This window comes from Staphylococcus sp. HMSC062H10 (genome assembly GCF_001836945.1).
Classification (GTDB): Bacteria; Bacillota; Bacilli; order Staphylococcales; family Staphylococcaceae; genus Staphylococcus; species Staphylococcus aureus.
On sequence record NZ_KV830979.1, the window covers coordinates 2,038 to 52,165 of the forward strand.

Genomic DNA, 50,128 nt, shown 5'->3' on the forward strand with positions numbered 1-50,128 from the left:
TAAACCAGGTAGCGATGAATTGAATTATTACACGGATATATCTAGAGATTATAATATTTCAGAAGAAATATTTGATGATTTATGGATGAATCTTTATTACTTGTTTATGAATTTAAGGGATTTATTTAAAGAAGAAGATTTAGAACCATGGACATCATGCGAATTTGACTTTACAAGCGAAGGTAAATTAAACGTATCTTTTGATTATATAGATTGGATTAAATTAGGTTTTGGCCCATCAGGAAAGGAAAACTATTATATGTATAAAAAGTTTGGTGTTTTACCAGAAACGGAATACGAAATGGAAGAAATTCGAGAAGTAGAGAAGTATGTTAAAGAGCAAGAGTAGCAGACATGTTATAAAAGGCTGTGCAAAACCAACCTTGTTTTACATTTGACTCAAAGAAGAAGGTAAAAGATAAGATTATTTGCAACTTAAAAAGTCAATTAGCTTATCGGTATCCTTACATCATGGATAAATGAGTTCAACTAATTAACAAATCACGATATAAATTTAAAATTGTCATTAATTGCAAAGGTTATTGTAGTGTATTTTATAAAGTTGATGTACATCGACTTATTTTTTAAAACTTATATCAAAAAAATGAGAAAAGTATATACTATTAAAATGTTTTTTACTATAATTATAAATAGTTAAATATTTGGTTATGAAATAAATGTGTGGGAGGCAATTTTTAGAGATACATAGCAATGTAAAGGTATCAAATAGTTATTGCATAATTTATTATGATGACATAATTTTCAGTAGATAATTGTAAATTAATACTGAAATAGATGTTTATATTAAGAAGACTTTAATATCATAATTAATCAAAATCTTGCGTCAAACATTTAAACGAATTTTAAGTTTATAACAATTGGTTAAACATTGTTCAAACATTACAATGATAAAGCATATTATCAGTATTGTAGTGTGTGGAAAATGACAGCCATCTAAGGAGAAAAATGATGAAAAGAATATTGGTAGTATTTTTAATGTTAGCTATTGTATTAGCAGGTTGTTCTAATAAAGGTGAAAAGTATCAAAAAGATATTGATAAAGTGTACAAAGAACAGAATCAAATGAATAAAATTGCCTCGAAAGTACAAAACACTATTAAAACAGACATTAAACAAGAAGACAGTAATACACATGTTTATAAAGATGGTAAAGTCATTGTTATTGGTATTCAATTGTATAAAGATCGTGAAAAAATGTATTATTTCGCATATGAAATAAAAGATGGTAAGGCAGAGATCAATAGAGAAATAGACCCAATTAAGTATATGAAAGACCATAAAGCAGATTATGAAGATGAAAATGTAGAAGTGGAAAAAAATTAACGTATGCTTTCTTTAAAACTTTTAACCATTTTCAAAAATAAATGAACTTTAGCGACAATAATTTTCACAATAAACACGATATAAATTTAAATATTTATATATAAGAACACAAACGTAAGTTTGTAAATAATAATAAAGGAGTAAGACAATGGAAAAATCGATCAAAATAATGACAATAATAGGTATTTCAGTTCAAGGTTTAGCAACTATATTTAGTTTACTATTTATGGTTTTAGCAGCATCAGGGGCAATGACTACAGATGTGTCAACAACAGTTAATGGTGAGGTTGACCCAGTTGATGCAGAAACAGCAGCAGCAATTTTCACTGTATTATTCTTATTCCTATTCATATTTGGAATCATTTCAATTATTTTAGGTGCAATCGGTATGTTTAAAGCATCTAAAAACAAAAAAATGAGTGGTATATTGTTGATTATTGGAGCTGTAATAAGTGGTAACATAATTACATTTGCTTTATGGTTAGTCAGTGGTATTAAACTCCTTACTAATAACAAGCCTAAAGATGAAATAAGCGACTTATCATAAATATCATATATTGAAATTTCAAGATTTCTTAAGTAATTATATTTCTGGTAGTTTTTAACAAATTAACCAATTAAATAAAGTGCTCTCTTAGAAGTAGATGTTCAGTCAATAGCTGCTTTTAAGAGAGCACTTTGTATTTGATAATGCTCATGGCATCGGACAAAAACCATTGACGAGCTTTAAAAAAATACGTTAGACAATGCACTTCTAAATATTAAAGGCATCGACTAACGCATTGTTCAAATAGAGTTAATTATTTTTATAAAATTGATGATGATCATTCAAGTAAGCATAGAATAAACCTATAATGAGTCCGCCTCCAATATAGTTGCCGATAAAAGCCGCAGCGATATTCGAAATAGCTGGTATGAAGTGCAATGTATCAACTTGATAAATTAAGCCTCCCATAAATAAGCAACTGTTGTAAACTACGTGTTCATAACCCATAAAGGCGAATATGGTAACTCCGAACATCATGACAAACATTTTTGCGAGTACATCGTCAATTTGCATGGCAATAACTAATGAAATATTGATAAAGAAATTGGCGAATATCGCTTTCATTAATATACTTACAAAACCAGTAGACAACGTTTTATGCTCAATAACTGCTGATAACTGATTTAACATATCTGGCGTCATTACATTTGAAAAACGCATGAAACTAAATAAAATAGCAGCACCTAAAATATTTCCTGCAAAGCACAATAAAAATATTTTCAATACTCTAGTCGGTTTAATTACTTTATAATACAGGCCTACAGTAAAGTACATGAAGTTACTGGTTAGTAGTTCGGAGTTTGTAAATAAAATGAGTACTAACGCAAAGCTGAATGTAATGGCACTGGCCATATTCACAATGCCTGGCGGTAAATCTGGTTCGTGTGTTGCTTTAACTGATAATACGAAGACCGTAATAATCCCGATAATAAATCCTGCCATCATCGCGCGTAATAAATAACGTTTTAAATAAACGCTTTGTAATATATCTTTTGTTCTTATTGTTTCGACTACGTTATTTACCCAGTCGTCCCCATAAAAAATCTTATCCCATTTAATATGTTTCTCCTTCACAATGACATCCTCACTTTTCATTTGTTAATCAGAGTATACTATGAATCGCCTTATTTGTGAATAATTTCACAAAATTAATTTTAAAAACTAATATTTTTGAATAACAGCTAGGATTTTTTAACAAATCATTTATTTTAAAATAATTAATCGTCAGTTAGTATCAATGAATAAATACAGATTTTCATATAAAAAAGCCTAGTAACGAGGGGGCAATCATTACTAGGCAGTGAGCATTTATTAAGTTGTCGTTTGTTTCGGGCGGCGTATCAATACATCGATTATGAAACCGATAATAGCAAAGAGCATGAATGGTACAAGCCAAGCTAAATCGATATCTGCTAAAGGTAACATCATAAACCATTTCAAAATAACACCGTGTAATAAGTTGAAACTATTTAGTATTTGTAAAATTGAAATAATCAATGTAATAATAGTTGCGAGTCGATATGCCCAACTGAATCTGAATGTGCTAAACATGTTAGCAAATGATATGAGCACAAGTGCGATTGATACAGGATATATTAATGTCAGCAATGGGACAGCAATTTTTAAAATCATTTCTAAACCAAGTGTTGTAAATAAGAACCCTATGATAGAGAAAATAAGTGCGAATATTTTATAAGAAAACTTAGGTACGTGTTTCTTAGTAAATGTGGCGCAAGCATTGACGAGTCCTATACATGTTGTTAAACATGCAAGTATCACTGTCATACCAAATACTATGTTGCCAAATGAACCAAACACTCGTAATGAGTTGTACGTCAATATATCTGTACCATCTTTAAAGTTTCCTGGAGCTGTTGATGCCCCAACGTATGCAAGTGCAAAGTAAATCATTCCAAGTAATATGGCTGCAATAAGACCTGAAAAGCAGACATATTTTAAAATTTTCATGCGATCTGTGAGCCCTTTAAACTTATAGCCATTGACAATGACTACGGAAAAAGCTAACGCAGCAACAAGGTCCATTGTAAAATAGCCTTCCAAACTTCCTGAAATGAAAGGATGTGTTATATATTTATCCTTAGGTGCACTTAGTGCAGATTCAGGGTTGAAAATGACAGCAATACTTAATAGAGCGACCATTAATAGTAATAACGGTGTTAATAATTTACCTAAATTATCAACGATTTTCGATGGATTTAAACTAATCCAGTAAACGATGGCAAAAAAGATTGCTGCGAATATAATTAAAGTCCATTGGTTATGCACAGGTAAAATGTGTCTTGTACCAATTTCGTACGCGACATTTGCAGCACGTGGAATACCGTAAAATGCTCCGATAGACATGTAAATCACGACAGCAAAAATAAATCCGAACCATGGGTGTATACGATTACCTACACTTTCAACACCTTCATCATAAAATGCAACAACAATAACAGTAATAAATGGGAGTAATATGCCTGTAAGGGCAAAGCCTAGCATACCAATCCACATATTTTGACCCGCTGTATGGCCAAGCATGGGCGGGAATATTAAATTTCCGGCTCCAAAAAAGAGTGAAAATAACATGAGGCCCGAAATAATAACTTGTTTTTTCAATGTAATTTCCTTCCTAAAACTAGATATTCATAATAATTTAAAAAATCTGAAAAATAAAAACGTTCTTACTTTATCTTTAAATCACAATACTATGATTCTATTATTTTATAAAAAAGATTGCAATAATAATAACTTGGCGTTATTGGATAATGACAATTAAAGTGTCGTTTTTATGAATTAAAATAGGTGAAAGTAAGTTGGAAATACGTTGGAGCGTTGTGATTTTTATGAGAAATTGTATGAGTGAGGACTGCTATTTATAAAAGGTAAACTATGGATGAGTTTATGGTTGTTCCAATAGATAAATAAGAGATAGCACACTGTACACATAATGATACGTGGATGAGTGAATATGTCTGATAGGAAGGCCTAGTCACTCAAATGAATTAAAGTTTATTACGTGATAAATCACAAATCTCTCTCATGTTATAGGTCTCCAATTAAATCATGCTTATATGAAATGTTCACATATTTGTTAGCTTTTCAAGAAATTATATTAAATATCTTTGCATAGTATAGCAAAGTTAAATAAATACATTTATAATTTTAACTGTATTTTAAATATTAATCATGAGGTGATAGGATGAATAAAATTTCAAAGTATATTGCAATAGCATCATTATCGGTAGCGGTTACAGTTTCAGCACCACAAACGACAAATTCTACAGCGATTGCCAAAAGTTCTGCTGAAGTTCAACAAACGCAACAAGCTTCAATGCCGGCTTCACAAAAAGTGAATCTTGGAAATCAGAATATTATGGCAGTTTCTTGGTACCAAAATTCAGCTGAAGCAAAAGCTTTATATTTGCAAGGTTATAACAGTGCGAAAGTTCAACTAGATAAAGAAATTAAAAAGAATAAAGGTAAGCATAAATTAGCAATTGCATTAGATTTAGATGAAACAGTTTTAGATAATTCTCCGTATCAAGGCTATGCATCAATACATAATAAACCTTTCCCAGAAGGTTGGCATGAATGGGTACAAGCTGCTAAAGCTAAGCCTGTTTATGGCGCAAAAGAATTCTTGAAATATGCTGATGAAAAAGGTGTCGATATCTACTATATTTCTGATAGAGATAAAGAGAAAGATTTAAAGGCAACACAAAAGAACTTAAAACAACAAGGTATCCCTCAAGCTAAGAAGAGTCATATTTTACTAAAAGGTAAAGATGATAAGAGTAAAGAATCACGCAGACAAAAGGTTCAAAAAGATCATAAACTTGTCATGCTATTTGGAGACAATTTATTAGACTTTACAGATCCAAAAGAAGCAACAGCTGAATCTCGTGAAGCTTTAATCGAAAAACATAAAGATGATTTTGGTAAGAAATATATTATTTTCCCTAACCCAATGTATGGTAGTTGGGAAGCTACAATTTATAACAATAACTATAAAGCTAGTGATAAAACAAAAGATAAATTACGTAAAAATTCTATTAAACAATTCGATCCTAAAACAGGCGAAGTTAATTAACATATGAATTGGACGTCTACATGTACTTATAGGTATATGTAGGCGTTTTTAAATTGTTCCTTAATTTTAAATGTACAGTACAAAAGCAATAGGCAACTAATTGCATTTTCCATAAATTTGCTTTTAATAATAAAAGTTCGGGTATAATGAACAATAAGTGTATATATAACATTACATAGCGCAACTTGGCGTACGCGCATCTAAGAATATAAATAATGTTTAAATCATAGTAGTAGGGAGAGGAATCCATGTTTTTAGCTTGGAATGAAATACGGCGCAACAAATTGAAGTTTGGACTGATTATTGGTGTGTTGGCAATGATAAGTTACTTACTTTTTCTATTGTCGGGATTAGCTAATGGTTTAATTAATATGAATAAAGAAGGTATTGATAAGTGGCATGCGAATGCCATTGTGTTAAATAAGGATGCTAATCAAACTGTGCAACAATCTATTTTTAATAAGAAAGATATTGAAAATAAATACAAGAAACAAGCTACATTGAAGCAAACAGGGGAAATTGTTTCTAATGGTCATCAAAAAGACAATGTCTTAGTGTTCGGCGTTGAAAAGTCGTCGTTTATAGTTCCGAGTCTAATCGATGGGCATAAAGCAACTAAAGATAATGAAGTGTTAGCAGATGAAACACTTAAAAATAAAGGGTTTAAGATTGGTGACACATTAACACTATCTCAATCTGATGAAAAATTGCATATTGTAGGTTTTACAGAAAGTGCAAAGTATAATGCATCACCAGTCATTTTTACGAATGATGCTACCATAGCTAAAATTAATCCTCGATTAAGTGGCGATAAAATCAATGCAGTTGTTGTACGTGATGCAAATTGGAAAGACAAAAAATTAAATCAAAAACTTGAAGCAGTAAGTATTAATGACTTTATTGAAAATTTACCAGGTTACAAACCGCAAAACTTAACATTAAACTTTATGATTTCGTTCTTATTTGTCATTTCAGCAACAGTGATTGGTATTTTCCTATATGTCATGACATTACAAAAGACGAGTTTATTTGGCATATTAAAAGCTCAAGGATTTACGAATGGCTATTTGGCGAATGTGGTAATTTCGCAGACGGTCATATTAGCACTATTCGGTACGGCATTGGGATTACTATTCACAGGCATTACAGGTGCATTTTTACCTGATGCAGTACCGGTCAAATTTGATGTACTAACATTACTCGTATTTGCAGTTGTGTTAATGATTGTCTCCGTATTAGGAAGTTTATTCTCCATTTTAACGATTAGAAAAATAGATCCGTTAAAGGCGATTGGATAGGAGGTGTAGCGAATGTTGAAATTTGAAAATGTAATGAAGTCATTTAAAGATGGTAATCGTACAATTGAAGCGGTTAAAAATACAAACTTTGAAATAAATAAAGGTGATATTGTAGCATTAGTTGGACCTTCTGGGTCTGGTAAAAGTACATTTTTAACTATGGCAGGTGCTTTACAAACGCCGACATCTGGTAATATTTTAATTAATAATCAAGATATTACGGAAATGAAGCAAAAAGCATTAGCGAAGGTAAGAATGTCTGAGATAGGGTTTATATTACAGGCGACCAATCTTGTGCCATTTTTAACGGTAAAGCAGCAATTTACCTTACTGAAAAAGAAAAATAAGAATGTCATGTCGAACGAGGACTATGAGCAACTTATGAAGCAATTAGGGTTAAATTCTTTACTCAATAAATTACCGTCAGAAATTTCAGGTGGTCAGAAACAGCGTGTTGCAATTGCGAAAGCATTGTATACAAATCCTTCTATTATACTTGCGGATGAACCCACTGCATCGTTAGATACTGAAAATGCAATTGAGGTTATTAAAATTCTGCGTGACCAAGCCAAACAAAGAGAAAAAGCGTGTATTATCGTTACACATGATGAAAGGCTTAAGGCATATTGTGACCGTTCGTATCATATGAAAGATGGCGTTCTTAATCTTGAAAATGAAACAGTAGAATAATTTATCAAGCCGGCACATTGTGTGCCGGTATTTTTATATCCATGTATTATTTGAATAAACTTTCACATTCAATTAATAATAATTATTATCGAAAATTAGAAATATTCCGTGAAATATAATATTTTTTGTAGTAAAATGGCCTCTAAGTATTCAATATTTGACTATGGGGATTGAATATAAATAATCATAATGGGGGTCATGCTTAATGGATTTATTAATAGGTACTTTATTTTTATTTTTAGTCTTAGTCATTTTTACATTATTTACATATAAAGCGCCTAATGGTATGCGTGCTATGGGCGCATTGGCAAATGCAGCGATTGCAACATTTTTAGTGGAAGCATTTAATAAATATGTTGGTGGCGAAGTATTTGGTATTAAATTTTTAGGAGAGCTAGGGGATGCTGCGGGAAGTCTAGGTGGTGTCGCTGCCGCTGGATTAACAGCATTAGCTATCGGTGTGTCACCAGTATATGCATTAGTTATAGCAGCCGCGTGCGGTGGTATGGATTTATTACCAGGTTTCTTTGCGGGTTATATGATTGGATATGTGATGAAATATACAGAGAAATATGTGCCGGATGGTGTCGACTTAATTGGATCGATTGTCATCTTAGCGCCATTAGCTCGTCTTATTGCAGTATTATTAACGCCAGTAGTGAATAGTACATTGATTAGAATTGGTGATATTATCCAAAGTAGTACGAATACGAATCCAATTATCATGGGTATCATTTTAGGTGGTATTATCACGGTTGTCGGCACAGCGCCATTGAGTTCAATGGCATTGACAGCATTATTAGGTTTAACGGGTGTACCTATGGCTATTGGTGCCATGGCAGCATTTAGTTCGGCATTTATGAATGGGACGCTATTCCATCGCTTAAAATTAGGTGATCGTAAGTCTACGATTGCAGTAAGTATTGAACCTTTATCACAAGCAGATATTGTATCAGCCAATCCAATTCCAATCTATATTACAAATTTCTTTGGTGGTGCGATTGCTGGTTTAATTATTGCTATGTCAGGTTTAATTAACGATGCGACAGGTACAGCTACACCGATTGCAGGATTTTTAGTTATGTTTGGATTTAATCATCCGACGACAATTGTGATTTATGGTGTAGTAATGGCGATTGTAGGTACGCTTGCAGGTTATCTTGGTTCAATTGTATTTAAAAAATATCCAATTGTTACTAAGCAAGACATGATTAATCGAGGTGCAGTAGACGCATAGCATCATCATATTGAATAGTAAAAACAAATAAAACATAGTAACGTGATTCAGTCGATGTAACAGTCGATAATGAGTCACGTTTTTTTATAGAAAAATATAAGACATAAAAATGTCATAATTTATAGTCGACAAATATCATACTGTATAAACATTTATCATTTTCTCAGGTGCCTTTTACGCGATGGAATGAACTTACTTTTTACGAAATTATGCGTATTTTATAAACAAATATCATTAATATAACGGTAAATGTAAGCGTTTACAACGGAAATAACTGCATGCTACGATATTTTTGTAAATTCACTGATTCAAGTATTTTAAGTCAATATGAGGAGGGATGTTATGAGCGATTCTGAGAAAGAAATTTTAAAAAGAATTAAAGATAATCCGTTTATTTCACAACGTGAACTTGCTGAGGCAATTGGATTATCTAGACCCAGCGTAGCAAACATTATTTCAGGATTAATACAAAAGGAATATGTTATGGGAAAGGCATATGTTTTAAATGAAGATTATCCTATTGTTTGTATTGGCGCAGCGAATGTAGATCGTAAGTTTTATGTGCATAAAGATTTAGTTGCAGAAACATCAAATCCTGTAACGTCAACACGTTCTATTGGTGGCGTAGCAAGAAATATTGCTGAGAACTTAGGTAGGCTTGGCGAAACGGTCGCTTTTTTATCTGCTAGTGGACAAGATAGTGAATGGGAAATGATTAAACGATTGTCCACACCATTTATGAATTTGGATCATGTTCAACAATTTGAAAATGCGAGTACAGGTTCATATACAGCTTTAATTAGTAAAGAAGGCGACATGACATATGGCTTAGCAGATATGGAAGTGTTTGACTACATTACGCCTGAATTTTTAATTAAGCGTTCACACTTATTGAAAAAGGCTAAGTGCATTATTGTCGATTTGAATTTAGGCAAAGAGGCATTAAACTTCTTATGTGCCTATACCACGAAACATCAAATCAAATTAGTTATCACCACGGTTTCTTCCCCAAAAATGAAAAATATGCCTGATTCATTACATGCTATTGATTGGATTATCACGAATAAAGATGAAACAGAAACATACTTAAATTTAAAAATAGAATCTACTGATGATTTAAAAATAGCTGCTAAACGCTGGAATGATTTAGGTGTTAAAAATGTTATTGTGACAAATGGCGTGAAAGAACTCATTTATCGAAGTGGTGAGGAAGAAATCATCAAGTCAGTTATGCCATCAAATAGTGTGAAAGATGTTACAGGTGCAGGTGATTCATTCTGTGCTGCAGTAGTGTATAGCTGGTTAAATGGGATGTCTACTGAAGATATATTAATTGCTGGTATGGTTAACGCAAAGAAAACGATAGAAACGAAATATACAGTTAGGCAAAACCTAGATCAACAGCAACTTTATCACGATATGGAGGATTATAAAAATGGCAAATTTACAAAAGTATATTGAGTATTCTCGAGAAGTTCAGCAAGCACGGGAGAACAATCAACCGATTGTAGCATTAGAATCAACAATTATATCGCATGGTATGCCGTACCCACAAAATGTTGAAATGGCAACAACAGTAGAGCAAATTATCAGGAATAATGGTGCCATTCCAGCAACCATAGCCATTATAGATGGCAAAATTAAAATTGGTTTAGAAAGTGAAGATTTAGAAATACTTGCAACTAATAAAGACGTTGCTAAAGTGTCTAGAAGGGATTTAGCAGAAATTGTTGCGATGAAGCGTATTGGTGCTACTACTGTAGCGACGACGATGATATGTGCTGCAATGGCTGGTATTCAATTTTTTGTTACTGGAGGTATTGGTGGTGTCCATAAAGGTGCAGAACATACGATGGACATTTCAGCAGACTTAGAAGAATTGTCTAAAACAAATGTCACTGTTATCTGTGCAGGTGCCAAATCAATTTTAGACTTACCTAAGACAATGGAGTATTTAGAAACAAAAGGCGTTCCAGTTATTGGATATCAAACGAATGAATTGCCAGCATTCTTCACTCGCGAAAGCGGTGTTAAGTTAACAAGTTCGGTTGAAACGCCAGAACGACTTGCTGACATTCATTTAACAAAACAGCAGTTAAATCTTGAAGGTGGTATTGTTGTTGCTAATCCAATTCCATATGAGCATGCCTTATCAAAAGCATATATTGAGGCAATCATAAATGAAGCTGTTGTTGAAGCCGAAAATCAAGGTATTAAAGGTAAGGACGCCACACCGTTCTTGTTAGGGAAAATTGTAGAAAAAACGAATGGTAAAAGTTTAGCAGCAAATATAAAACTTGTTGAAAACAATGCGGCGTTGGGTGCTAAAATTGCTGTCGCTGTTAATAAATTGTTGTAGGTGATGATACATGAATATTTTATTCGCTATCACAGGGATAGCATTTGCACTATTTGTTGCGTTTTTATTCAGTTTTGATCGTAAAAACATAGACTTCAAAAAGACGTTAATAATGATATTTATTCAAGTGTTGATTGTGTTATTTATGATGAACACAACGATTGGTTTAACAATCTTAACTGCATTAGGTTCATTTTTTGAAGGGTTAATAAATGTTAGTAAAGCAGGTATAAACTTTGTTTTTGGAGATATACAAAATAAAAATGGCTTTACATTCTTTTTAAATGTGTTGCTGCCATTAGTGTTCATTTCTGTATTAATAGGCATTTTTAATTATATTAAGGTATTACCATTTATTATCAAATATGTAGGTATCGCTATTAATAAAATAACTAGAATGGGGCGCTTAGAAAGTTACTTTGCTATTTCAACAGCAATATTCGGTTAGCCAGAAGTATATTTAACTATAAAAGATATTATACCAAAGTTGTCTAGAGCAAAATTATATACAATTGCGACATCTGGTATGAGTGCTGTTAGTATGGCAATGTTGGGTTCATATATGCAGATGATTGAGCCTAAGTTCGTAGTTACAGCAGTAATGTTAAATATTTTTAGTGCGCTTATCATCGCCAGTGTAATCAATCCCTATAAATCTGATGATACTGATGTTGAAATTAATAACTTAACGAAATCCACAGAAACTAAAACATTGAATGGAAAAACAGGAAAACCTAAGAAAGTTGCCTTTTTCCAAATGATTGGTGATAGTGCGATGGATGGGTTTAAAATCGCTGTTGTAGTAGCCGTAATGTTGTTAGCATTTATTTCATTAATGGAAGCAATTAATATCATGTTTGGTAGTGTTGGTTTGAACTTTAAACAGCTTATTGGCTATGTGTTTGCACCAATCGCATTCTTAATGGGGATTCCATGGAGCGAAGCTGTTCCAGCTGGCTCTTTAATGGCGACTAAATTAATTACAAATGAGTTTGTAGCAATGCTTGATTTTAAAAATGTCCTGGGTGATGTATCTGCTCGAACACAAGGTATCATTTCAGTTTACTTAGTAAGCTTCGCTAATTTTGGTACGGTTGGTATCATCGTAGGTTCAATTAAAGGCATTAGTGATGAACAAGGAGAGAAAGTTGCATCCTTTGCAATGAGACTGTTACTTGGTTCAACTCTAGCTTCAATCATTTCAGGATCAATCATTGGCCTAGTATTGTAAATTAATCGAAGTATCTAAATTAAATTCATGGCAACATCAAAACTCCATCACCAAGTTGGCGCAACAGCGCATTATAACTTAGTGATGGGGTTTTATCATAACAATCTACTTTTTCGTAGCCGTTTTTGAAATGTATGTTGATGGTTTATCTTTTTCAAAAATTGTTAATCCCGTTATATCTTTTTTATGTTTTGAAGGGACAATGAAGCTAAGTATATAAGCAAAGACAAAAGCAACTGTAAATGAAATGGTAGATACATAGAAAGGTGAGTTACCTTTGCCAACACCATTATAGACGTAAGCAAAGATGATACCCAATATTAATCCACAAATAACACCGAATGTATTCGTACGTTTAGTGAAAATACCAACTGCAAATACACCAGCCAATGGAACGCCGAATAATCCAGTCACAAACAAGAATAAATCCCATAAGTCATTTGAATTAGAAGCAATTAAGTATAGTGACATTCCAAAACCGAAAATACCTGCAATGATGATGACCAAACGAGCAAAGTTAACTTCGTGTCGCTCGCTACCTTTTCCGAAGAAGCGTTGCTTAATGTCGATTGAAATACAAGCAGATATAGAATTTAAACTAGATGAAATGGTAGACTGTGCAGCTGCGAAAATGGCTGCAATAAGTAATCCTGCTACAAATGGTGGCATCTCAGTCAAAATGAAATATGGCACAACAGATGACGTGTTAAATCCTTTTGGTAAAACAGCTTCATGTGCATAAAATGAATACAACATTGTACCCATACCATAAAATAAGGGTGCTGAAATTAAAGCTAGGATACCATTTGTCCATAACGATTTATTTGTTTCTTTTAAACTATCAGAAGCTTGATAACGTTGCACGACGTCTTGACTCGCCGTGTATTGATACAAATTATTAAAAATATTTCCTAGGAAAATAATTGGAATGGCAGCTGCTGCAGTATTTAGTTTCCAATTGTCTGCACTAATTAATTTTTTGTGCTCAATCGCATCTGCAAAGACAGTGCCAAAACCGCCTTTAATGTTCATAACACCAAGAATGATGATAACTAAAGCACCGCCTAATAGAATGACGCCTTGAATGAAATCACTCCAAACCACACCTTCGAAACCACCTAAAAATGTATATAAAATACATAGTAAACCAACGAGTGATGCAACGATATAAGGGTTCATGTCTGATACAGATGTAATCGCTAATGTTGGTAAGTAGATAACGATTGCTACACGCCCTAGATGATAAACTACAAATAGTAAAGAGCCAATGACACGAATGCTAGGTCCGAAACGTGCTTCTAGATATTCATATGCAGATGTTACCTTTAACTTTTTAAAGAATGGAACATAGAAATAAATGAGTAATGGAATAATTGCTACGATAGCGATGTTACCTGCAATATATGACCAATCTGTTAAAAATGCTTTCTCTGGTGTAGACATAAACGTAATTGCACTTAATGTAGTGGCATAAATTGAAAAGCCAACTACCCAAGATGGCAAGCGACCACTTGCGGTAAAGAAACTATTCGTACTTTGGCTCGCACGCTTGGTAAAATAAACGCCAATGAGTAACATAGCTAGTAGATAAATGATAACGGCAACCCAGTTCAGTGTGCCAAATCCAACTTCTTTCATGGACAACATCCCCTTTACAATGTATTGATTCTTTGATGTCTATAAATCGTATTTTGCAATGAGTTGATCTAATGTTTGTCGATGTGCTTCGTTAAAAGGTTTGAATGGACGTTTCGGTAATCCTGCATCAATGCCACGGTGACGTAATATTTCTTTCAATGTTGGATAAATCCCCATTGATAACACTGTTTCGATAATGTCGTTTGAATCATGTTGTAGTTGGTAAGCTTCTTGAATTTGACCTTGTCGTGCTAAGTCGAATATTTTTCTAGCGCGGCGACCATTAACGTTATATGTAGAACCAATTGCACCATCTACACCAGAAATCGTAGCTTGAACTAACATTTCATCAAAGCCAGATAAGATTAATTTGTCTGGGAATGCTTTTCTAATACGTTCGAGTAGGAAGAAGTTCGGCGCTGTATATTTAACACCAACAATTTTTTCGTGATTAAAAAGCTCGCTGAATTGTTCAATAGAAATATTCACACCTGTTAAATCTGGTATTGCATAAATAATCATATTGTTCTGTGTTGCTTCGATAATATCGAAATAGTAATCTCTAATTTCTTCAAAAGTAAATGGATAGTAGAATGGTGTTACGGCAGAAAGTGCATCATAACCGAGTTCTGTGGCATATTTTCCAAGTTCAATGGCTTCATTTAAATCTAACGAACCTACTTGAGCAATCAATTTCACCTTATCCCCAACTGCCTCTTTGGCAACCTTGAAAACTTGCTTCTTCTGCTCTGTATTTAATAAAAAGTTTTCGCCTGAGCTACCATTTACATAAAGACCGTCTAATTCTTCAGTTTCAATGGCATTTTGAGCAATTTGTTTAAGTCCTTGTTCATTTACTTGACCATTTTCATCAAAAGGAACGAGTAACGCTGCATATAAACCTTTTAAATCTTTGTTCATTATGAAGTCCCTCCAAAAAATCATTTGATAATATAGTTTACAGCTATAATTGTAAACGCTATCATAAAATGTAACAATATCTTTTTGAAAATTGTAGTCATATTTATGTATAATTAATGAAAATATTTTTCAAAATCAATAGAAATGGAGTGAGTAAGGTGTATTACATCGCAATCGATATTGGAGGCACTCAAATTAAATCGGCAGTTATTGATAAGCAATTGAATATGTTTGACTATCAACAAATACCAACGCCGGACAATAAAAGTGAGCTTATTACTGACAAAGTATATGAGATTGTAACAGGGTATATGAAGCAATATCAGTTGATCCAACCTGTCATAGGTATTTCATCAGCAGGCGTTGTTGATGAACAAAAAGGCGAAATTGTATACGCAGGGCCAACCATTCCGAATTATAAAGGTACTAATTTTAAGCGATTATTAAAATCCCTGTCTCCTTATGTCAAAGTAAAAAATGATGTAAACGCTGCATTACTAGGCGAATTGAAATTACATCAATATCAAGCAGAACGGATCTTTTGTATGACGCTTGGTACAGGCATTGGGGGTGCGTACAAAAATAATCAAGGTCATATTGATAATGGTGAACTTCATAAGGCAAATGAAGTTGGATATTTATTGTATCGTCCAACTGAAAATACAACGTTTGAGCAACGTGCTGCAACGAGTGCATTGAAAAATCGCATGATTGACGGAGGATTTACGAGAAGCACACATGTGCCAGTATTGTTTGAAGCAGCTGAAGAAGGTGATGATATTGCAAAACAAATATTGAATGAGTGGGCAGAAGATGTAGCAGAAGGGATTGCCCAAATACAAGTCATGTATGATCCAGGGCTTATATTAATTGGTGGCGGTATATCTGAACAAGGAGACAATCTCATTAAATATATCGAACCGAAAGTTGCACACTATTTACCAAAAGACTATGTTTATGCACCAATACAAACGACTAAGAGTAAAAATGATGCAGCATTATATGGCTGTTTGCAATGATGGTTGAAAGAAGGAGTCATTCTAAAATAGAATTTGAAACCGTTACGAGAGATGAGAGCTGTTGTTAGTTCCACACATCACACTCTATCTAGGACCAATCTAAACTATATCAACCAACAATGTGCCACGGGCATATTAAATTGAAGACGCTTGAACGTATAGATCTCAAAAATGTAAAAAAGTTTTTGGTATTGAAATAAAAAAACACCTAGCAACTTGTTGGGACAATCACGATGATTGTCTACAGTTGCAGGTGGATTTGAATATACTACTAGTTATTTGTTGTCTAGGATAATAGATTTAGTATGTTGATAAGTTTGACTCAGATTTGTATTTTCTAATAAATGATAACTCACAATATCGATTAAAAAGAGTGTCGCAATTTGTGTGTTGATAAATTGATGGTCGGTATTACGCGATTGATCCGTTGTTAAAAGTACTAAATCTGCACAATCTGTAAGTTTACTACCTTCGAAATTTGTGATGGCAACGACATATGCACCATGAGATTTGGCGACTTCCGCTGCTGAAATTAATTCTGAAGTATTACCACTATTTGACATAGCAATAAACATATCCGATTGAGATAGTAGGGATGCCGATATTTTCATTAAATGTGAATCGGTAGTAACATTACCTTTTAGCCCCATACGAATCATACGATAATAAAATTCAGTCGCTGATAAACCAGAGCTACCTAGTCCAGCAAAGAGTATATGTCGACTTGATTGAAGTTTGTCGATAAAGGTTTGGATAATGTCGTTATCAATAAATTCGCCAGTTTGTTGAATGATTTGTTGATGATATTTATGAATTCTTTGAATGATTGGGCTATTTTCAATAACTGTCTCTGTCATTTCTTGTTGGATATTAAATTTTAAATCTTGGAAATTCTCATAATCCAGCTTATGACTAAAGCGTGTCATCGTTGCTGGTGATGTACCAATCGCATGGGCTAAGGAGTTAATCGTTGAAAAGGCATCGCTATAACCATTTTGTCTTATATAATTGACGATGCGTTTATCAGTTTTTGTAAATAAATGTTGATAACGTTGAACACGATTCTCAAATTTCATTGTGTCACCCCTTCATCTTAATGATTACTATTATATATGAAAAATATTTTCAAGATAGTAAAAAGCATTGATAAAAATTATCTTAATGATATATTGTAAATGACTTTACGTGAAAAAACGACTTATGGAGTGAGGAATAATGTTACCACATGGATTAATAGTATCTTGTCAGGCACTACCAGATGAACCATTACATTCATCTTTTATTATGTCGAAAATGGCATTAGCTGCGTATGAAGGTGGTGCTGTTGGTATTCGCGCAAATACTAAGGAAGACATTTTAGCAATTAAAGAAACGGTTGATTTACCAGTTATTGGCATTGTGAAACGTGACTATGATCACTCAGATGTTTTCATTACTGCAACGTCAAAAGAAGTTGATGAACTGATAGAAAGCCAATGTGAAGTCATTGCATTGGATGCAACGTTACAGCAACGTCCGAAAGAAACGTTAGACGAATTAGTGACATATATTAGATCACATGCACCTAACGTTGAAATCATGGCTGATATCGCGACCGTTGAAGAAGCTAAAAATGCGGCACGACTTGGCTTTGATTATATTGGCACGACGTTACATGGTTATACTAGTTATACGCAAGGACAATTACTTTATCAAAATGACTTCCAATTTCTAAAAGATGTACTACAAAGTGTTGATGCAAAAGTTATTGCGGAAGGTAATGTCATTACACCGGATATGTATAAACGCGTGATGGACTTAGGCGTTCATTGTTCGGTCGTTGGTGGTGCGATAACACGACCAAAAGAAATTACGAAACGTTTTGTTCAAGTTATGGAAGATTAAATGATAACGATAAAAAACGAGATGACCATCATTAATTAAAGGTACCTAATTATCTTAGGTGGCTCAATGAATGTAATGGGTTCATCTCGTTTTGTTTGTTTATGATAGTGATTTTATTTTTAATTTGAATTATCCAAAAATAAGTAAAGCGACGGGGATAGTGATTAATAGCGACAATGCCACGCGTAAAAACCAAATGATGATGAGTTTCCAGACAGGTATTTTAATTTCAGTTGCTAGTATACATGGCACTAATGCTGAGAAAAAGATAATGGCTGATACGCTTACTACACCGACGACAAATTTAGTACTCATTGCAGCTTTAGTTACTAACAAAGATGGTAAAAACATTTCTACAATAGAAATCGCTGAAGCTTTTGCAAGTACAGCCTGATCAGCAATTGGGAAAATATAAATAAATGGATAGAATATATAACCAAGCCAATCAATAAATGGTGTATAGTTCGCTACAATCAGTCCTAAAAAACCAATCGATAATATAGAAGGCAAAATACCAACAGTCATTTCTAAACCGTCTTTCAAATTGTCCCAAACGTTCTTCACGAGGGATGGTGTTAATGCATTTTGTCTCATCGCCTCTGCATATGCAGTTTTCAGTCTGCTTCCTTCAATAGCAACTTCTTGTTCTCCTTCTTGTCCGTTATAATATTCTGTTGATTCATTGATGATTGGCGGTAGCCATGCAGTAATTGCAGTCACGACAAATGTGATGACTAAAGTTATCCAAAAGTATAAATTCCAATGTGGCATTAATCCTAAAGTTTTAGCAACGATAATCATAAAAGTTGCTGAAACTGTTGAAAAGCCAGTCGCAATAATCGTGGCTTCTCGTTTGTTGTACATCCCTTGCTTATAGACACGATTAGTAATCAATAATCCTAAGGAATAACTGCCGACAAACGAAGCCACTGCATCGACAGCGGATTTACCTGGTGTTTTAAAAATAGGTCTCATAATTGGCTCCATATAAACACCGACAAATTCTAATAAGCCATAGCCTACTAATAAAGAAAGCGCAATTGCACCTACTGGAATTAAGATACTTAATGGCATCATTAATTTTTCAAACAAAAACGGACCATAGTTAGCTTTAAATAGTATTGATGGACCGATTTTAAATACATACATTATACCGATTATTGCACCTGCAACTTTAAATAATGTAATGACCAAGTTTGTGATTGAAGTCATAAAAGTACGTCTCACTATTGGTAACGCTGTACCAATTAAAATCATAATCAGTGCAACATAGGGCATAAGTGGACCTATGATTGAGCGAATGGCTAGATGAACATGATCGACGAAAATAGTGTTGTTACCATTAATCGTAAAAGGAATAAAGAAACATAGTATGCCCACTAAACTATAGACAAAAAAACGCCATGCACTTGGTTGTTGTGCATTAGAATGATATTGATTCATTAAAGCAACCCCTTTGTTTAAATGAATACACAAAACTGTATGATGCATCTTCCCCTTAATGAGATGAATCATTATTTTAATTTAGAAAAATCTGAAAACTTACTATAATTGTATAGTTTGAATTATTTTCAGACCAATACAAATTAACTAATTATATATAGATTGAAACTATATTACTTAATAAAATGTTTATCTTAAATGTTGTTGTGTTGATTCAACGCCACAATTAAAGTATTTATAAATTATTTGAGGGTACAGATATTTGTAAATGATTAGTATCGATTTAATATCGTATTATTAAATTTTTATTAATTTTGTAGTCTTAATCAAAAAATAATATATGTCATGTTATATTGAAGGTGCAGTTGTTTTTCATTCTCAAGAGGGGGTCAAAAAAATACTTTTGAGGTGATTATATGTTAAGAGGACAAGAAGAAAGAAAGTATAGTATTAGAAAGTATTCAATAGGCGTGGTGTCAGTGTTAGCAGCTACAATGTTTGTTGTGTCATCACATGAAGCACAAGCCTCGGAAAAAACACCAACGTCTAATGCAGCGGCACAAAAAGAAACACTAAATCAATCGGGAGAACAAGGGAATGCGATAACGTCACATCAAATGCAGTCAGGAAAGCAATTAGACGATATGCATAAAAAGAATGATAAAAGTGGAACAGTGACAGAAGGTAAAGATACGCTTCAATCATCGAAGCATCAATCAACACAAAATAGTAAAACAATCAGAACGCAAAATGATGATCAAGTAAAGCAAGATTCTGAACGACAAGGTTCTAAACAGTCACACCAAAATAATGCGACTAACAAAACTGAACGCCAAAATGATCAGGTTCTAAATACCCATCATGCTGAACGTAATGGATCACAATCGACAACGTCACAATCGAATGATGTTGATAAATCACAACCATCCATTCCGGCACAAAAGGTAATAACAAATCATGATAAAGCAGCAACAACTTCAACAACACCCCCATCTAATGATAAAACTGCACCTAAATCAACAAAAGCACAAGATGCATCCACGGATAAACATCCAAATCAACAAGACACCCATCAACCCGCGCATCAAATCATAGATGCAAAGCAAGATGATAATGTTCATCAAAGTGAGCAAAAACCACAAGTTGGCGATTTAAGTAAACATATCGATGGTCAAAATTCCCCAGAGAAACCGACAGATAAAAATACTGATAATAAACAACTAATCAAAGATGCGCTTCAAGCGCCTAAAACACGTTCGACTACAAATGCAGCAGCAGATGCTAAAAAGATTCGACCACTTAAAGCGAATCAAGTACAACCACTTAACAAATATCCTGTTGTTTTTGTACATGGATTTTTAGGATTAGTAGGCGATAATGCACCTGCTTTATATCCAAATTATTGGGGTGGAAATAAATTTAAAGTTATCGAAGAATTGAGAAAGCAAGGATATAATGTACATCAAGCAAGTGTAAGTGCATTTGGTAGCAACTATGATCGTGCTGTAGAACTTTATTATTACATCAAAGGTGGTCGCGTAGATTATGGCGCAGCACATGCAGCTAAATACGGACATGAGCGCTATGGTAAGACATATAAAGGAATCATGCCTAATTGGGAACCTGGTAAAAAGGTACATCTTGTAGGGCATAGTATGGGTGGTCAAACAATTCGTTTAATGGAAGAGTTTTTAAGAAATGGTAACAAAGAAGAAATTGCCTATCATCAAGCGCATGGTGGAGAAATATCACCATTATTCACTGGTGGTCATAACAATATGGTTGCATCAATCACAACATTAGCAACACCACATAATGGTTCACAAGCAGCTGATAAGTTTGGAAATACAGAAGCTGTTAGAAAAATCATGTTCGCTTTAAATCGATTTATGGGTAACAAGTATTCGAATATCGATTTAGGATTAACACAATGGGGGTTTAAACAATTACCAAATGAGAGTTACATTGACTATATAAAACGCGTTAGTAAAAGCAAAATTTGGACATCAGACGACAATGCTGCCTATGATTTAACGTTAGATGGCTCTGCAAAATTGAACAACATGACGAGTATGAATCCTAATATTACGTATACGACTTATACAGGTGTGTCTTCACATACTGGTCCATTAGGTTATGAAAATCCTGATTTAGGTACATTTTTCTTAATGGATACAACGAGTAGAATTATTGGTCATGATGCAAGAGAAGAATGGCGTAAAAATGATGGTGTCGTACCAGTGATTTCGTCATTACATCCGTCCAATCAACCATTTGTTAATGTTACGAATAATGAACCTGCCACACGAAGAGGTATCTGGCAAGTTAAACCAATTTTACAAGGGTGGGATCATGTCGATTTTATCGGTGTGGACTTCCTGGATTTCAAACGTAAAGGTTCAGAACTCGCCAACTTCTATATAGGTATTATAAATGACTTGTTGAGTGTTGAAGCAACTGAAGGTAAAGGTACACAATTGAAAGCAAGTTAAATTCATCTTCGGAATTTAATATGCTATGTAAATCGTGCTGTTATCATGGTGCAGCAGACGTAAGTAGCATCACAGTGTTGAATTTTAAAATAGTAAAGTGAAATAAAGCGCCTGTCTCATTAGCGAAAACTAAAGGGACAGGCGTATCTGTTTATGAGTTTAATAAATTGTATGAATAATATGGTTGATTGAATAACTGTTTATCATGATGATAAATTGGGTTTTTAAAAATAATGGTATATTACGCCGTTGTTATAGCGTTTAAGAAATCAACAACTTTACGATAAATAGTGATTGCTTCGTCATTAGGTCTACGATCAAAATCATGCTCGCTTTTATTCACGCGTTCAAATGTTGAATGTGGAACATGGTTCATGATATGTTCGCTTTCCTCAACAGGGACATCATAATCGCCATTACAATGCGCAATGAAAACAGGTGGAAGTGCTTTAAGTTCATTTGGTGAGATGTTGTATTTTGAATCAGTATAATCAGCAATGTTAATCATATTGATCCACTCACCTGTACCACGTGCATAACCGTAGATTAAAAAACGTTGGGCGATTTGATCTTGAATAATCGGTGTTGGTGAAGTAAGTTGAGCAAGTACTGTTTCATTCACACTTTGAGCTGTTTTAGCGTAATAGCTATTTGCCATTTTAAACGGTTCAGTGTTGATGCCACTATAACCATAAAAATCAATAACACCATCAATATCTCTGTCTCGTGCAATTAATAGACTTAAATATGCACCTGATGATCTGCCAAAGGTAAAAATAGGGCAATTAGAATATTGTGATTGAATCGCATCGAATGATGTGAAGATGTCATCGATGATGCAATCAAGGCTTACTTCTGGTAATAAACGATAACTTAGTTGAATTAAATCGTAATGTTCCGTAAGGATATCGATATACTGTGGCGATAAATCATTGGCCTTTCCAAACATTAAACCGCCACCATGAATGTAGACAATGGCACCTTTTGTTGGTTGATGCTTCGCTTTAATAATTGTGTAGGGTAATTCAAATGCATCTTTAGTAATTACTTTATCTTTAATTTCAGTCACGACTATACAGACTCCTTATTTTTGAAATTGATGTCATTATAACATTGTCTTAAATTTCTATGAAAAATTATCTTTTGATGGTGTGTCATGATAATTCTGTTCTAATTGACGTAAAGCGTCACGGGTATGTTTCTTTAGACCTTCCCCATAATCCATCATTTTAACAATATCTTTAAAAGCGGCACGCGGAATGGCTAAATTTTCTAAATCTTCCATAGAAAATTCAAGATTGATATCATGTGGTCGCTGTTCAGCAAGTTTATGCACAAAGTCAGGTTCTGTGACAAAAGGCGAAGACATGCCAACCATATCTGCATGTTGTAAAGCATCTAAAGCAGACTCTGGAGAATTAATCCCGCCACTTGCAATTAAAGGGATGCGACCTGCTAAATGTTCATAGACAATTTGGTTAACTGGCCGACCGAAATGTTCACCTGGTGTACGCGACGTATTTTGATAAATATGTCGACCCCAGCTAGCGATTGCTAAATATTGGATGTTTGAAACGTCCATGACCCAATCGATTAATTGATTGAACTCGTCAATGGTATATCCTAAATCACTACCTCTGGTTTCTTCTGGCGTTGCTCGAAATCCTAAAATAAAATTGTCAGGTGCTTCTTTATCAATCACTTCTTGTACCGCACGCATAACTTCTAAACATAATCTTGCACGATTTTTTAATGAGTCGGCACCGTAATGGTCTGTACGTTTATTCGAAAAAGTTGAGAAAAATGTTTGAATCAGCAAACGTTGTGCAATCGAAATTTCCACACCATCAAAACCTGCTTTAATCGCGCGTAATGTAGCATCGCGATACTGCTGAATGATGCTATTGATTTTCTCATGAGACATGGCGATAACATCGTGTTCAATCGGTGAATGCAACGTCATAGGGCTTGGTCCATACACCTTTCCAAAATGTAAAATTGCTTGATTTGAAAAACGACCAGCATGCGCTAGCTGAATAATAGCGAGGTTACCATGTTGTTTCATCGTAGATGCCATGTTAGTTAATCCAGGGATACAAGCATCATGATCAATATTAAAGCCATATTCAAACAATTGCCCATAAGGTTCAATGTAAGCAGCGCCGGTGACTTGCATTCCAGCTGAATTAGAGCGACGTGCAGCATAAGCCAAGTCTGCTTTTGTAATATAGCCTTCTTTTGTTGATGCGTTTACGGTCATTGGTGATAATACAAAGCGATTCGAAATTTTGATGCCATTAGGTAAGTGGATTGATTGTAAAAGTGGTTTGTATCGGTACATACTATGATTCCTTTTCTATTCAATATTGTTTTCAAAGTACCATGGAAAGAATGAATAATCAATGATGAACAGTCTTGATAGAATAGAATTGGTACATGGAAAGCATTTTTAAAATTAAAATTGAACTAATGAATGTCATTTGTAGGTCTGAAAATATGAATATGAAAAAGAAAAATACAAGCGAAAAGATATAAAAGTTAATTGAAAAACGTTATCATATACGTGGGTATATGAAGAGGGAATGGTATTAAGAACGCTAAAATGTTATGTCGGTTTGACATGACAGGATAAGTTTGGAGATGACGAATTGGTTAAATTAAGCGTATTAGACTATGCCTTAATAGATGAAGGTAAGTATGCACAAAAGGCATTGCAAGATTCAGTGACACTTGCAAAATTAGCAGATCGACTTGGCTTTAAGCGAATTTGGTTTACGGAACATCATAATGTACCAGCGTTTGCGTGTAGTAGTCCAGAACTGATGATGATGCATGTTTTGTCACAGACATCACAAATTCGTGTTGGTTCTGGTGGTGTGATGTTGCCGCACTATCGACCTTATAAAATTGCTGAGCATTTTAGAATGATGGCAGCGTTATATCCAAATCGTATTGATTTAGGTATTGGCAATAATCCGGGTACTACTATGGTAAAGCAAGCTTTAGATGGAATAGATCCTACATATGATAGTTATGATGAATCGATTTCGTTATTACGTGATTATCTTACAATAAAGGATAAACCAAGTGCGCATACGTTAGGTGTCCAACCACACATTGGTCATTTTCCAGAAATGTGGTTATTAAGTAGTAGTCCATCCTCTGCCAAAATAGCTGCCGAACAAGGTATAGGGCTATCAGTTGGAACATTTTTACTGCCAGATATAAATGCGATACATGCAGCGAAGGATAACATTGATATTTACAAAAAACATTTCCAAGTATCAACGATTAAAATGGACGCAAAGGTGATGGCATCTGTATTTGTCATTGTAGCTGATAACGAAGCGGAAGTAGCAGCATTACAACATGCCTTAGATGTTTGGTTATTAGGTAAATTACAATTTGCAGAATTTGAACATTTTCCATCGGTAGACACAGCGCAAAAGTATAAGCTTAATGATCGAGACAAAGAGATGATTCAAGCACATCAAGCACGTATCATTGCAGGTACACAAGAACAGGTTAAAGCGCAATTAGATGATTTCATTGCTACGTTTGAAGTTGATGAGGTGTTAGTAGCACCGCTTATTCCAGGCATTGAACAGCGTTGTAAAACATTAAAATTACTCGCGGAAATCTATTTGTAGCATTTTAAATAGAAGAGAAAGGATGAAGATAAGATGAAAAAGTTAGCCAATTATTTATGGGTAGAAAAAGTAGGAGATTTGTATGTGTTTAGTATGACACCTGAATTGCAAGATGATATTGGTACAGTAGGTTATGTTGAATTCGTGAGTCCAGATGAAGTTAAAGTGGATGATGAAATTGTGAGTATTGAAGCATCGAAAACGGTGATTGATGTACAGACGCCTTTGTCAGGAACGATTGTTGAGCGTAATACGAAAGCGGAAGATGAACCAAATATTTTAAATTCTGAAAAGCCAGAAGAAAATTGGTTGTTCAAGTTGGATGATGTGGATAAAGAAGCGTTCAATGCATTACCGGAGGCGTAAATGAAGACGTTGAAGACAAATGAAGAACGATTAGAATATTTAATCGATTATATGTGGCGTGAGCGAAATGACAATGATGAATTAGAGATGCCAACATCATTTGAAGCATTGTGGGAATTGTATCGAGGTTTAGCTAATGTAAGACCAGCCTTACCTGTTAGTGAGACATATCTAGCCGTTCAAGATGCGTTGTTAAGTGATTTGAACCGCCAACATGTTATGGATGTAAATGATTTGAAGCCGATAAAAGGGGACAATATCTTTGTTTGGCAAGGTGATATTACCACATTGAAGATTGATGCGATTGTAAACGCGGCGAATAGTCGCTTTTTAGGGTGTATGCAAGCAAATCATGATTGTATTGATAATATCATTCATACAAAAGCGGGTGTCCAAGTTCGACTAGATTGTGCAGATATTATTCGACAGCAAGGTCGCAAAGAAAGTGTTGGTAACGCTAAAATGACGCGCGCATACAATTTGCCTGCAAAGTATATTGTGCATACGGTAGGACCTCAAATACGCCGATTGCCTGTTTCAAAGATGAATCAGGACTTGTTAGTTAAATGCTATTTGAGTTGTCTTAAATTGGCTGATCAACAAAGTTTAAATCATATAGCATTTTGTTGTATTTCAACAGGTGTATTTGCTTTTCCTCAAGATGAAGCAGCAGAAATTGCTGTTCGAACAGTAGAAAGCTATCTCAAAGAAACAAATTCAACATTGAAAGTCGTGTTCAATGTATTTACAGATAAGGATTTACAACTGTATAAGGAGGCATTTAACCGTGATGCAGAGTAGTAAATGGAATGCAATGTCTCTTTTAATGGATGACAAGACAAAGCAGGCTGAAGTATTACGTACTGCAATTGAGGAAGCGGAGGCAATAGTGATTGGAATTGGTGCAGGCATGTCTGCATCGGACGGCTTTACATATGTTGGGGAACGCTTTACAAAAAATTTCCCTGACTTTATTGAAAAGTATCGTTTCTTTGATATGTTGCAAGCAAGTTTGCATCCGTACGGAAGTTGGCAAGAATATTGGGCATTTGAGAGTCGCTTTATCAAATTAAACTATTTAGATCAACCTGTAGGTCAGTCTTACCTCGCTTTAAAAGCACTAATGAAAGATAAAAAATATCACATCATAACTACAAATGCAGATAATGCTTTTGAGGTTGCTGATTATGATATGACTCATGTATTTCATATACAAGGAGAGTATATTTTGCAGCAATGTAGTCAGCATTGCCACGCGCAAACATATCGTAATGATGACTTAATTCGTGAAATGGTCATGGCACAACAAGACATGCGTATTCCTTGGGATATGATTCCAAGATGTCCAAAATGTGATGCTCCAATGGAAGTTAATAAACGTAAAGCAGAAGTTGGCATGGTTGAAGATGCAGATTTTCAGGCACAATTGCAACGTTATAATACATTTCTAGAGCAACATCAAGATGATAAAGTATTGTATTTGGAAATTGGAATTGGCTATACAACACCACAGTTTGTGAAACATCCGTTTCAGCGTATGACGCGTAAAAATGAAAATGCACTTTATATGACCATGAATAAAAAAGCATATCGCATTCCGAATTCAATTCAAGAACGTACCATACATTTGACTGATGATATCTCAACATTGATTACAGCAGCACTCCGGAACGACAGCACAACGAAAAATAACAACATTGGAGAGACGGAAGATGTACTTAATAGAACCAATTAGAAATGGAGAATATATTACTGATGGTGCGATTGCACTCGCCATGCAAGTTTATGTTAATCAGAATATCTTTTTAGATGAAGATATTTTATTCCCTTATTATTGTGATCCAAAAGTGGAAATTGGACGTTTTCAAAATACTGCTATAGAAGTGAATCAAGATTATATAGATAAACACAGTATTAAAGTAGTTCGCCGAGATACTGGTGGTGGCGCTGTGTATGTTGATAAAGGTGCCGTTAATATGTGTTGTATTTTAGAACAAGACACTTCAATTTATGGTGATTTTCAACGATTTTATCAACCAGCTATAAAGGCGTTGCATACATTAGGTGCAACAGATGTGATACAAAGCGGTAGAAATGATTTAACATTGAATGGTAAAAAAGTGTCAGGCGCCGCAATGACATTAATGAACAATCGTATTTATGGCGGTTATTCGCTATTACTTGATGTTAATTATGAAGCAATGGATAAAGTGTTAAAGCCTAATCGCAAAAAGATTGCATCGAAAGGGATTAAATCTGTGCGTGCACGTGTTGGTCATCTTAGAGGAGCACTGGATGAAAAGTATCGGGATATAACAATTGAAGCATTCAAAAATTTAATGGTGACACAGATTTTGGGAATCAATGACATTAAAGAGGCAAAACGATATGAATTAACGGATGCAGATTGGGAAGCGATTGATGAATTAGCTGATAAAAAGTATAAAAATTGGGATTGGAATTATGGCAAGTCACCTAAATATGAATACAATCGAAGTGAAAGATTATCATCAGGTACTGTAGACATAACAATTTCTGTTGAACAAAATCGTATCGCAGATTGTCGCATTCATGGCGATTTCTTTGGACAAGGTGATATAAAAGATGTGGAACAAGCATTACAAGGAACAAAAATGACAAGAGAAGATTTAACGCATCAGTTAAAGCAATTAGACATCGTTTATTATTTTGGCAATGTTACGGTTGAATCATTGGTTGAGATGATTTTAAGTTAATTTTGTTTAAGTTTTAATGTCGCACCCTCGTTAAATTTCATTTAATATAATACAAAACACCGTCCAAAAATAAGTGACATGCCTTTTGATAGAAGGAAAGTACACTCAACTTGTGATGGTGTTTTTGTTTATATATTGTTATTGTGCTTTTTGACGACCTTTTAATAAAATCGCTGTAGCTCCTACGATGATAATAAATAGAACAGCACCCAATAATCCCATATACTTTACTGCGTTACCGAACACGATACCGACAGCTAAAAAGTCTGTATCTGAGAATGTTGTTGCAGCACCACCTAATTCGCCTAAAAATGGCAAGAATAATAATGGTAAAAACGTTATTAGGATACCATTTAGAGCGGCGCCAGCAACAGCACCTTTAATACCGCCTCTTGCATTACCGAATACAGCAGCCGTTGCACCTAAGAAGAAGTGTGCAACTACGCCAGGTAAAATGACGACGCCACCAAATAAGAATAAGATAAACATACCGATGACACCTGTAATAAAGCTGACAAAGAATCCAATTAGTACTGCATTTTGTGCATAAGGGAACACAATAGGGCAGTCTAATGCAGGTTTAGAATTTGGTACAAGTTTTTCAGAGATACCTTTAAATGCTGGGACGATTTCAGCTAAGATTAAGCGAACGCCCGTTAAAATAATAAATACACCAGCAGCAAATGTCACGCCTTGAATTAATGAAAATACAATAAAGTTTTGACCATCACTAATAGATTCGTGTACATAACTAACGCCCGCAAATAAGCATGCGATGAAGTAAAGTAATGCCATCGTAATCGAGATACTAATTGTACTTTCTCGTAAGAAACTTAATCCTTTTGGAAATTTAATCTCTTCCGTTGATTTAGACTTACCTTTGAATAATTGACCTACAGCACCTGCGGCAAAGTAACTGATTGAACCGAAATGCCCTAATGCTACTTGATTATTGCCAGTAATTTTACGCATCGTAGGTTGGAGTAGTGCAGGTAAGACTGCCATGATTAATCCTAATACGAGTGCGCCGATAACAATCGTTAGCCAGCCTTTAATATGACTGACTGTTAAAATGATTGCTAAAAACGCGGCCATGTAAAATGTATGATGACCTGTTAAAAAGATATATTTTAAATTAGTGAAGCGGGCAATTAAAATATTAACAATAATGCCACAGACCATGATGAGTGCAGCTGTTGTTCCAAAATCTTTTAAGGCTAGTGAGACGATAGCTTCGTTATTAGGTACGATACCTTGCACACCGAATGCGTGTTGGAATATTTTACCGAATGGCTCAAGAGATCGAACGACGACATCAGCACCTGCACTTAAAATTAAGAAGCCTAATATCGTTTTAATGGTTCCTGAAGTGATTGTTGCGGCAGGTTTTTTCTGAACGATTAAACCTATAAAGGCAATCAGTGCAACAAGAATGGCTGGTTGACTTAAAATATCGACTATAAAATTAAGGATTGCTTGCATAGGTCGTACCTCCTTTAAATCATGTTAAGTTGTTGTAATTTTTCTGCGAGCTTTTGTTGTAATTCAGCTTTGTCTAAAATATTATCAAGAACTAAGACGTCCCCTAGACGTTCGGCATTTTCAGCTAAATCTCTACCACAAATAAACAAGTCAGCCATCTCTGGACTTGCTGTCATAATGTCACTATGCTCAACTTCTATATCAGATGGTGCATTAAGTTGCCTAAGCGCTTCTTGTGCGTTCATTTCTACTATAAAACTACTACCTAAGCCGTGGCCACATACTACTAAAATTTTCATATTAATCATGCTCCTTTAAAATAGTGGTAATTTCTTGTGCATTTTTTGCATTTAATAATTGTTGTACTGTTTGATTATCGCCCAATATTGTTGCTAAATTTTGCAATATAGATAAGTGTGAATGATTGTCGATGGCACTTAATACGAATATGAGAGATGCGTAATGATCTTCATCGCAAAACGCCACGTGTTGATTCAACTTTAATAGACTTAATCCAACTTGATGCACGTTATTATTGGGGCGTGCATGTGCAATTGCAATTTCAGGTGCGATAACGATGTATGGTCCTAATTCATTTACACTTTCAATCATTGCTTCAACATAACCTTGTTCAATAACTTGTTCTTGTAATAAAGGTTGCGAAGCTACAGTAATGGCTTCATGCCAACTATTGACTTGTTCTTTTACAATGATGCGTGTTGTGGTCAAAATGTCTAATGCCACGATGTTAAACCTCCTTTGTCTTAGTTACAGCAATGTGTTGCTTAATTTTACAAATTTTCCCATCTAAGAAATCTTGTCGAGATAACTCGTTACTTAATAGTTCACTTAGTTGTCCTAGTGCTTTTAAATGTGCATTGGGATGATCCGTTGCCAATGTAATCACAAGGTATACGGGATCGTTTGCTTTGCTACCAAATTCAACACCTTCAGTAAAATAAGTTAATGAAAAGCCGACACCATTGTGTACATATTCAGTTCCAGCGTGAATTAGTGAAATGTGTGGACTAATCACCATATATGACCCGAATTGTTCAAATTGATTTAAAATTGCTTCTATATAATTGGGACCAACAATATCATCTTTTATTAAAGGTTGAACTGATACAGTAACTGCTTCATTAATTGATAGTGATTGTGTGTTTACACTGATACGGTGTTCGGGTAGTAAATCAGCTAATGACTTACCTTCAGTAGCCATTTTTATTACACGCTTTTCTCTAGCATCATTAATGAGTTGATTTAATTTTTGGCGTGATTGCTCATTGATGAACGAATCGACGTTTATAACGGGTACTACTGAAATATCGCACGGTACGGTTGAAATCACATAGTCAATGTTATTTTGAATTAACTGCTTTTCATCTAACTGATAGATAGAATAGGCGTCCCAAATATTAAATTCGGGATAAAGATGATTTAATTTTGATTTTAAAAGTTGAGATGTGCCAATACCTGATCCACAAAGTAAGACAACTTTAATCATTAATTGTTTATTTGTTGCGCCACGTTCCATACTTGATGCAAAGTGAATTGCAATAAATGTTAATTCATCTTCATTGAAACTAATAGCTGTATCTTTTTCTATCGTACTAATATGTTTACTGATTGCATCAACAACTTGAGGATAGCGTTTATACACTTCTTGTTTTAATGGATTAGCTTGTATCATATCGTATTTAATTCGATGTATAGCTGGCTTTATATGTGTAAGCAAACTGGTATGCAGTTTATGGTCATTTGACATATCAATTCCTAATTCTTGGCTAACACAAGTGATGAATTCTTGGATGTTTTCTGATAAAACATGTTGTTCATTTATATTGGTAGATATAGTGCAATCAGTCATTTTTGAACCAAGTAAATGTAACGTGATAAAGATAATTTCAGACTCTGGAAATGTGACACTACAACTGCGTTCTAAGTTTTCTATCATTTTTGAAGCAATAGCATACTGATTAGTATGTCGCCATTTATCAATTTCATTGATAGGTATATCGAACGAAAAATTTTCATTTAGACGCTGAATGGCAATGAGTATATGATAGATTAAGCCATCGATAGCCGACTGAACTAAATGATAATTTTCACTATTTAATGTCTTAATAATGGCACGGCGAACTAATGCGATTGATTCTGAATTAAAGATATCAGCCTCTATAAAAGGTGCAGCTTGTTTCATATATTGATGTATAAAGTGTGCATACGCTTTACGATAATGATCTTCCTCACCAATAATATTGAATCCTTTATTGTGGACATAATTTAACTTTAAATGGTATTGATCTAGTTGGGCCTGTATCATCTTAATGTCATCAGCAATGGTGCGACGAGAAACATTGACATCGTGGGCAAGCTGTTTTGTTGAAACAGGATCAGTTGTTTCGAATAACTTTAAAGCGATATGTGTGAGTCGCTCATCTTTTGAAAAATGAATTTGATTCGTTAGATTGTGCTCTAATTCATTTAATATCGTTGTGTTAGCTGTTGTTACTTTGATGCCTGCAGCTTTATTACGGCTGACATTGTAATGATAAGTTTCAGCATATTGCTCAATATATGCTATATCATATTGAATGGTACGAGGTGATACACCAAGTTGATTAGCAATGGTATTTATTGGAATAAACGTTTGCTCATGAATTAAAAGATACAAAATTTCGATTTGTCTATAACTTAACAACGTAATATCCTCCTATTTGTAATTGTAAGCGATTTCATAAAAACGTAGATATGCAATCTCTTTCATATTTTAATCCGAAAAATTGCATATCAAAATGTTTATGGTGCAAGATTTTATAGAAACTTTTAAAATAAATTAGATATTCATGTTGACAATTTAAAAATGTCGCAGTATATTTATTTAGACATCTAACGAAATGGTGGTGCAATAAATGGAATTCACTTATTCGTATTTATTTAGAATGATTAGTCATGAGATGAAACAAAAGGCTGATCAAAAGTTAGAGCAATTTGATATTACAAATGAGCAAGGTCATACGTTAGGTTATCTTTATGCACATCAACAAGATGGGCTGACACAAAATGATATTGCTAAAGCATTACAACGAACAGGTCCAACTGTCAGTAATTTATTAAGGAACCTTGAACGTAAAAAGCTGATCTATCGCTATGTCGATGCACAGGATACGAGAAGAAAGAATATAGGACTGACTACCTCTGGGATTAAACTTGTAGAAGCATTCACTTCGATATTTGATGAAATGGAGCAAACACTCGTATCACAGTTATCTGAAGAAGAAAACGAACAAATGAAAGCAAACTTAACGAAAATGTTATCTAGTTTACAATAAATGGTAAGCGTGACTGGTAGAAATCAGTCACTTTATCTTTAATGTTATAGTTAGATATCTAATTATTAGTAAGCTAATTATTGAAAAAGACAAGGAGTATTGAACAATGAAAGACGAACAATTATATTATTTTGAGAAATCGCCAGTATTTAAAGCGATGATGCATTTCTCATTGCCAATGATGATAGGGACTTTATTAAGCGTTATTTATGGCATATTAAATATTTACTTTATAGGATTTTTAGAAGATAGCCACATGATTTCTGCTATCTCACTAACACTGCCAGTATTTGCTATCTTAATGGGGTTGGGTAATTTATTTGGCGTTGGTGCAGGAACTTATATTTCACGTTTATTAGGTGCGAAAGACTATAGTAAGAGTAAATTTGTAAGTAGTTTCTCTATTTATGGTGGTATTGCACTAGGACTTATCGTGATTTTAGTTGCTTTACCATTCAGTGATCAAATCGCAGCAATTTTAGGAGCGAGAGGTGAAACGTTAGCTTTAACAAGTAATTATTTGAAAGTAATGTTTTTAAGTGCACCTTTTGTAATTTTGTTCTTCATATTAGAACAATTTGCACGTGCAATTGGGGCACCAATGATTTCTATGATTGGTATGTTAGCTAGTGTAGGCTTAAATATTATTTTAGATCCAATTTTAATTTTTGGTTTTGATTTAAACGTTGTTGGTGCAGCTTTGGGTACTGCAATCAGTAATGTTGCTGCTGCTCTGTTCTTTATCGTTTATTTTATGAAAAATAGTGACGTTGTGTCAGTTAATATTAAACTTGCGAAACCTAATAAAGAAATGCTTTCTGAAATCTTTAAAATAGGTATTCCTGCATTTTTAATGAGTATCTTAATGGGATTCACAGGATTAGTTTTAAATTTATTTTTAGCACATTATGGAAACTTCGCGATTGCAAGTTATGGTATCTCATTTAGACTTGTGCAATTTCCAGAACTTATTATCATGGGATTATGTGAAGGTGTTGTACCACTAATTGCATATAACTTTATGGCAAATAAAGGCCGTATGAAAGACGTTATCAAAGCAGTTATCATGTCTATCGGTGTTATCTTTATTGTATGTATGATTGCTGTATTTACAATTGGACATCATATGGTCGGACTATTTACTACTGATCAAGCCATTGTTGAGATGGCGACATTTATTTTGAAAGTAACAATGACATCATTATTATTAAATGGTATAGGTTTCTTGTTTACTGGTATGCTTCAAGCAACTGGTCAAGGTCGCGGTGCTACAATTATGGCCATTTTACAAGGTGCGATTATCATTCCTGTATTATTTATTATGAATGCTTTGTTTGGACTCACAGGTGTCATTTGGTCATTATTAATTGCTGAGTCACTTTGTGCTTTGGCAGCAATGTTAATCGTCTATTTATTACGTGATCGTTTGACAGTTGATACATCTGAATTAATAGAAGGTTAAATATTTCGTACACTTCTGGCTGAGTATATTTCGGTCGGAAGTGTATTTTTCGAAAAAAATAAATATATGATACGATTATGAAAAAATAAAGTGAGAATGGCATATGTATAAATCTAAAATATTGTTGAAATATATTTTTAGTGAAGAATCAGAAGTTAAAGATTTAACTGAAGAAAAATATAATCAAGATTACGAAGCATTAACATTTAGCTTTAAAGAGGAAACATATCAAAGTAGGTTAGCTAAGAAAACACCGACTAAAACAGGATATTTTGTTACATGTTGGACAAAAGACGAGAACAATTGTAATCAACCATACTCAAAAGAGGCATTTGCAGATTACTTAATGATTATAGTTATTGATGAAGAATTAAGCGGTTATTTCTTATTTCCTAGGAATTATTGGTAGAAAAAGGCATCTTAACTACATTTGAGCATAAAGGTAAAATGGCTTTTAGAGTGTATCCTAAGTGGTGTAATCAATTGAATAAAACAGCAGGGCAAACACAAAAGTGGCAATGTAAATATTTTTTTGAATACTAATAAAAAGTCATATGGTTGAACTTATAAGAGATGAATATATCATCTTTCGATAAGATAACCATATGACTTTATTTTTTATTATTTAATGATGAACGGTTTCTTGTCCTACTTTATTCCAAGTGAGGATAAAGCTCAACATTGCAAACACACTGATTGCTGTTAATAAAATAAAACCGACATCCCATCCGAATTTATCAACTACAGCACCTAAGACGATGTTGGCCATTACAGCACCAAACAGATAACCAAATAATCCTGTTAATCCAGCTGCTGTGCCAGCTGCTTTTTTAGGAACATAATCTAATGCTTGTAAACCAATTAACATAACTGGTCCATATATTAAGAAACCAATGGCAATTAATGAGACATTGTCTAACCAAGCATTGCCTGGAGGATTTAACCAATAAATTAATACAAATACTGTGACACCTAACATAAAGAAGAAACCTGCAGGTCCACGGCGACCTTTGAATAATTTATCAGAAATGTAACCACATAATAATGTACCAGGAATTCCAGCCCATTCGTATAAGAAGTATGCCCAACCTGATGCTTTTAAGTCGAAATGTTTTTCTTCACTTAAGTAGACCGGCGCCCAATCAAGTACACCATAACGCACGAAATAAACAAATATATTTGCAAAGGCAATTGCCCATACCCATTTATTGTTCAGTACATATTTAAATAAAATTTCTTTTGTAGTTAATTCTGTTTCTAATGTTTTCTTATCGCTTGTAGCAAAGTCATTTTTATAAATTTCGATTGGAGGTAAACCTTGAGATTGAGGTGTGTCTCTAATCAATACGTATGAAATTGCGGCAATGATAAGTGCTAAGAGTGCAGGGTAAATGAATACACCTTCGAAACCTTTTAAATAACCAAAGTTGATAAATGCTGTTGTTGTAATACCCCAAGCAGCAATAGGAGCCATAATACCTCCACCAACATTATGCGCAACGTTCCAAAGGGCAGTCTTACTTCCGCGTTCACTTACACTAAACCAGTGAACGAGAACACGGCCTGAAGGTGGCCAGCCCATACCTTGAAACCATCCATTTAAGAATAATAGGACAAACATAATACCGATACCTGATGTAAAGAACGGTACAAATCCCATTAACAAATTGACGATAGCAGTGAGTACTAATCCAAGAACTAAGAATATCCGAGCATTGCTCCGATCACTTACAGTACCCATAAAGAACTTACTAAATCCATATGCGATGGAAACAGCAGAAAGTGCAAAACCTAGTTCCGCTTTTGTAAAACCTTGCTCTTGCAATGCCGGCATCGCTAATGAAAAGTTTTTACGTAATAAATAGTACCCAGCGTAACCGATGAAAATACCAAGAAATACTTGGAGACGTAATCGTTTATAGGTATCATCTATCTGATTTTCTGGCAAAGGCTTAATATGCTTTGCAGGTTTAAGAAAATTCATAAAATCCTCCTTAATATGTATTTATATGCATTTTGTGCGATAAACTTATATTAGACATGTATGAAAGCGTTGTCAATATACTTTTATGAAATCTTGTAGATTTAGTTTTTGAAGTATTTTATAAAAATTTAGGAAAAATAAATTTCCACACATAAATTTATAATTATGCAATTATTATGTCGTTATACATACTAGCTGTGTATCTACGAATGAGTGCAAACATATTTTTATTTGCAGAAAAGGGGTAAATGGCATATAAGTATCTTTTTTATGTAAGTTGGTATAAAATTTATACTAATAGGAGGGATAGTATGAATATAGTAGGGCATCATCACATATCCATGTATACAAAAGATGCAAAACGTAATAAGGATTTTTACACAAATGTCCTTGGATTACGATTGGTTGAAAAGTCGGTTAATCAAGACAATCCTTCAATGTATCATTTGTTTTATGGGGACGAAGTAGGTACAGCCGGAACAATTTTAAGCTTTTTTGAAATTCCCAATGCGGGTCATAAGCAGCCAGGTACTGAAACGATTTATCGATTTTCATTATTAGTACCAAATCAAGCGGCACTTCATTATTTTGAAAAACGTCTTGAGAATAATGGTATTAAGTCTGAACGTTTGTACTATCTTGGACGAGAAGGTGTTGTCTTTAAAGATGAAGACGACTTAGAAATCATACTGCTTGTTAATGATAGTTTTGAAGTACCACATCAATGGCAACATAACGCTTATAGTGAAATACCTCTAGCATATCAAATTTTAGGAATAGGGCCAGTAGAATTAAGAGTTAGAAATGCAGCGCGTACGGTAGAATTTTTGGAAAATGTCTTAGGTTATCGCAAAAGAGATAATGAATCATTCGATGTGCTGACATTAGCACCACAAGGTTTATATTCGGATTTTGTAGTTATTGAGCAACAGGGACAACGTGAAAGACCTGGACGAGGTTATATCCATCATATTGCAGTTAATACACCACAAATGAATGACTTAGATGCAATTTACAAGAAATTACAGCAACAACCACAAAGTAATTCAGGTATAATTGATCGCTATTTCTTTAAATCATTATACTATCGCCATAATTCAATTATGTATGAATTTGCGACTGAAGCGCCTGGATTTACTATTGATACACCTGTTGAACAATTAGGAAGTCAATTGAACTTGCCTGACTTTTTAGAAGCAAAACGTGAACAAATTGAAAGTAAGTTACACGAAATATAAAGGAGAATGTTTAATGGCAAAATTAGAAATGAATAAAAATACGCCTCTTGAGTTTGGTTTGTATTCCTTAGGTGATCATTTATTGAATCCATTTAAAGGTGAAAAAGTTAGTTATGAGCAACGTATTAATGAAATTATTGAAGCAAGTAAATTAGCAGATGAAGCAGGTATTGATGTTTTTGCAGTTGGTGAAAGTCATCAGGAGCATTTTACAACACAGGCACATACGGTTGTGTTAGGTGCAATTGCCCAAGCGACAAAGCATATTAAAGTTTCAAGTTCTTCAACGATTATTAGTGCAACAGATCCTGTAAGAGTATTTGAAGACTTCGCGACATTAGATTTGATTTCTCATGGTAGAGCCGAAATTGTGGCTGGTAGAGCATCAAGAACAGGGATTTTTGATTTGTTTGGCTATGATTTAAAAGACTATGATGAATTGTTTGAAGAAAAATTAGGTTTACTTTTAGAGTTAAATAAAACTGAGCGTATTACTTGGTCTGGAAAATATCGTCCAGAACTTAGAAATATGAAAATATTCCCAAGACCAATCGATAATATATTGCCAATATGGCGTGCTGTTGGTGGTCCACCTGCAAGTGCTATCAAAGCGGGAAAACAAGGTGTGCCAATGATGATTACAACCCTTGGTGGCCCAGCAATGAACTTTAAAGGTTCTATAGATGCTTATCGTCAAGCGGCAACTGAAGCAGGTTTCGATGCTTCGCCTAAGTCTTTACCAGTAAGTACAGCGAGTTTGTTTTATACAGCTGAAACAACTCAGGATGCTATGAGAGAATTTTATCCACATTTGAATACAGGGATGTCATTTATTCGTGGCGTTGGTTATCCGAAACAGCAATTTGCTAATTCACCAGATTATAGAGAAGCGCTAATGGTTGGAAGCCCGCAACAAATTATTGAAAAGATATTGTATCAACACGAGTTGTATGGTCATCAACGTTTTATGGCACAGATTGATTTTGGCGGTGTGCCATTTGAAAATGTTATGAAGAATATTGAGTTAATTGGCAACGACATTATACCGGCGATTAAAAAGCATTTATCAAAATAGGAGGGGCGTCATCATGAATATTGTATTATTGTCAGGTTCTACAGTAGGTTCTAAAACGAGAATTGCTATGGATGATTTAAAAAATGAACTAGAAGTCATCAATGAGGGACACCAAATAGAATTGATGGATTTACGAGATCTCGAATTAGAATTTAGCGTTGGAAAGAATTATCTAGATACTACAGGAGATGTATATAAATTAACGACGTCGTTAATGCAGGCTGATGTGATTTTTATTGGTTTTCCAATTTTTCAAGCTTCCATCCCTGGTGCTTTGAAAAATGTATTTGATTTACTTCCGGTCAATGCGTTTCGCGATAAGGTAATAGGACTTGTAGCGACAGCAGGTTCTAGTAAACATTATTTAATTCCTGAAATGCATTTAAAACCAATATTGAGTTACATGAAAGCACATACGATGCAAACGTATGTATTCATTGAAGAGAGGGACTTTTCAAATCAACAAATTGTCAATGATGATGTTGTATTTCGTTTAAAAGCGTTGGCACAATCCACAATGCGAACTGCTAAAGTACAACAACAAGTGCTTGAAGAAGAAAACAACCAATACGACTTTTAAAGTATAAAAATAAGACGCTCGGCACACTAAATTTGTATGTGTTTGAGCGTCTTTTTATATTAACTATATAGCCAGTGAACGACGATAAAGGCAAGTGATGACAAGCATATTGAGGTAATAATGATTGTCATAAGCGGTTTAAGTGCACGATTTTTAAGATCTTTAAATGCAACATTTAACCCTAAAGCAACCATGGCCATTAATAAGCAAATGGTTGATACAGTATTTAAAATATTTAGCAATGCTGACGGGATAGTTACATATGTATTCACTAAGGCCATAATGACAAATCCAATTAAAAAGTATGGAATGCTTATTCGACCCTTGCTAGATGATTCTGATGAACGGAAACGCATAATTAAAATAAGTACGATGGTTAATGGAATCAGTAAGAATACTCTACCAAGTTTACCAAGAAGTGCGATTTTAAGTGCATCACTACCACCAAAGCCACCAGCTAAGACAACGTGTGCAATTTCATGAAGACTAACGCCAGACCAAGCGCCATAAACATTTGTCGTCATTGAAAAGATAGCGTAGATAGCTGTATATATAAGTGAAAATATCGTACCAATCAATGCGATGATACCGATACTAATAGCTGTATCTTTTTCACGTGATTTGAATATTGGAGCTACTGCAGCAATAGCGGCAGCACCACAAACGCCTGTACCTACACCTAGTAATAATGCGATGTTTTTGTCACCATGCAACAGTTTGTTGACAAAGAGCATCATTACAATACTGAAAATAACGACACCTACATCGATGGCTAATAGTCTACTACCTTGACCGATAATATCGAATATATTGAGTTTAAGTCCATATAGGATGATTGCAAATCTTAATAAATATTTAGATGAAAACGTAATACCTGAGCTATATTGTTCAGGATATCCTCTAAAGTGACGATATAGAATAGCGATTAATATCGCGATAGTTAATGCGCCAACCTTATCTAAGATTGGCAATTTAGCTGCTAAAAAGCTAAATAATGCGACTATAAATGTTAATGATAGTCCAATCATAAAATGCTTATTTTTCAATGATGCCATGAGCAGTGCCTCCTTTAATAGCATTTTAGCACTGTTTTGTCGTATTTTTAAATATAAATTTGGAATGGTTAATAAATTGATATCTAATTTAAGTTGTGCGATATGGAATAGGGTGATGTGTAAGAAGCGCTACATAATAAATCATTAGTGGGTCTTTATCAATTCTATTTCACTCCCTTAGTTGATAGAAAACAAATTTAATATGTAAGGTGAAATAACAATATGTTATTATAGTGATAATTTACAGAATTATATGAAAAATGAATGAGGATGTGATGGTATGTTTGGAATGAAAGTGAATGAACAAATGACATTAAAAATTTTAGAAGCTCATGACACAGAAGCGCTTTTCAATTTAGTCAATCGTTCAAGAGATTCACTTAGGGAATGGTTACCTTGGGTAGATGCAACTGAGCAACCATCAGATACGCGTGCATTTATCAAAAGAGGACTTTTGCAATTTGCTGATGGTAATGGATTTCAGTGTGGTATTTGGTATGTGGGAACGCTAGTTGGTGTCATAGGTTTACATGAAATTAATCACATGCACAGAAAAACTTCTTTAGGGTATTATTTAGATAAACAATTTGAGGGTCGTGGGATTATGACACAAGCAGTTGAGGCATTGATAAAGTATTGCTTCGATGAGATTGACTTAAATCGAATTGAGATCAGTGCCGCAGCTAATAATGAAAAAAGCCAAGCTATTCCTGAAAGACTGGGATTTACTAGAGAAGGTATGTTACGTGACAATGAATTACTAAATGGTATTTATTCATCGAGTTATATCTATAGTTTATTGAAATCAGAATACAACTCCAAATAACAAATTAGACTTACAAAAGAGTGATGACATTTAAAATGGTATCGCTCTTTTATTTATTTTCTAAAAATAAAAGGTTGTTGACAGTATTATTTTATAACAATATAATGATTTTGATAATTATTATCAACTAGATAATGTTCATGGGAGTTTGCCTTAAAATCATCATTTTAAGAGCTACGTATTATCTTGGCATTTAGGGAGTGTGAGATAGTACGAATGAGGGCATGTCTATGGGGATAATAGAATTTCTATAATGAGGTGTCAAAATGAAAAAATTAACAACGCTATTATTAGCATCAACGTTATTAATTGCTGCATGTGGGAACGACGATAGTAAGAAAAATGATTCAAAGGCATCGAAAAAAGATGACGGTATTAAAGCAGAGTTGAAACAAGCAACTAAAGCATATGATAAATATACTGATGAACAGTTGAATGAATTTTTAAAAGGAACAGAGAAATTTGTTAAAGCAATTGAAAATAATGATATGGCTCAAGCAAAAGCATTATATCCAAAAGTGCGTATGTATTATGAACGCTCTGAACCAGTTGCCGAAGCATTTGGTGACTTAGATCCTAAAATTGATGCGCGTCTAGCAGATATGAAAGAAGAGAAAAAAGAAAAAGAATGGTCAGGATATCATAAAATTGAAAAAGACTTATATGAAGATAACAAAATTGATGATATGACTAAAAAAGACGCACAACAATTATTAAAAGATGCTAAAGAATTACATGCAAAAGCAGATACTTTAGATATTACACCGAAATTAATGTTGCAAGGTTCTGTAGACTTATTAAATGAAGTTGCAACTTCTAAAATTACAGGTGAAGAAGAAATTTACTCGCATACAGATTTATATGATTTTAAAGCGAACGTTGAAGGTGCACAAAAAATTTATGATTTATTCAAACCAATTCTAGAGAAAAAAGATAAAAAATTAAGTGACGATATTCAAACAAACTTCGATAAAGTAAACCAACTTTTAGATAAATATAAAGATAAGAATGGTGGTTATGAATCATTTGAAAAAGTATCGAAAAAAGATCGTAAAGCATTTGCAGATGCCGTTAATGCATTAGGAGAGCCACTAAGTAAGATGGCTGTGATTACTGAATGACAAATTACGAACAAGTTAATGACAGCACACAATTTTCAAGACGTACATTTCTAAAAATGTTAGGTATTGGTGGTGCTGGTGTGGCAATTGGCGCGAGTGGTGTGGGTAGTGTTTGGTCTTTCAAATCGATGTTTAATACACCTGAAGACCCAGAAAAGGATGCATATGAATTTTATGGTAAAGTGCAACCAGGCATTACCACACCCACGCAAAAAACATGCAATTTCGTTGCGTTAGATTTGAAGTCAAAAGATAGAGATGCAATTAAGGCAATGTTTAAAAAGTGGACGGTTATGGCTGATCGTATGATGGATGGAGATACAGTTGGCAAGGCCAGTAACAATCCTTTAATGCCGCCAGTAGATACTGGTGAATCGATTGGATTAGGGGCGAGTAAGTTAACAATCACCTTTGGGATTAGTAAGTCTTTGATGAAGAAAATTGGGTTATCTAGTAAGATTCCCGATGCCTTTAAAGATTTACCGCATTTTCCGAATGATCAGTTAATAGACGATTACAGCGATGGCGATATTATGATTCAAGCATGTTCAAATGATTCACAAGTGTCTTTTCATGCGGTTCATAATTTAGTTCGTCCGTTTCGAGATATTGTTAAGGTGCGTTGGGCGCAATCTGGTTTTATCTCTGCTAAAGGTAAGGAAACGCCAAGAAATTTAATGGCATTTAAAGATGGAACAATTAATCCTAGGAAGAATAATCAACTTAAAGATTATGTGTTTATTGATGATGGATGGGCGAAGCATGGAACTTATTGTGTTGTCAGACGTATCCAAATACACATTGAAACGTGGGATCGAACTGCATTAGAAGAACAAGAGGCAACATTTGGTCGGAAACGACATAGTGGTGCGCCGTTAACAGGCGGGAAAGAATTTGATGAAATTGACTTAAAAGCGAAAGATAGTCATGGCGAATATATTATTGATAAAGATGCCCATACGAGACTAGCGAAAGAAGCTAATACGTCAATTTTACGTAGAGCCTTTAATTATGTGGATGGTACGGATGATCGTACAGGTAACTTCGAAACAGGCTTGTTGTTCATTGCTTTTCAAAAAGCGACCCAACAATTTATCGATATTCAAAACAATTTAGGTAGTAATGATAAATTAAACGAATACATTACACATAGAGGTTCTGCTTCATTTTTAGTATTACCAGGTGTTAGTAAGGGAGGATACCTTGGTGAAACATTATTTGACTAAAATTATAGCAATGCTAATTACTGCTGCTATGGTGTGTAACTTTGGGTTACTGAAAAGTCAGGCAGCAGAACAACAAAGTATTAGTGATGTATATAGTGTGATAACGGATGCGAAATCTGCACTTTCTAATAATTCGATATCGAATGACAATAAGCAGAAAGCAATTGAGCAAGTGGTAAGTGCAGTTAAGAAATTATCGCTTGAAGATAATAGCGAAGGTAATGCTGTCAAATCAAATGTGAGAAAGCTTGAAGATGCAAAAGCGAATGATGATCAAAAAGATACACTTTCGCAATTAACGAAGTCATTAATTGCTTATGAAGAGAAATTGGCTAGTAAAGATGCGGGTTCTAAAATTAAATTGTTGCAACAGCAAGTCGATGCCAAAGATGCAGCGATGACAAAAGCGATTAAAGACAAAAATAAAGCGGAATTAGAATCTTTGAACAATAGTTTGAATCAGATTTGGACTAGTAATGAAACAGTGATTCGCAATTATGACGCAAATCAATATGGACAAATTGAAGTCGCATTATTACAACTTAGAATTGCAATTCATAAGTCACCATTAGATACGGCAAAAGTATCACATGCTTGGACAACTTTTAAATCAAATATTGATCATGTCGATAAAAAAAGTGATACGTCTGCAAATGATCAATACCATGTATCACAATTAAATGATGAGTTAGAGAAGGCGATTAAAGCTATCGACAACAATCAATTGTCGGATGCTGATACTGCGCTTACACATTTTATAGAAATTTGGCCATATGTTGAAGGTCAAATTCAAACTAAAGATGGTGCTTTGTATACGAAAATTGAAGATAAAATACCATATTATCAAAGTGTATTAGACGAACATAATAAATCGCATGTGAAAGATGGCTTAGTAGATTTAAATAACCAAATTAAAGAGGTTGTTGGCCATAGTTATAGCTTTGTCGATGTGATGATTATCTTTTTACGTGAAGGTCTAGAAGTGTTATTAATTGTAATGACATTGACTACTATGACGCGTAATGTCAAAGATAATAAGGGTACTGCAAGTGTTATTGGTGGTGCAATTGCCGGACTTGTATTGAGTATCGTTTTAGCAATTACATTCGTAGAAACACTAGGAAATAGCGGTATGCTTCGTGAGAGTATGGAAGCGGGATTAGGTATCGTTGCGGTCATATTAATGTTTATCGTTGGTGTTTGGATGCATAAACGTTCGAATGCGAAACGCTGGAATGATATGATTAAAAATATGTATGCCAATGCGATTAGTAATGGTAATTTGGTATTGTTAGCGACGATTGGTTTAATATCTGTGTTGCGTGAAGGTGTTGAGGTTATCATTTTCTATATGGGGATGATAGGCGAATTAGCGACCAAAGATTTTATCATAGGTATTGCCTTAGCCATCATGATATTAATTATCTTTGCGCTATTATTTAGATTTATCGTCAGATTGATACCTATTTTCTATATATTTAGAGTATTGTCGATTTTTATTTTTATTATGGGATTCAAAATGCTTGGCGTAAGTATTCAAAAGTTACAATTATTAGGTGCGATGCCAAGACATGTTATCGAAGGATTCCCAACAGTGAACTGGTTGGGCTTCTATCCAAGTTATGAACCATTGATAGCACAAGCTGCCTATATTATGGTAGTTGCTTTCTTAATCTTTAAATTTAAAAAATAAAAAACAGGCCGAGTGCCTGTTTTTTTGTTGCGATGTTGGAAATATTCGGTATTGCAGTATAACGATAATCACAGCATTAATTCTTATAAGATTAATGTGTTGGCAGTTTGCCTCGGCATGTGAACTTAACAATGAACATACTGAACTCAAAGAGCAATATGAGTGGCAATGTGAGTAATATATTTAATGTTATGTCTGGTGGTGCAATGATACTCGCCAGCACAAAGCAAGCAAAGTAAATATATTTACGATAATGTTTCAAAGAATATGTATCTATAAGACCGAATTTTGCAAGACCCATAAATAATATTGGTAATTGAAATAGAATGCCAAATGTGAATAACCAACGTATGAGTTCAATCAAATATGCTTTAAAGCCAATGACAGGCGAAATGTTTAAAGTTAATGATAATTTTAACGCGAATTGAATGATCATTGGAAAGCCAACATAAAATGCAAAAGCGACGCCAGCACAGAATAATAACACACTAAAAAAACTATACTTATAAATAAATTGGCGCTCATTATTATGCAAACCAGGCGCAATAAACGCCCACAATTGATAAAACATGACTGGTGAAATGAAACAAAACGCGATGAAAAATATAATCATCACGTATATTTGGATCATTTCTGTGAATGAAAATGCATGTAAGGACACATGTGCACGGGTAATATACGTTATGAATGGTGTCATCCACCAAAATGATGAAACATATACGACGATGACCGTAATGACGAACGACAATAAAATTTTTACTAACCGATGGCGTAGTTCGCTAAAGTGAACCATTAAGGTGTGGTCAGTGCTATTGCTCTCGCTGTTGCTTCGATTCCTTACTGGGTGTATCGTGAGACTCTTTATCTAAATCTTCTGTTGCAGATTTAAATTCTTTTAAAGTAGAACCGATAGCACGACCAAATTGTGGTAATTTTTTCGGACCAAAAATAATTAAAGCAATAATGCTAATGACGACAAGACTTGTTGGGCCTGTGATGCCTAAAATAAAAGTGTTAGTTATCATGATAATCAACCTCACTCATAAGTAGTATATAGTATTTACTTTATACCGAACGATAATGATTATCAACAATATTTTATATAATAATTAAAATATTGCTATAAATATAAATTACTGAGGTATTAATTCTGAAATAATAGCTTGTTCTTTCAAGTCGATATAAGTACAAGTACCAGCTTGAATATCGATATGCCATTTATAAATGCCAGCTTCAGCCATTTCATTACAAAATGTTTCGAAATCTGTTTGTCCTTGTTGATGTCTAGTTAAGACATCTTGAACGATAGATTGATTTGAACTTGGAGCGACAGGATGATTACTTTTTACAGATGAAGTAACAATATCATCTTCTGATTGATGTACGTATGTTGCAGTGCCATCTTGAATATTAACAATATTGTACGTCATACCCATATCCTTAAAAGCTTTGAATAGTTTTGGAAAATCAACACCAGTAAATTGTTGATGTGCTTGTTGAATTTCAGATAATGTAAATGCCATAATAGTCTCCTTTGAATGATTTGATTTAGTGAAAATGCGTGCATCATACTAAAATTAGAATGTTGTTAATTATGAAGCAAGGTGTAACGAAAGTAAAAAAATACGACTTGTAGGCGTTGAGGTGTTAGTTTCAAAAAGTCATAACTAGGTGGACAATCATATTTTTTTGTGCAGACTTGACAAATATAGTTGTCAAAAAGACAAATATCATTTACAGTGTAGTTGAGGAGTTGATGCGATGTGCGTAATCGATTGAAAGAATTACGAGCACGAGATGGCTTAAACCAAACGCAGCTTGCTAAACAAGCGGGTGTTTCAAGACAAACCATTTCGCTAATTGAGCGAAACAACTTTATGCCATCGGTATTAACTGCAATAAAGATTGCTCGTATCTTCAATGAAACGGTGGAAACTATTTTTATTATTGAGGAGGATGAGGCATGAAAATACTAAGATATATCGGATATCTTTTACTAGGTGGACTTGTAGGTGGTATCATAGGTGGAATTTTAGGTAACTTTGATGGATTGGGTATTGAGAATTTGACGTTCGCAACGCGTAATAATGTCGTTGTAATATCAATTATTGCGACTATGATCATCATATTAATAGAAATCATTGTTTTGATGAATCAAAGACGTGCATTGAAGTATAAGCGACTTGTAGATGAAGAGGTAGATAACGAAGAAACAGATCAATATGAATTGCTTGCGAATCGTCATGTTTTAAATGGAAGTATATTAAGTATTCTACAGACAGTTATTGCCTTGTTAGTGTTGCTTATTTTTGTGGTAGGACAAGCTGAAGCAAATGGAATACTATTCTTTTTAATACCATTTTTTGCTAGTGGTATTTTCAATACACAATTTACACTGTTTAATAGAAGATTTGATGACAGAATGCCAAAAATTGCAGATAAGAATTACACTGAAAAGCGATTGGAAATATTGGATGAAGGTGAACGCCATATAGAATTAATTGCATTATTTAAAACATATGCGATCAACTTATCAATATTGATACTAGCCATTGTAGTAATTGGGCTTTATTCAATTACCACTGGAATTAATCAAAGCTTCAGTTTGCTACTTATCATTGCTATTTTCATATATAACGCCTTTAGTTATTTATTGAAGAGTAGACGTTTTTATTAAAATTAAACAAAGAGGAGCAAGGATATGACAACATTGTTAAACTTAGATTGTGTGAACAAACAATACAAGTCTTCGGATTTTAAATTACAAGATGCATCTTTAACGATTTCTACTAATGAGACAGTTGGATTAATTGGGAAAAATGGCTCAGGTAAATCGACATTAATTAATATTCTAGTAGGCAATCGACATAAAGATAACGGTAGTATTGCATTTTTTGGGGAAGAACATGCTATGGATGATGTCGAATATAAAGAACACATAGGTGTAGTGTTTGATGATTTGAGAGTACCTAATAAATTGACTATTAAAGATATTGATAAAGTATTTCAATCTATTTATATGACTTGGAATAGTCAAAAATTCTTTGATTTAATCAAATATTTTGAGTTGCCACTACAAACTAAGATTAAAACTTTTTCAAGAGGGATGCGAATGAAGATAGCTTTGACGATTGCACTTTCTCATGATGTGAAACTTTTGATTTTAGATGAAGCAACTGCGGGTATGGATGTTTCTGGACGAGAAGAAGTAATGGAACTATTAGAAGATTTTGTCGCGCAAGGTGGAGGCATCTTAATATCATCGCATATTTCTGAAGATATAGAACAATTAGCGGATAAATTAGTGTTTATGAAAGATGGACGAATGATTTTAACTGAACAGAAAGATATACTTTTAGCACAATATGGAATTGTTACGACAGAAGATAAAGATGTTGAAATTCCTAAGCATTTAATTATAGCTTCTAGATTGTCAAAGGGGAAATATCAAATTTTAGTTAAAGATTATGCAGAAATTGAAAATGCAGAACCTTTAAAACACATTGATGACGCTACGAAAATCATAATGCGAGGTGAAGTATAATGAAAGGTATGTTCCTAAGTAGTTTTTATGCAACGAGAAAGCAAACATATATTTATTTTATAGTCGCTATCATAGCTGCGGGATACTTTGCAGTATTTAATCCGTTGATGAGTTCGGCAATGGCTGGAGTTATGTTAATTACACCTATTACTGATAATATTAAACATGAAAAAGACTCAAGATGGATGTATTATGTATCTACTTTACCGGTTAAACGTAGTGATTATATTAAGTCATACTTTGCCTTTTATTTAATCTTATTCGGTGCAAGTTTAATGATTGGATTAGTTGTGACTACAATCGTGACCCAAAGTGTGATGATTGGTATTATGTCAGGTTTAATGAGTTTTGGTATCATAGGGGCATACTCTATCATTTTCCCATTGACATTTAAATTTGGCGCTGAAAACTCTAATGTCATTATGATATTTGCATCTATCCTACTGCTTTTCTCTTTCGTGGTCTTTTTCTTTATATATGGTATGGTTAGTGGTGCATCTGCATTAGAATTTGAAAAAATTAGCACTGAATCGTCTACACTTAATTGGACAAATTCTATG

General features: G+C 34.1%; 48 protein-coding genes and 3 pseudogenes. 33 read left to right on the forward strand and 18 right to left on the reverse strand.

Features of this window, described 5'->3' with window-relative positions; all coding sequences use genetic code 11:
• From HMPREF2658_RS07290 to HMPREF2658_RS07300, 3 genes are all read left to right on the forward strand, one after another.
• A partial coding sequence (locus HMPREF2658_RS07290) for a TIGR01741 family protein (protein ID WP_256337744.1) occupies positions 1-349 on the forward strand: 349 nt, incomplete at its 5' end.
• A gap of 620 nt (positions 350-969) precedes the next feature.
• Positions 970-1,344 (forward strand): DUF4467 domain-containing protein, encoded by a 375-nt coding sequence (locus tag HMPREF2658_RS07295; protein ID WP_000822169.1) that lies wholly within the window; start codon positions 970-972, stop codon positions 1,342-1,344.
• Positions 1,345-1,492: 148 nt separating this feature from the next.
• Positions 1,493-1,891 (forward strand): DUF4064 domain-containing protein, encoded by a 399-nt coding sequence (locus HMPREF2658_RS07300; protein WP_000415662.1) that lies wholly within the window; start codon positions 1,493-1,495, stop codon positions 1,889-1,891.
• Positions 1,892-2,140: 249 nt separating this feature from the next.
• Here HMPREF2658_RS07300 and HMPREF2658_RS07305 read toward each other — a convergent pair whose 3' ends face one another.
• Positions 2,141-2,965 (reverse strand): formate/nitrite transporter family protein, encoded by an 825-nt coding sequence (locus tag HMPREF2658_RS07305; RefSeq protein WP_000659770.1) that lies wholly within the window; start codon positions 2,963-2,965, stop codon positions 2,141-2,143.
• 237 nt (positions 2,966-3,202) lie between these two features.
• Positions 3,203-4,510 (reverse strand): branched-chain amino acid transport system II carrier protein BrnQ2, encoded by a 1,308-nt coding sequence (brnQ, locus tag HMPREF2658_RS07310; RefSeq protein WP_000745101.1) that lies wholly within the window; start codon positions 4,508-4,510, stop codon positions 3,203-3,205.
• 583 nt (positions 4,511-5,093) lie between these two features.
• Here brnQ and HMPREF2658_RS07315 point away from each other — a divergent pair.
• The 3 genes from HMPREF2658_RS07315 (at position 5,094) to HMPREF2658_RS07330 (ending at position 7,972) form a co-directional block, all read left to right on the forward strand.
• Complete coding sequence (locus tag HMPREF2658_RS07315; protein WP_001033894.1) at positions 5,094-5,984, forward strand: 5'-nucleotidase, lipoprotein e(P4) family; 891 nt, start codon at positions 5,094-5,096, stop codon at positions 5,982-5,984.
• 248 nt (positions 5,985-6,232) lie between these two features.
• On the forward strand, positions 6,233-7,282 hold the full coding sequence (locus HMPREF2658_RS07325) for an ABC transporter permease (protein WP_000477921.1): 1,050 nt from the start codon (positions 6,233-6,235) through the stop codon (positions 7,280-7,282).
• A 12-nt stretch (positions 7,283-7,294) separates the two neighbouring features.
• Positions 7,295-7,972, forward strand: coding sequence for an ABC transporter ATP-binding protein (locus tag HMPREF2658_RS07330; protein WP_000911015.1), 678 nt, complete (start codon positions 7,295-7,297; stop codon positions 7,970-7,972).
• Positions 7,973-8,114: 142 nt separating this feature from the next.
• On the opposite strand, the pseudogene HMPREF2658_RS14860 reads toward HMPREF2658_RS07330, so the two are convergent.
• Positions 8,115-8,269: pseudogene (locus tag HMPREF2658_RS14860) on the reverse strand (hypothetical protein).
• Between HMPREF2658_RS14860 and HMPREF2658_RS07335 the strand changes: the two are divergent.
• The 4 genes and pseudogenes from HMPREF2658_RS07335 (at position 8,223) to HMPREF2658_RS14610 (ending at position 12,799) form a co-directional block, all read left to right on the forward strand.
• The gene (locus HMPREF2658_RS07335) at positions 8,223-9,209 is read left to right on the forward strand and encodes a PTS sugar transporter subunit IIC (RefSeq protein ID WP_223200606.1); all 987 of its coding nucleotides are present in this window, start codon (positions 8,223-8,225) and stop codon (positions 9,207-9,209) included. The pseudogene HMPREF2658_RS14860 and the gene HMPREF2658_RS07335 overlap by 47 nt on opposite strands.
• Before the next feature lie 342 nt (positions 9,210-9,551).
• Positions 9,552-10,670, forward strand: coding sequence for a carbohydrate kinase (locus tag HMPREF2658_RS07340; RefSeq protein WP_001283968.1), 1,119 nt, complete (start codon positions 9,552-9,554; stop codon positions 10,668-10,670).
• Complete coding sequence (locus HMPREF2658_RS07345; RefSeq protein WP_000002063.1) at positions 10,645-11,568, forward strand: pseudouridine-5'-phosphate glycosidase; 924 nt, start codon at positions 10,645-10,647, stop codon at positions 11,566-11,568. Before HMPREF2658_RS07340 ends, HMPREF2658_RS07345 begins: the two co-directional genes overlap by 26 nt.
• Positions 11,569-11,578: 10 nt before the next feature.
• A pseudogene (locus tag HMPREF2658_RS14610) lies at positions 11,579-12,799 on the forward strand (NupC/NupG family nucleoside CNT transporter).
• A gap of 105 nt (positions 12,800-12,904) precedes the next feature.
• On the opposite strand, the gene HMPREF2658_RS07355 reads toward HMPREF2658_RS14610, so the two are convergent.
• The gene (locus HMPREF2658_RS07355; protein WP_000665745.1) at positions 12,905-14,437 is read right to left on the reverse strand and encodes a sodium:solute symporter family protein; all 1,533 of its coding nucleotides are present in this window, start codon (positions 14,435-14,437) and stop codon (positions 12,905-12,907) included.
• A gap of 39 nt (positions 14,438-14,476) precedes the next feature.
• Positions 14,477-15,358, reverse strand: a complete 882-nt coding sequence (locus HMPREF2658_RS07360; protein WP_001030738.1) for an N-acetylneuraminate lyase — start codon at positions 15,356-15,358, stop codon at positions 14,477-14,479.
• A 158-nt stretch (positions 15,359-15,516) separates the two neighbouring features.
• Between HMPREF2658_RS07360 and HMPREF2658_RS07365 the strand changes: the two genes are divergently transcribed.
• Positions 15,517-16,377: an ROK family protein gene (locus tag HMPREF2658_RS07365; protein ID WP_070854296.1), complete on the forward strand. Its 861-nt coding sequence runs from the start codon at positions 15,517-15,519 to the stop codon at positions 16,375-16,377.
• 275 nt (positions 16,378-16,652) lie between these two features.
• Here the strand turns inward: HMPREF2658_RS07365 and HMPREF2658_RS07370 are convergent, their stop codons facing one another.
• Positions 16,653-17,453: a pentose phosphate pathway transcriptional regulator RpiRA gene (locus tag HMPREF2658_RS07370; RefSeq protein WP_000667385.1), complete on the reverse strand. Its 801-nt coding sequence runs from the start codon at positions 17,451-17,453 to the stop codon at positions 16,653-16,655.
• Between the two features lie 139 nt (positions 17,454-17,592).
• Between HMPREF2658_RS07370 and HMPREF2658_RS07375 the strand changes: the two genes are divergently transcribed.
• Positions 17,593-18,261, forward strand: a complete 669-nt coding sequence (locus HMPREF2658_RS07375) for an N-acetylmannosamine-6-phosphate 2-epimerase (protein WP_000936722.1) — start codon at positions 17,593-17,595, stop codon at positions 18,259-18,261.
• Positions 18,262-18,390: 129 nt separating this feature from the next.
• Here the strand turns inward: HMPREF2658_RS07375 and HMPREF2658_RS07380 are convergent, their stop codons facing one another.
• On the reverse strand, positions 18,391-19,704 hold the full coding sequence (locus HMPREF2658_RS07380) for a YjiH family protein (protein ID WP_001077707.1): 1,314 nt from the start codon (positions 19,702-19,704) through the stop codon (positions 18,391-18,393).
• Positions 19,705-20,120: 416 nt separating this feature from the next.
• Here HMPREF2658_RS07380 and lip2 point away from each other — a divergent pair, with 416 nt between their 5' ends.
• The gene (gene lip2 / locus HMPREF2658_RS07385; RefSeq protein ID WP_000943828.1) at positions 20,121-22,196 is read left to right on the forward strand and encodes a YSIRK domain-containing triacylglycerol lipase Lip2/Geh; all 2,076 of its coding nucleotides are present in this window, start codon (positions 20,121-20,123) and stop codon (positions 22,194-22,196) included.
• Positions 22,197-22,437: 241 nt separating this feature from the next.
• Here lip2 and HMPREF2658_RS07390 read toward each other — a convergent pair whose 3' ends face one another.
• Positions 22,438-23,265, reverse strand: a complete 828-nt coding sequence (locus tag HMPREF2658_RS07390) for an alpha/beta hydrolase (protein WP_000136024.1) — start codon at positions 23,263-23,265, stop codon at positions 22,438-22,440.
• Between the two features lie 57 nt (positions 23,266-23,322).
• Positions 23,323-24,537 carry an NADH-dependent flavin oxidoreductase gene (locus tag HMPREF2658_RS07395; protein ID WP_000286460.1) on the reverse strand — a complete coding sequence of 405 codons (1,215 nt, stop codon included), beginning with the start codon at positions 24,535-24,537 and terminating at the stop codon, positions 23,323-23,325.
• Between the two features lie 95 nt (positions 24,538-24,632).
• Here HMPREF2658_RS07395 and HMPREF2658_RS07400 point away from each other — a divergent pair, with 95 nt between their 5' ends.
• The 6 genes from HMPREF2658_RS07400 (at position 24,633) to HMPREF2658_RS07425 (ending at position 28,947) form a co-directional block, all read left to right on the forward strand.
• Positions 24,633-24,731 (forward strand): hypothetical protein, encoded by a 99-nt coding sequence (locus tag HMPREF2658_RS07400; RefSeq protein ID WP_001803958.1) that lies wholly within the window; start codon positions 24,633-24,635, stop codon positions 24,729-24,731.
• A 113-nt stretch (positions 24,732-24,844) separates the two neighbouring features.
• Positions 24,845-25,846, forward strand: coding sequence for an LLM class flavin-dependent oxidoreductase (locus HMPREF2658_RS07405; RefSeq protein WP_070854298.1), 1,002 nt, complete (start codon positions 24,845-24,847; stop codon positions 25,844-25,846).
• A 33-nt stretch (positions 25,847-25,879) separates the two neighbouring features.
• A complete protein-coding gene (locus HMPREF2658_RS07410; protein ID WP_000731881.1) occupies positions 25,880-26,212 on the forward strand; it encodes a glycine cleavage system H family protein in 333 nt (110 codons plus the stop codon).
• On the forward strand, positions 26,213-27,013 hold the full coding sequence (locus tag HMPREF2658_RS07415; RefSeq protein ID WP_000854324.1) for a protein-ADP-ribose hydrolase: 801 nt from the start codon (positions 26,213-26,215) through the stop codon (positions 27,011-27,013).
• Entirely contained in the window at positions 27,003-27,947 is a 945-nt protein-coding gene (locus tag HMPREF2658_RS07420) for an SIR2 family NAD-dependent protein deacylase (RefSeq protein WP_001191950.1), read from the forward strand. Before HMPREF2658_RS07415 ends, HMPREF2658_RS07420 begins: the two co-directional genes overlap by 11 nt.
• Positions 27,925-28,947: a lipoate--protein ligase gene (locus HMPREF2658_RS07425; RefSeq protein ID WP_000280808.1), complete on the forward strand. Its 1,023-nt coding sequence runs from the start codon at positions 27,925-27,927 to the stop codon at positions 28,945-28,947. The genes HMPREF2658_RS07420 and HMPREF2658_RS07425 overlap by 23 nt, the downstream gene beginning before the upstream one ends.
• A gap of 138 nt (positions 28,948-29,085) precedes the next feature.
• On the opposite strand, the gene HMPREF2658_RS07430 is transcribed toward HMPREF2658_RS07425, so the two are convergent.
• From HMPREF2658_RS07430 to HMPREF2658_RS07445, 4 genes are read right to left on the reverse strand one after another with little or no spacing between them, the layout of a single operon-like run.
• A complete protein-coding gene (locus HMPREF2658_RS07430) occupies positions 29,086-30,429 on the reverse strand; it encodes a PTS ascorbate transporter subunit IIC (RefSeq protein WP_001147961.1) in 1,344 nt (447 codons plus the stop codon).
• A 14-nt stretch (positions 30,430-30,443) separates the two neighbouring features.
• Complete coding sequence (locus HMPREF2658_RS07435) at positions 30,444-30,728, reverse strand: PTS sugar transporter subunit IIB (RefSeq protein WP_000699533.1); 285 nt, start codon at positions 30,726-30,728, stop codon at positions 30,444-30,446.
• A gap of 1 nt (position 30,729) precedes the next feature.
• Positions 30,730-31,173, reverse strand: coding sequence for a PTS sugar transporter subunit IIA (locus tag HMPREF2658_RS07440; RefSeq protein ID WP_001162344.1), 444 nt, complete (start codon positions 31,171-31,173; stop codon positions 30,730-30,732).
• A 4-nt stretch (positions 31,174-31,177) separates the two neighbouring features.
• Entirely contained in the window at positions 31,178-33,133 is a 1,956-nt protein-coding gene (locus HMPREF2658_RS07445) for a BglG family transcription antiterminator (protein ID WP_000954252.1), read from the reverse strand.
• Between the two features lie 211 nt (positions 33,134-33,344).
• Between HMPREF2658_RS07445 and mepR the strand changes: the two genes are divergently transcribed.
• From mepR to HMPREF2658_RS07460, 3 genes and pseudogenes are all read left to right on the forward strand, one after another.
• Positions 33,345-33,764 (forward strand): multidrug efflux transporter transcriptional repressor MepR, encoded by a 420-nt coding sequence (mepR, locus tag HMPREF2658_RS07450; RefSeq protein WP_000397416.1) that lies wholly within the window; start codon positions 33,345-33,347, stop codon positions 33,762-33,764.
• A 106-nt stretch (positions 33,765-33,870) separates the two neighbouring features.
• Positions 33,871-35,226, forward strand: a complete 1,356-nt coding sequence (mepA, locus tag HMPREF2658_RS07455; protein ID WP_000651043.1) for a multidrug efflux MATE transporter MepA — start codon at positions 33,871-33,873, stop codon at positions 35,224-35,226.
• A 103-nt stretch (positions 35,227-35,329) separates the two neighbouring features.
• A pseudogene (locus tag HMPREF2658_RS07460) lies at positions 35,330-35,769 on the forward strand (MepB family protein).
• An 82-nt stretch (positions 35,770-35,851) separates the two neighbouring features.
• Here the strand turns inward: HMPREF2658_RS07460 and glpT are convergent.
• Positions 35,852-37,210, reverse strand: coding sequence for a glycerol-3-phosphate transporter (gene glpT, locus HMPREF2658_RS07465; protein ID WP_001010116.1), 1,359 nt, complete (start codon positions 37,208-37,210; stop codon positions 35,852-35,854).
• A gap of 311 nt (positions 37,211-37,521) precedes the next feature.
• On the opposite strand from glpT, the gene HMPREF2658_RS07470 reads away from it, so the two are divergent.
• From HMPREF2658_RS07470 to HMPREF2658_RS07480, 3 genes are read left to right on the forward strand one after another with little or no spacing between them, the layout of a single operon-like run.
• The gene (locus HMPREF2658_RS07470; RefSeq protein WP_001028223.1) at positions 37,522-38,448 is read left to right on the forward strand and encodes a VOC family protein; all 927 of its coding nucleotides are present in this window, start codon (positions 37,522-37,524) and stop codon (positions 38,446-38,448) included.
• A 13-nt stretch (positions 38,449-38,461) separates the two neighbouring features.
• A complete protein-coding gene (locus tag HMPREF2658_RS07475) occupies positions 38,462-39,523 on the forward strand; it encodes an LLM class flavin-dependent oxidoreductase (protein WP_001086099.1) in 1,062 nt (353 codons plus the stop codon).
• Between the two features lie 13 nt (positions 39,524-39,536).
• Positions 39,537-40,103 (forward strand): NADPH-dependent FMN reductase, encoded by a 567-nt coding sequence (locus HMPREF2658_RS07480; protein ID WP_001028427.1) that lies wholly within the window; start codon positions 39,537-39,539, stop codon positions 40,101-40,103.
• A 59-nt stretch (positions 40,104-40,162) separates the two neighbouring features.
• Here HMPREF2658_RS07480 and HMPREF2658_RS07485 read toward each other — a convergent pair whose 3' ends face one another.
• Positions 40,163-41,158 (reverse strand): YeiH family protein, encoded by a 996-nt coding sequence (locus HMPREF2658_RS07485; protein WP_000157635.1) that lies wholly within the window; start codon positions 41,156-41,158, stop codon positions 40,163-40,165.
• A gap of 280 nt (positions 41,159-41,438) precedes the next feature.
• On the opposite strand from HMPREF2658_RS07485, the gene HMPREF2658_RS07490 reads away from it, so the two are divergent.
• From HMPREF2658_RS07490 to HMPREF2658_RS07505, 4 genes are all read left to right on the forward strand, one after another.
• Positions 41,439-41,984 carry a GNAT family N-acetyltransferase gene (locus HMPREF2658_RS07490; protein WP_000467657.1) on the forward strand — a complete coding sequence of 182 codons (546 nt, stop codon included), beginning with the start codon at positions 41,439-41,441 and terminating at the stop codon, positions 41,982-41,984.
• A 266-nt stretch (positions 41,985-42,250) separates the two neighbouring features.
• On the forward strand, positions 42,251-43,105 hold the full coding sequence (efeO, locus tag HMPREF2658_RS07495) for an iron uptake system protein EfeO (protein WP_000737207.1): 855 nt from the start codon (positions 42,251-42,253) through the stop codon (positions 43,103-43,105).
• A complete protein-coding gene (gene efeB, locus HMPREF2658_RS07500; protein WP_000186234.1) occupies positions 43,102-44,331 on the forward strand; it encodes an iron uptake transporter deferrochelatase/peroxidase subunit in 1,230 nt (409 codons plus the stop codon). The genes efeO and efeB overlap by 4 nt, the downstream gene beginning before the upstream one ends.
• A complete protein-coding gene (locus HMPREF2658_RS07505; RefSeq protein ID WP_000683712.1) occupies positions 44,312-46,024 on the forward strand; it encodes an FTR1 family iron permease in 1,713 nt (570 codons plus the stop codon). Before efeB ends, HMPREF2658_RS07505 begins: the two co-directional genes overlap by 20 nt.
• A gap of 91 nt (positions 46,025-46,115) precedes the next feature.
• Here HMPREF2658_RS07505 and tatC read toward each other — a convergent pair whose 3' ends face one another.
• The 3 genes from tatC to HMPREF2658_RS07520 form a co-directional block, all read right to left on the reverse strand.
• Entirely contained in the window at positions 46,116-46,817 is a 702-nt protein-coding gene (tatC, locus tag HMPREF2658_RS07510) for a twin-arginine translocase subunit TatC (RefSeq protein WP_001621675.1), read from the reverse strand.
• Positions 46,818-46,833: 16 nt separating this feature from the next.
• Positions 46,834-47,058: a twin-arginine translocase TatA/TatE family subunit gene (locus HMPREF2658_RS07515; protein ID WP_001794540.1), complete on the reverse strand. Its 225-nt coding sequence runs from the start codon at positions 47,056-47,058 to the stop codon at positions 46,834-46,836.
• A gap of 99 nt (positions 47,059-47,157) precedes the next feature.
• On the reverse strand, positions 47,158-47,547 hold the full coding sequence (locus HMPREF2658_RS07520) for a DUF1398 domain-containing protein (RefSeq protein WP_000886016.1): 390 nt from the start codon (positions 47,545-47,547) through the stop codon (positions 47,158-47,160).
• A gap of 240 nt (positions 47,548-47,787) precedes the next feature.
• On the opposite strand from HMPREF2658_RS07520, the gene HMPREF2658_RS07525 reads away from it, so the two are divergent.
• From HMPREF2658_RS07525 to HMPREF2658_RS07540, 4 genes are all read left to right on the forward strand, one after another.
• The gene (locus HMPREF2658_RS07525; RefSeq protein ID WP_001246012.1) at positions 47,788-47,991 is read left to right on the forward strand and encodes a helix-turn-helix transcriptional regulator; all 204 of its coding nucleotides are present in this window, start codon (positions 47,788-47,790) and stop codon (positions 47,989-47,991) included.
• Positions 47,988-48,701, forward strand: coding sequence for a DUF3169 family protein (locus tag HMPREF2658_RS07530; protein ID WP_000698755.1), 714 nt, complete (start codon positions 47,988-47,990; stop codon positions 48,699-48,701). The genes HMPREF2658_RS07525 and HMPREF2658_RS07530 overlap by 4 nt, the downstream gene beginning before the upstream one ends.
• Positions 48,702-48,725: 24 nt before the next feature.
• On the forward strand, positions 48,726-49,568 hold the full coding sequence (locus tag HMPREF2658_RS07535; RefSeq protein WP_000209476.1) for an ABC transporter ATP-binding protein: 843 nt from the start codon (positions 48,726-48,728) through the stop codon (positions 49,566-49,568).
• The coding region (locus HMPREF2658_RS07540) for an ABC-2 transporter permease (protein ID WP_070854300.1) at positions 49,568-50,128 on the forward strand (561 nt) is incomplete at its 3' end. The genes HMPREF2658_RS07535 and HMPREF2658_RS07540, both read left to right, overlap by 1 nt.

Excerpts from the sequence above, each read along its gene's own strand:
- HMPREF2658_RS07345 (WP_000002063.1), top strand. The coding sequence starts at position 10,645 with ATGGCAAATTTACAAAAGTATATTGAGTATTCTCGAGAAGTTCAGCAA.
- HMPREF2658_RS07535 (WP_000209476.1), top strand. The coding sequence starts at position 48,726 with ATGACAACATTGTTAAACTTAGATTGTGTGAACAAACAATACAAGTCT.
- HMPREF2658_RS07425 (WP_000280808.1), top strand. The coding sequence starts at position 27,925 with ATGTACTTAATAGAACCAATTAGAAATGGAGAATATATTACTGATGGT.
- HMPREF2658_RS07330 (WP_000911015.1), top strand. The coding sequence starts at position 7,295 with ATGTTGAAATTTGAAAATGTAATGAAGTCATTTAAAGATGGTAATCGT.
- HMPREF2658_RS07370 (WP_000667385.1), bottom strand. The coding sequence starts at position 17,453 with ATGAAATTTGAGAATCGTGTTCAACGTTATCAACATTTATTTACAAAA.
- HMPREF2658_RS07415 (WP_000854324.1), top strand. The coding sequence starts at position 26,213 with ATGAAGACGTTGAAGACAAATGAAGAACGATTAGAATATTTAATCGAT.
- HMPREF2658_RS07340 (WP_001283968.1), top strand. The coding sequence starts at position 9,552 with ATGAGCGATTCTGAGAAAGAAATTTTAAAAAGAATTAAAGATAATCCG.
- efeB (WP_000186234.1), top strand. The coding sequence starts at position 43,102 with ATGACAAATTACGAACAAGTTAATGACAGCACACAATTTTCAAGACGT.
- glpT (WP_001010116.1), bottom strand. The coding sequence starts at position 37,210 with ATGAATTTTCTTAAACCTGCAAAGCATATTAAGCCTTTGCCAGAAAAT.
- HMPREF2658_RS07485 (WP_000157635.1), bottom strand. The coding sequence starts at position 41,158 with ATGGCATCATTGAAAAATAAGCATTTTATGATTGGACTATCATTAACA.
- HMPREF2658_RS07315 (WP_001033894.1), top strand. The coding sequence starts at position 5,094 with ATGAATAAAATTTCAAAGTATATTGCAATAGCATCATTATCGGTAGCG.
- lip2 (WP_000943828.1), top strand. The coding sequence starts at position 20,121 with ATGTTAAGAGGACAAGAAGAAAGAAAGTATAGTATTAGAAAGTATTCA.
- HMPREF2658_RS07530 (WP_000698755.1), top strand. The coding sequence starts at position 47,988 with ATGAAAATACTAAGATATATCGGATATCTTTTACTAGGTGGACTTGTA.
- HMPREF2658_RS07375 (WP_000936722.1), top strand. The coding sequence starts at position 17,593 with ATGTTACCACATGGATTAATAGTATCTTGTCAGGCACTACCAGATGAA.
- HMPREF2658_RS07325 (WP_000477921.1), top strand. The coding sequence starts at position 6,233 with ATGTTTTTAGCTTGGAATGAAATACGGCGCAACAAATTGAAGTTTGGA.
- HMPREF2658_RS07360 (WP_001030738.1), bottom strand. The coding sequence starts at position 15,358 with ATGAACAAAGATTTAAAAGGTTTATATGCAGCGTTACTCGTTCCTTTT.
- HMPREF2658_RS07430 (WP_001147961.1), bottom strand. The coding sequence starts at position 30,429 with ATGCAAGCAATCCTTAATTTTATAGTCGATATTTTAAGTCAACCAGCC.
- tatC (WP_001621675.1), bottom strand. The coding sequence starts at position 46,817 with ATGGTTCACTTTAGCGAACTACGCCATCGGTTAGTAAAAATTTTATTG.
- HMPREF2658_RS07380 (WP_001077707.1), bottom strand. The coding sequence starts at position 19,704 with ATGAATCAATATCATTCTAATGCACAACAACCAAGTGCATGGCGTTTT.
- HMPREF2658_RS07420 (WP_001191950.1), top strand. The coding sequence starts at position 27,003 with ATGCAGAGTAGTAAATGGAATGCAATGTCTCTTTTAATGGATGACAAG.
- HMPREF2658_RS07520 (WP_000886016.1), bottom strand. The coding sequence starts at position 47,547 with ATGGCATTTACATTATCTGAAATTCAACAAGCACATCAACAATTTACT.
- efeO (WP_000737207.1), top strand. The coding sequence starts at position 42,251 with ATGAAAAAATTAACAACGCTATTATTAGCATCAACGTTATTAATTGCT.
- HMPREF2658_RS07355 (WP_000665745.1), bottom strand. The coding sequence starts at position 14,437 with ATGAAAGAAGTTGGATTTGGCACACTGAACTGGGTTGCCGTTATCATT.
- HMPREF2658_RS07300 (WP_000415662.1), top strand. The coding sequence starts at position 1,493 with ATGGAAAAATCGATCAAAATAATGACAATAATAGGTATTTCAGTTCAA.
- HMPREF2658_RS07470 (WP_001028223.1), top strand. The coding sequence starts at position 37,522 with ATGAATATAGTAGGGCATCATCACATATCCATGTATACAAAAGATGCA.
- mepA (WP_000651043.1), top strand. The coding sequence starts at position 33,871 with ATGAAAGACGAACAATTATATTATTTTGAGAAATCGCCAGTATTTAAA.
- HMPREF2658_RS07410 (WP_000731881.1), top strand. The coding sequence starts at position 25,880 with ATGAAAAAGTTAGCCAATTATTTATGGGTAGAAAAAGTAGGAGATTTG.
- HMPREF2658_RS07435 (WP_000699533.1), bottom strand. The coding sequence starts at position 30,728 with ATGAAAATTTTAGTAGTATGTGGCCACGGCTTAGGTAGTAGTTTTATA.
- HMPREF2658_RS07490 (WP_000467657.1), top strand. The coding sequence starts at position 41,439 with ATGTTTGGAATGAAAGTGAATGAACAAATGACATTAAAAATTTTAGAA.
- HMPREF2658_RS07475 (WP_001086099.1), top strand. The coding sequence starts at position 38,462 with ATGGCAAAATTAGAAATGAATAAAAATACGCCTCTTGAGTTTGGTTTG.
- HMPREF2658_RS07295 (WP_000822169.1), top strand. The coding sequence starts at position 970 with ATGAAAAGAATATTGGTAGTATTTTTAATGTTAGCTATTGTATTAGCA.
- HMPREF2658_RS07395 (WP_000286460.1), bottom strand. The coding sequence starts at position 24,537 with ATGTACCGATACAAACCACTTTTACAATCAATCCACTTACCTAATGGC.
- HMPREF2658_RS07480 (WP_001028427.1), top strand. The coding sequence starts at position 39,537 with ATGAATATTGTATTATTGTCAGGTTCTACAGTAGGTTCTAAAACGAGA.
- mepR (WP_000397416.1), top strand. The coding sequence starts at position 33,345 with ATGGAATTCACTTATTCGTATTTATTTAGAATGATTAGTCATGAGATG.
- HMPREF2658_RS07400 (WP_001803958.1), top strand. The coding sequence starts at position 24,633 with ATGGAAAGCATTTTTAAAATTAAAATTGAACTAATGAATGTCATTTGT.